Annotated in this window: 54 protein-coding genes, 1 tRNA gene and 1 pseudogene (1 of these 56 running past the window's edge); 19 read left to right on the top strand and 37 right to left on the bottom strand. The window is 47.5% G+C overall.

Translation table 11 applies throughout. The features are described 5' to 3' along the window. Positions 1-204 precede the first annotated feature (204 nt). The 4 genes from Q0274_RS05430 to Q0274_RS05445 all read right to left on the bottom strand — a co-directional run bounded on the left by Q0274_RS05430 (position 205) and on the right by Q0274_RS05445 (position 3,257). Positions 205-654, bottom strand: coding sequence for a type II secretion system protein (locus Q0274_RS05430; RefSeq protein WP_298028245.1), 450 nt, complete (start codon positions 652-654; stop codon positions 205-207). Positions 655-930: 276 nt separating this feature from the next. Then, complete coding sequence (locus Q0274_RS05435; protein WP_298028246.1) at positions 931-2,103, bottom strand: carbon-nitrogen hydrolase; 1,173 nt, start codon at positions 2,101-2,103, stop codon at positions 931-933. A gap of 20 nt (positions 2,104-2,123) precedes the next feature. Beyond that, on the bottom strand, positions 2,124-3,116 hold the full coding sequence (locus Q0274_RS05440; RefSeq protein ID WP_298028247.1) for an agmatine deiminase family protein: 993 nt from the start codon (positions 3,114-3,116) through the stop codon (positions 2,124-2,126). A gap of 64 nt (positions 3,117-3,180) precedes the next feature. Then, positions 3,181-3,257, bottom strand: a tRNA-Arg gene (locus tag Q0274_RS05445). A 383-nt stretch (positions 3,258-3,640) separates the two neighbouring features. Here Q0274_RS05445 and Q0274_RS05450 point away from each other — a divergent pair. Next, positions 3,641-4,264 (top strand): hypothetical protein, encoded by a 624-nt coding sequence (locus Q0274_RS05450; RefSeq protein ID WP_298028248.1) that lies wholly within the window; start codon positions 3,641-3,643, stop codon positions 4,262-4,264. Between the two features lie 65 nt (positions 4,265-4,329). After that, complete coding sequence (locus Q0274_RS05455) at positions 4,330-4,761, top strand: hypothetical protein (RefSeq protein ID WP_298028249.1); 432 nt, start codon at positions 4,330-4,332, stop codon at positions 4,759-4,761. Positions 4,762-5,328: 567 nt separating this feature from the next. On the opposite strand, the gene msrB is transcribed toward Q0274_RS05455, so the two are convergent. From msrB to Q0274_RS05600, 29 genes are all read right to left on the bottom strand, one after another. Beyond that, positions 5,329-6,396, bottom strand: a complete 1,068-nt coding sequence (gene msrB / locus Q0274_RS05460) for a peptide-methionine (R)-S-oxide reductase MsrB (protein ID WP_298028250.1) — start codon at positions 6,394-6,396, stop codon at positions 5,329-5,331. A 1,467-nt stretch (positions 6,397-7,863) separates the two neighbouring features. Beyond that, complete coding sequence (gene purH / locus Q0274_RS05465; protein ID WP_298028251.1) at positions 7,864-9,402, bottom strand: bifunctional phosphoribosylaminoimidazolecarboxamide formyltransferase/IMP cyclohydrolase; 1,539 nt, start codon at positions 9,400-9,402, stop codon at positions 7,864-7,866. Between the two features lie 16 nt (positions 9,403-9,418). Continuing rightward, the gene (locus tag Q0274_RS05470) at positions 9,419-10,009 is read right to left on the bottom strand and encodes a hypothetical protein (RefSeq protein WP_298028252.1); all 591 of its coding nucleotides are present in this window, start codon (positions 10,007-10,009) and stop codon (positions 9,419-9,421) included. Between the two features lie 395 nt (positions 10,010-10,404). Then, positions 10,405-11,010, bottom strand: a complete 606-nt coding sequence (locus Q0274_RS05475; protein ID WP_298028253.1) for a hypothetical protein — start codon at positions 11,008-11,010, stop codon at positions 10,405-10,407. A gap of 359 nt (positions 11,011-11,369) precedes the next feature. After that, complete coding sequence (locus tag Q0274_RS05480) at positions 11,370-12,401, bottom strand: hypothetical protein (RefSeq protein WP_297894394.1); 1,032 nt, start codon at positions 12,399-12,401, stop codon at positions 11,370-11,372. Between the two features lie 26 nt (positions 12,402-12,427). Beyond that, positions 12,428-13,051 (bottom strand): hypothetical protein, encoded by a 624-nt coding sequence (locus Q0274_RS05485; RefSeq protein ID WP_298028254.1) that lies wholly within the window; start codon positions 13,049-13,051, stop codon positions 12,428-12,430. A gap of 14 nt (positions 13,052-13,065) precedes the next feature. After that, on the bottom strand, positions 13,066-13,677 hold the full coding sequence (locus Q0274_RS05490; RefSeq protein WP_298028255.1) for a hypothetical protein: 612 nt from the start codon (positions 13,675-13,677) through the stop codon (positions 13,066-13,068). A gap of 108 nt (positions 13,678-13,785) precedes the next feature. Then, on the bottom strand, positions 13,786-14,790 hold the full coding sequence (locus tag Q0274_RS05495; RefSeq protein WP_298028256.1) for a DnaJ domain-containing protein: 1,005 nt from the start codon (positions 14,788-14,790) through the stop codon (positions 13,786-13,788). 3 nt (positions 14,791-14,793) lie between these two features. Further along, positions 14,794-16,989 carry a phosphoribosylformylglycinamidine synthase subunit PurL gene (purL, locus tag Q0274_RS05500; RefSeq protein ID WP_298028257.1) on the bottom strand — a complete coding sequence of 732 codons (2,196 nt, stop codon included), beginning with the start codon at positions 16,987-16,989 and terminating at the stop codon, positions 14,794-14,796. A 64-nt stretch (positions 16,990-17,053) separates the two neighbouring features. Continuing rightward, a complete protein-coding gene (locus tag Q0274_RS05505; protein WP_298028258.1) occupies positions 17,054-17,809 on the bottom strand; it encodes a glycosyltransferase family 2 protein in 756 nt (251 codons plus the stop codon). Next, entirely contained in the window at positions 17,806-18,597 is a 792-nt protein-coding gene (locus Q0274_RS05510) for a polysaccharide deacetylase family protein (protein WP_298028259.1), read from the bottom strand. Before Q0274_RS05510 ends, Q0274_RS05505 begins: the two co-directional genes overlap by 4 nt. After that, complete coding sequence (locus Q0274_RS05515) at positions 18,594-19,835, bottom strand: glycosyltransferase (RefSeq protein WP_298028260.1); 1,242 nt, start codon at positions 19,833-19,835, stop codon at positions 18,594-18,596. The genes Q0274_RS05510 and Q0274_RS05515 overlap by 4 nt, the downstream gene beginning before the upstream one ends. Beyond that, positions 19,823-21,055, bottom strand: a complete 1,233-nt coding sequence (locus tag Q0274_RS05520) for a glycosyltransferase (RefSeq protein ID WP_298028261.1) — start codon at positions 21,053-21,055, stop codon at positions 19,823-19,825. The genes Q0274_RS05515 and Q0274_RS05520 overlap by 13 nt, the downstream gene beginning before the upstream one ends. Then, the gene (locus Q0274_RS05525; RefSeq protein WP_298028262.1) at positions 21,052-21,864 is read right to left on the bottom strand and encodes a polysaccharide deacetylase family protein; all 813 of its coding nucleotides are present in this window, start codon (positions 21,862-21,864) and stop codon (positions 21,052-21,054) included. The genes Q0274_RS05520 and Q0274_RS05525 overlap by 4 nt, the downstream gene beginning before the upstream one ends. Next, positions 21,861-23,045, bottom strand: coding sequence for an O-antigen ligase family protein (locus tag Q0274_RS05530; RefSeq protein ID WP_298028263.1), 1,185 nt, complete (start codon positions 23,043-23,045; stop codon positions 21,861-21,863). The genes Q0274_RS05525 and Q0274_RS05530 overlap by 4 nt, the downstream gene beginning before the upstream one ends. Beyond that, positions 23,042-24,118 carry a glycosyltransferase family 4 protein gene (locus tag Q0274_RS05535; protein WP_298028264.1) on the bottom strand — a complete coding sequence of 359 codons (1,077 nt, stop codon included), beginning with the start codon at positions 24,116-24,118 and terminating at the stop codon, positions 23,042-23,044. Before Q0274_RS05535 ends, Q0274_RS05530 begins: the two co-directional genes overlap by 4 nt. Then, a complete protein-coding gene (locus Q0274_RS05540; RefSeq protein WP_298028265.1) occupies positions 24,115-25,551 on the bottom strand; it encodes an ELM1/GtrOC1 family putative glycosyltransferase in 1,437 nt (478 codons plus the stop codon). Before Q0274_RS05540 ends, Q0274_RS05535 begins: the two co-directional genes overlap by 4 nt. Further along, a complete protein-coding gene (locus Q0274_RS05545) occupies positions 25,521-26,402 on the bottom strand; it encodes a lysophospholipid acyltransferase family protein (protein WP_298028266.1) in 882 nt (293 codons plus the stop codon). Before Q0274_RS05545 ends, Q0274_RS05540 begins: the two co-directional genes overlap by 31 nt. 59 nt (positions 26,403-26,461) lie before the next feature. Next, positions 26,462-28,210, bottom strand: coding sequence for a tRNA uridine-5-carboxymethylaminomethyl(34) synthesis GTPase MnmE (gene mnmE / locus Q0274_RS05550; RefSeq protein ID WP_298028267.1), 1,749 nt, complete (start codon positions 28,208-28,210; stop codon positions 26,462-26,464). Positions 28,211-28,212: 2 nt separating this feature from the next. Then, a complete protein-coding gene (locus tag Q0274_RS05555) occupies positions 28,213-28,968 on the bottom strand; it encodes a Jag N-terminal domain-containing protein (protein ID WP_298028268.1) in 756 nt (251 codons plus the stop codon). After that, entirely contained in the window at positions 28,965-30,608 is a 1,644-nt protein-coding gene (yidC, locus tag Q0274_RS05560) for a membrane protein insertase YidC (RefSeq protein ID WP_298028269.1), read from the bottom strand. Before yidC ends, Q0274_RS05555 begins: the two co-directional genes overlap by 4 nt. Then, positions 30,598-30,945, bottom strand: a complete 348-nt coding sequence (gene yidD, locus Q0274_RS05565; RefSeq protein WP_298028270.1) for a membrane protein insertion efficiency factor YidD — start codon at positions 30,943-30,945, stop codon at positions 30,598-30,600. The genes yidC and yidD overlap by 11 nt, the downstream gene beginning before the upstream one ends. Further along, entirely contained in the window at positions 30,942-31,277 is a 336-nt protein-coding gene (rnpA, locus tag Q0274_RS05570) for a ribonuclease P protein component (RefSeq protein WP_367271915.1), read from the bottom strand. The genes yidD and rnpA overlap by 4 nt, the downstream gene beginning before the upstream one ends. Further along, positions 31,265-31,399 carry a 50S ribosomal protein L34 gene (gene rpmH, locus Q0274_RS05575; RefSeq protein ID WP_005873223.1) on the bottom strand — a complete coding sequence of 45 codons (135 nt, stop codon included), beginning with the start codon at positions 31,397-31,399 and terminating at the stop codon, positions 31,265-31,267. Before rpmH ends, rnpA begins: the two co-directional genes overlap by 13 nt. 75 nt (positions 31,400-31,474) lie before the next feature. Continuing rightward, positions 31,475-31,828 (bottom strand): hypothetical protein, encoded by a 354-nt coding sequence (locus Q0274_RS05580; RefSeq protein WP_298028271.1) that lies wholly within the window; start codon positions 31,826-31,828, stop codon positions 31,475-31,477. After that, on the bottom strand, positions 31,825-33,183 hold the full coding sequence (locus tag Q0274_RS05585) for an efflux transporter outer membrane subunit (RefSeq protein WP_005873225.1): 1,359 nt from the start codon (positions 33,181-33,183) through the stop codon (positions 31,825-31,827). Before Q0274_RS05585 ends, Q0274_RS05580 begins: the two co-directional genes overlap by 4 nt. Before the next feature lie 13 nt (positions 33,184-33,196). Beyond that, the gene (locus tag Q0274_RS05590) at positions 33,197-35,125 is read right to left on the bottom strand and encodes a MacB family efflux pump subunit (protein WP_298028272.1); all 1,929 of its coding nucleotides are present in this window, start codon (positions 35,123-35,125) and stop codon (positions 33,197-33,199) included. A 21-nt stretch (positions 35,126-35,146) separates the two neighbouring features. Continuing rightward, the gene (locus Q0274_RS05595) at positions 35,147-36,331 is read right to left on the bottom strand and encodes an efflux RND transporter periplasmic adaptor subunit (protein WP_298028273.1); all 1,185 of its coding nucleotides are present in this window, start codon (positions 36,329-36,331) and stop codon (positions 35,147-35,149) included. A 64-nt stretch (positions 36,332-36,395) separates the two neighbouring features. Further along, positions 36,396-37,265: an EamA family transporter gene (locus Q0274_RS05600; protein WP_298028274.1), complete on the bottom strand. Its 870-nt coding sequence runs from the start codon at positions 37,263-37,265 to the stop codon at positions 36,396-36,398. A 151-nt stretch (positions 37,266-37,416) separates the two neighbouring features. Here Q0274_RS05600 and glmU point away from each other — a divergent pair, with 151 nt between their 5' ends. Genes glmU through uppS form a run of 3 tightly spaced genes read left to right on the top strand, consistent with a single transcriptional unit; the run spans position 37,417 to position 40,573 of the window. Continuing rightward, a complete protein-coding gene (glmU, locus tag Q0274_RS05605) occupies positions 37,417-38,718 on the top strand; it encodes a bifunctional UDP-N-acetylglucosamine diphosphorylase/glucosamine-1-phosphate N-acetyltransferase GlmU (protein ID WP_298028275.1) in 1,302 nt (433 codons plus the stop codon). Continuing rightward, on the top strand, positions 38,711-39,892 hold the full coding sequence (gene coaBC, locus Q0274_RS05610) for a bifunctional phosphopantothenoylcysteine decarboxylase/phosphopantothenate--cysteine ligase CoaBC (protein WP_298028276.1): 1,182 nt from the start codon (positions 38,711-38,713) through the stop codon (positions 39,890-39,892). Before glmU ends, coaBC begins: the two co-directional genes overlap by 8 nt. A 3-nt stretch (positions 39,893-39,895) precedes the next feature. Continuing rightward, a complete protein-coding gene (uppS, locus tag Q0274_RS05615; protein WP_298028277.1) occupies positions 39,896-40,573 on the top strand; it encodes a polyprenyl diphosphate synthase in 678 nt (225 codons plus the stop codon). 81 nt (positions 40,574-40,654) lie between these two features. On the opposite strand, the gene Q0274_RS05620 is transcribed toward uppS, so the two are convergent. Both Q0274_RS05620 and Q0274_RS05625 read right to left on the bottom strand, forming a co-directional pair. After that, complete coding sequence (locus tag Q0274_RS05620) at positions 40,655-40,840, bottom strand: transposon-encoded TnpW family protein (protein ID WP_298028278.1); 186 nt, start codon at positions 40,838-40,840, stop codon at positions 40,655-40,657. Between the two features lie 142 nt (positions 40,841-40,982). Then, positions 40,983-41,624 carry a flavodoxin family protein gene (locus Q0274_RS05625; protein ID WP_298028279.1) on the bottom strand — a complete coding sequence of 214 codons (642 nt, stop codon included), beginning with the start codon at positions 41,622-41,624 and terminating at the stop codon, positions 40,983-40,985. Between the two features lie 157 nt (positions 41,625-41,781). Here Q0274_RS05625 and Q0274_RS05630 point away from each other — a divergent pair, with 157 nt between their 5' ends. The 13 genes from Q0274_RS05630 to Q0274_RS05690 all read left to right on the top strand — a co-directional run bounded on the left by Q0274_RS05630 (position 41,782) and on the right by Q0274_RS05690 (position 55,518). Then, positions 41,782-42,156 carry a hypothetical protein gene (locus Q0274_RS05630; RefSeq protein ID WP_298028280.1) on the top strand — a complete coding sequence of 125 codons (375 nt, stop codon included), beginning with the start codon at positions 41,782-41,784 and terminating at the stop codon, positions 42,154-42,156. Between the two features lie 65 nt (positions 42,157-42,221). After that, positions 42,222-42,977, top strand: a complete 756-nt coding sequence (locus Q0274_RS05635) for an A24 family peptidase (protein ID WP_298028281.1) — start codon at positions 42,222-42,224, stop codon at positions 42,975-42,977. Next, complete coding sequence (locus Q0274_RS05640; protein WP_298028282.1) at positions 42,970-44,001, top strand: LptF/LptG family permease; 1,032 nt, start codon at positions 42,970-42,972, stop codon at positions 43,999-44,001. Before Q0274_RS05635 ends, Q0274_RS05640 begins: the two co-directional genes overlap by 8 nt. A 610-nt stretch (positions 44,002-44,611) precedes the next feature. Continuing rightward, on the top strand, positions 44,612-45,376 hold the full coding sequence (gene truA / locus Q0274_RS05645; RefSeq protein ID WP_298028295.1) for a tRNA pseudouridine(38-40) synthase TruA: 765 nt from the start codon (positions 44,612-44,614) through the stop codon (positions 45,374-45,376). A 231-nt stretch (positions 45,377-45,607) separates the two neighbouring features. Continuing rightward, complete coding sequence (locus Q0274_RS05650; protein WP_298028283.1) at positions 45,608-46,549, top strand: TAXI family TRAP transporter solute-binding subunit; 942 nt, start codon at positions 45,608-45,610, stop codon at positions 46,547-46,549. Between the two features lie 8 nt (positions 46,550-46,557). Then, positions 46,558-48,639, top strand: coding sequence for a TRAP transporter permease (locus Q0274_RS05655; protein WP_298028284.1), 2,082 nt, complete (start codon positions 46,558-46,560; stop codon positions 48,637-48,639). A 673-nt stretch (positions 48,640-49,312) separates the two neighbouring features. Continuing rightward, on the top strand, positions 49,313-51,436 hold the full coding sequence (locus tag Q0274_RS05660) for a TonB-dependent receptor (RefSeq protein ID WP_298028285.1): 2,124 nt from the start codon (positions 49,313-49,315) through the stop codon (positions 51,434-51,436). Next, positions 51,430-52,332: an alpha/beta hydrolase-fold protein gene (locus Q0274_RS05665; RefSeq protein ID WP_298028286.1), complete on the top strand. Its 903-nt coding sequence runs from the start codon at positions 51,430-51,432 to the stop codon at positions 52,330-52,332. Before Q0274_RS05660 ends, Q0274_RS05665 begins: the two co-directional genes overlap by 7 nt. 169 nt (positions 52,333-52,501) lie before the next feature. After that, the gene (locus Q0274_RS05670) at positions 52,502-52,753 is read left to right on the top strand and encodes a hypothetical protein (protein ID WP_298028287.1); all 252 of its coding nucleotides are present in this window, start codon (positions 52,502-52,504) and stop codon (positions 52,751-52,753) included. A gap of 199 nt (positions 52,754-52,952) precedes the next feature. Next, complete coding sequence (locus tag Q0274_RS05675) at positions 52,953-53,411, top strand: CidA/LrgA family protein (protein ID WP_081451750.1); 459 nt, start codon at positions 52,953-52,955, stop codon at positions 53,409-53,411. Further along, positions 53,408-54,100 (top strand): LrgB family protein, encoded by a 693-nt coding sequence (locus tag Q0274_RS05680; RefSeq protein ID WP_295151400.1) that lies wholly within the window; start codon positions 53,408-53,410, stop codon positions 54,098-54,100. The genes Q0274_RS05675 and Q0274_RS05680 overlap by 4 nt, the downstream gene beginning before the upstream one ends. Positions 54,101-54,109: 9 nt before the next feature. Continuing rightward, entirely contained in the window at positions 54,110-54,676 is a 567-nt protein-coding gene (locus Q0274_RS05685; RefSeq protein WP_297943274.1) for an AAA family ATPase, read from the top strand. A 482-nt stretch (positions 54,677-55,158) separates the two neighbouring features. After that, a complete protein-coding gene (locus Q0274_RS05690; protein ID WP_298028288.1) occupies positions 55,159-55,518 on the top strand; it encodes a tetratricopeptide repeat protein in 360 nt (119 codons plus the stop codon). Between the two features lie 214 nt (positions 55,519-55,732). On the opposite strand, the pseudogene Q0274_RS05695 reads toward Q0274_RS05690, so the two are convergent. Both Q0274_RS05695 and Q0274_RS05700 read right to left on the bottom strand, forming a co-directional pair. Continuing rightward, positions 55,733-55,897: pseudogene (locus Q0274_RS05695) on the bottom strand (flagellar basal body rod C-terminal domain-containing protein); the annotation flags it as partial. 597 nt (positions 55,898-56,494) lie between these two features. Continuing rightward, positions 56,495-57,346: a DUF2314 domain-containing protein gene (locus Q0274_RS05700; protein ID WP_298028289.1), complete on the bottom strand. Its 852-nt coding sequence runs from the start codon at positions 57,344-57,346 to the stop codon at positions 56,495-56,497. Between the two features lie 196 nt (positions 57,347-57,542). Between Q0274_RS05700 and Q0274_RS05705 the strand changes: the two genes are divergently transcribed. After that, positions 57,543-57,671: the beginning of a hypothetical protein gene (locus tag Q0274_RS05705; RefSeq protein ID WP_298028290.1), read on the top strand. Its footprint extends 930 nt past the window's final position; the window shows 129 of its 1,059 coding nt (coding positions 1-129); its start codon is at positions 57,543-57,545; its stop codon lies off the right edge, out of view.

Consider the following 57,671-nt stretch of genomic DNA (forward strand, 5'->3'; position numbering starts at 1 on the left):
TTATAAGTCAAGTCTAATAACAATAAAACGTTAATATTTATTTTGCAAAATTATCTAAACAATCATATGTTAGATAGAATTATACACAACCCAAAATAGTTATTAAAATTTTTAAAAATTATAAAAAAATAGATTATTAAATTTACAAATAAAAAAGCCCTAGCCGAAGCTAGGGCAGAATAATAAGATTATCAAGATAATCTATTATTCGTATTGAACGCCTTGACCGCCGAATTTATAAGTATTTGCAGTTTTATTTCCATTAGTACTTCGGATAGTTGCTGCAACTTGCGATACGCCAGGCATAGCCCATACTCGTGCACATAGTGTACCAGCAGTATCAATTACACTCATAGTAGCTTCACCTAGATTATTATCATAACCCGTAACTTCTAAGCAAGTCTGATTTTTTACTCTAATAGGATTTGGTACATTGGTCATACTAACAGTAGCAGCTGCAGCAGTACCTGCGAATCTTCCTTGAGATGTATAGTAAGAACCTAGATCAGTTATAAGTGTCTGGACATTTGTAGCTGCCTTAGAAACCTCAGCATCATCACGAGTAGCTGCAAGTCTTGGAATAGCAACAGCTGCCAAAATACCTAAAATAACGATAACGAAGATCAACTCAATCATAGTAAAACCTTTTTTCATGGTTTACTCCTTAAATAAAATTCATCCCGCATACCTATATGCGAAACTTGGCGGAATTATAGAGAAAAATTTAAAAATTGTCAATAGTTTTTAGCAAATTTTTTACAATTTATTTACAAAGTCCGATTTTACGGGCATTGTAAAATCAAAATTTTAAATCCATTTGTCTATTAATGTATTGTAGTGGCGCCTCTGCACATTGATACCATAAAAATCATTTGCTTTGATTCTCGTGCATCACGCGATAAACCATATGTTTATTCGAGATACAGGATGCTACAGCCCGTATCTCTTCGTAAGAATTCCATACTCTCCCACGCGTCTATCGCGCAAAAACGGCCACCAGCGGCGCACGTTTTCGCATCTTTGCATATCGATGGTTACGACTTCGCATAGCTCGTCGGTGCTGTTTGCGCGAAACAACTGCTCGCCCTGCGCGCCAAAAACAAAGCTATTGCCCCAAAATCTAATCCCTTCTTCGCTGACAAGCTGATCTACGCGCTGTTTATTCGGCAGCACCTCTAAAGTTTCGCCGTTAAATTTGATCTCTATCGAAATTTTTAAATTCTCTCGCGCCGCCTCATCCTTCGCGGGCAAAATTTCGCCGCCGATCGCCATTTTACCGTTATCCGTTAGCGCCACGTTATTAAAAGATAGAATTCCGCTCTCGTTTAAAATTTTACTCTCGCCGCTCGCATCCGCGGAGCGCGAAATTTTATCGCGCACATTCAAATTTGCTTCGCTCCCGGATAAAATTTCATCCGGCGAGACTTCGCTAAGCGCGGCGCTCTCAAAGCCCACGCGATTTACGGCGATTACGGGCAGAGAGTTTGCCACCGCATGCCCGCGCTGTACCGCGACCCAGGCCTCTAGCTGGCGCGCCTTTTCGTCCTCGCCGTCGCCGTCGAACCACCCGATCGCAGTCGGATATATGAGTAGCTCGGCACCGTGTAGCGCCATCGCGCGCGCCGCCTCGGGATACCACTGATCCCAGCACACGAGCACGCCGAGCCGTCCCACGCTCGTATCTATGGGCTCAAAGCCCAGATCGCCCGGCGTGAAATAAAATTTTTCGTAAAACTGCGGATCGTCGGGGATATGCATCTTGCGGTACCGCCCCGCGATAGAGCCGTCGCGCTCGAAGACTACGGCGATGTTGTGATACAACCCTGCGGCGCGGCGCTCGAAAAGCGAGCTTACCAGCACGACGCCAAATCTCTTCGCTACCTCGCTCCACAGCCGCAAATCGCGCTCGAAATCCTGCGCATAGTCGAAATTTTCGGTATTTTCGCGCTGGCAAAAATAATGCGTCTGATGAAGCTCTTGCAAAACGATTAGCCGCGCACCCTTCGCCGCCGCGCGCGCGATGAGCTCGATACTACGCGCTATCGTGCGCGCTTTAGTGCCTTCAAATTTATGCGAAATCAGCCCAACTTTTAAAATTTTCATATTTTTCCTTCGATCTAAATTTAAAGCCTGAATTTATTCATGCACGAACAGTGCAGCGAGCCGTTTTGACGGATGAAAACGCGCGCGTTTACTCCCACTATTTCGCGATCCGCACACGCCGCACGCAGACGCGACAGCGCCAACTCGTCCGCCGCGCGGTTTGGATCGTGCGGATCTGCGGGGTCTGCGTAGGTAGGCACGATGAGCGCGCCGTTTAAAAAGACGAAATTTGCATACGTCGCGGGCAGCCTGCGCCCCTGATAAAAGATCGCGCGCGGAATCGACAGTTCGATCACGTCGTATCCGAGCGATGAAATTTCATCTTTCATCGCGCTAAGCTCCGCATAGTGCAGATCGCTCGGATCGTCGCACGAGCTTATCGCCACAACGCGCGGGTTTAGAAAACGCGCGAGAGTATCGACGTGGCTGTCGGTATCGTCGCCTTTTATGAAGCCGCGTCCCAGCCAGATTATCTTTTTTAGCCCGAAAATTTCACGCAGCCGCGCGTCCAGCTCCGCCTTGCTTAGAGAGTTGCGATTTTCGTTTAGCAAACACGCGCTAGTAGTTAGCATCGTGCCCGCGCCGTCAAAATCGACGCTGCCGCCTTCTAAGATCAGATCCACGTCTCTCAGCGGACGGGCGCTCGCGGCGTAAAGCTTAGAATTTAACGCGTCGTCCTTGGCGCTTGCAAACTTGCCGCCCCAGGCGTTGAAACGAAAATTTAGCCCCGTGATTTTACCGCCCTCCTCTACGTCGATCGCGCCGTAATCGCGGATCCACGTATCGTCGGTATCGATTTGCACGAAGCTCGCGTTTGCTAAGCCGCTGCAAATTTGCTCAAAATCCTCGCGGTTCGGCGCGATCGCGACGACAGGCTCAAACCTCGCTGCAGCGGCGATAAAGTCGCGATAAGCCGCCCGTATCTCGCCTAAATACGGCGCCCAGTCGGTGAGCGCGTGCGGCAAAGACACCAAAAGCGCCTCTTGCTCTTCCCATTCGGCGAATGCTCTCATTTTTGCTCCAAGATTAAAATTTCACGGATTATAGCGAAGCTCGGTTTAAAAAGATATTTGTAGATGGTGCGCCCGGAGGAATTCGAATCCCCGACCTTTTGAACCGCAATCAAATGCTCTATCCAGCTGAGCTACGAGCGCACGAATAAAAAGAAAACGGGATTATAGCGTTTTTAGCTTAAATTTAGCCAAAAAGGCGGTTTAAATTTCGACATGCGATAAATTTTAGCTTCGCATTTTTGTGTTTGCCCAATCGCGACGCCCAGTTTTTCGTTTAAATTCCAACGTGCAAGAATTTTAGCCTACTCAAATTTACCTTGTGTCGCGGTATCGTGCCGAAATTTAACTAAGGATTCTGCTCGCATCTTGGAATTTAAAATTTATCTTACTTAAAATTCCGCAAGTCAAATTTAAAATATCCTAAAAATTTTACAACTTTGCAGCCCAAATCCCACGCAAAATAAATAAAATTTGTCGCTTTTTAGGTATCATAAGCGAATAATAAAATGAACGAAGGAGAAAAAATGAAGCAAGTATTTTTGGCGTTTGTGCTGTGGCTCGGTTTTAGCGGGGCTGCTTTTGCGATGCAAGATACGGAGCCAAACGAGGCACAAGGGCAAAATTCGGCGGAAGTTAAAATTTTAAGCGATAAGTTTTTTAAGCTGTCCGCAAAAGAATACGCGAATGCAGTCGGTCGCTGCCTACCTTCCCATATCTATGACTATTGCGATAAAATTTATTCATTGGAAATTTCACGACTTATAAAGGAGTGCGGTTTCGGCGATGGAAAATATAGCGCTTGTCAAAATTTATTAAATATTGCGGATAGGAGTTGCTTTGAAAAGGATCAAATTGAAAATTCCTTGGCGTGCGGTTTATCCAGTGAAATTCTATTTAGAACAAATAGACCGTCAATTGGATTAAAACGATTAATAAGAGCTTGCGAAGTGGGCAAAATAGAAGATTTTTGCTTACTTTGTGCAGGAGCTCATTTTTACTATGATTTAGACATAGAAGAGGTAATAAAATATATGACGATGACGCGAGATTTGGCGTATGATAAAGAACATTTCAATAAAATCATCAAAAAATTGCAAGATTGCAAGGCCGACAAAGAGTGCAATCCCGCGAAATTAGAATTTCAATAGGCAAACGGCGAGAGCAAATACGGCGGGCTAAATTTCTAAATTTAAAAAGCAAAGGAAAGATTGCTATGGCGGATAAGCTGATCGACATCGGGCTCATTTTGTTTTTCGGTGGCTTTGGCTTTGTATGTTATATAAACGGCGTATGCGGGATCGGCAAAGACCATATGCAGCGCAATAAAATAGACTTTGTGCGCTGGATGTTTAATCCAAAGCACATCTTGCGATCCAATACGCCGTTTGATTCGAACGAGCCGCTAGAATTAAAATTTAAAGAGCCCAAAAGCAAGCACATAATCTACAATTTCTTCGAGCTCATCATCCACTATGCGATAATCGCGCCGTTTTTAGTGATCTGCGGGGATTTTTCTATTTTGCGCGGGGCTCGTCATCAAAATTTTATCCTAAATTTAAAATTTGCGACGCGGATGCAGAGCGGGCATTGCATAGACGCCGTTTTCGTTACAGAATTTCAAATTTTACGCCGCATCTCTTGCTAAGCATGCACCGCTTCCGCGTCTTAAAAAATAAAATTTCAAAATTTTATCTCCAAATTCACGACTTGCGAATTTTATGCCGTAATTTCCGTTTCTATCGGGGCGGGAGGGGGCCCTAATTGCGAGGTCGCTCCCCTTCCCGCCTCAAACCTCACCTAACCTCCGACGACGCTAGCGGAGCGGACTGCGTCCGCACATTTTTATTTAGCGGCTCGCGCCGCATGAAATTCCGTATCGATAAATTTTTAAAATTCCACTACCGCTAAATTTTATCGTATTTGGAATTTTAAAATTCCATCCGTAGCCGTCAAATCGATCGATGAAATGGCCGTAAGCTAGCTATTGATATGATTGTAAAATAAACCGACTAGCCGCCGAATTTATCGATAGGGAGCCGTATAAAACCGACCGATCGTCAAAAGCAGTGGCCGCAGACTAGAGGAGAGCGCGCCCGAGTTACAAAACGACTGACCGCCGAACCGATATACCGCCGACCGATCGGCAGCCGAGCCGTATAAAACTAACCGACTGACCGCCGAACCGATCGCCGAGCCAAAGCCCTAGCCCACATTATTCTACGTAAATTTTATAATCCCCGTAGCCGCGCGCATCCATCTCCTCAAGCGGTATAAATTCCAAGCTAGCGCCGTTGATGCAGTATCTCATACCGCCTTTATCCCTCGGTCCGTCCTCAAAGACGTGTCCTAAATGGCTGCCTCCTACGCGACTGGAGATCTCGATGCGTTGCATACCGTGGCTATCGTCTCGCGCATAGGCGATCGCATCGGTCGTTATCGGCTTTGAAAAGCTCGGCCAACCGGTGCCGGAGTTATATTTATCAGTAGAGGAAAAGAGCGGCTTTTTCGACACGATGTCGACGTAGATGCCCTTTTTATAATTCTTGTCGTATTCGCTAGAAAACGGCTGCTCGGTATCTTTTTCCTGCGTGACGCTGTATTGCAGGTCGCTCAGAGTTCTTTTAAGCTCCTCTTTGCTCTGCGCTTTGAAGGCTTTGTCATCGTAAAGCGGCTTTTTGGCTAGGCGCAGATCGATATGGCAGTAGCCGCCCGGGTTCTTATCTAGATAGTCTTGGTGGTAATCCTCCGCCTTGACGTAGTTTTTAAGCGGCATAACCTCGACCGCTATCTTTTCATCATATTTGCTCTGCTTAAAGGCTACGAATTTACGCGCCGTCTCGCCGCTCGCTTCATCGGTATAGTAGATGCCCGTGCGGTATTGGCGACCGCGGTCGTTACCTTGCTTGTCGATCGAGAACGGATCGATGATGCGGAAATAATGCGCCAAAATTTCAGGCTCGCTGATGACGTTGGCGTCGTATTTTAAGTGTAGCGTCTCGGCATGATCGCTGCTATGTAAGCCCTCGTAGCTTGCTTTATCGCTCTTGCCGTTGGCGTAGCCTACCTGCGTCGCGACTATGCCGTCGAGCTGTTTGTAATACGCCTCCATGCCCCAGAAGCAGCCGCCTGCTAGATAAATTTCTTTTACGTTTGCGTTCACGCCGCCTCCTTTAACTTTAAAATTTGCGTCCGCCGAGCTACCGCCGCCTGCGGCATTGAGCGCGACTAAATAACCCGCCGCCAAAACAAAGAGGCAGATTAAAACTTTAGAAATTTTCATTTTGATCCTTTCGTTTTGAATTTTGCGCAATTTTACAATCTCTAAATGAAGCGAGAGTGAAAGAGAGAAATTTTATCGCTTACGGCGGATCGCTACTCAAATTTTATCGCCGCAGGATCGGGGCTTTTGGCTCGCCGTCGCCGCAGAATTAGAATTTTATCGTTGCGGCGGCGCAAGATCAAAATTTTATCTTATCCTCGAGGCGCGCTGCAGCATCGGAATTTTACCTCCTCGTAAGCGGTTAAAATTCTATCGCTAGAACGAAGGCAAAAATTTTACCGCCGCCGCCAAGATTAAAATTTTACCGCTTCAGCAGGGGGCTGATTTCGCTAGCGCGGCAAGCGGTTGGATTTGATCGCCGCGACAAGAATTAAAATTTTGCTACCGCTGCAGGGTTAGAATTTCATCGCCCTCACGCTACGATGAAATTTGTCCCTTTTACGAGCGAGACCCTTGCGCCGTCCATTCGCCTGCGCTACGGCTCACGTGAAATTTATCCATTCATCGCAGCTTACGTGGGGATTTTAGAGATTTCGATACGCCCTATTGCGGCGCGAAATTTTATTGTCGCGCCTCGCGGCTAGATTTTGCTACCGTCGTGGAGATCAAAATTTTACCGCCGCGTAACCGTGGCTTGAGCCTAATTTAGCGCCTTTGCGAGTTTTACGACGCGGCCGAATTCTACCGCAGGCGCCGTTTTGCGAGGGCACGGACTGCTCGCGGGACGGAAGCTTTGCGCTGCGCCCGCTACTCTACTACGCGATTAAATTTTATCTACGCACCGCTTAGGTTGCGGCACGGCACTTATCCACCGCGCGGCTAAATTTTCTACGCGCCGCTTAGGTTGCGGTACGGCGTCCATCCGCTTGTCGCGCGATTAAAATTTATCTATACGGCGCACCGATCGCGACGAGGCGCCGCCTTAAAAATTTATACTCCGCTCCGTATCTGCTGCGAAACGGCGCCGAAATTTCAACGCAAAATAAGCGCCATGAAATTTTCGCGCCGCAAGATAAAATTTGTGCGCCGCTATACGACGGCGAGGCGCGAACCCATCCGCTGCGTGCGCGATTAAATTTAAAATTTTCGCGCCGCGGCCGCTAGATAAAATTTCGCGACCATTCAGGAGCGGCGAATGATTAAATTTAGATTACGCCGCACCGACACAAAGCGGTATGTCGCGCAGCTAAACCCGCGCCGTGCAGTAGTATAACGAAGCGCGAACAGTCAGATTCGCACTGCCTCCACCACGTAGCGGAGCGCAGCCATTTACATCGCACACGGCTTCGTAGCGAAGGCAACCGGGTCCGCACCGCATTGGCGCGCAACAAAGCACCATTGATCAGTACCGTGCCCTCTACAAAACGAGCAATGAGATCCGCTCCGGCGCGGTTTTCAAGATTCGCAACGGCATAAAAAGTTACGAAGCCAGCACAATAAATCCGCCTCACTGCAGGCGAGCAAAATTTAGTGCAAAAAGTGGCGCACCCCCGTAAAATACATCGCCATACCAAACTCGTCGGCGCTTGCGATCACCTCATCGTCGCGGATGCTGCCGCCTGGCTGCACTACCGCCGCGACGCCCGCGGCATGGGCGATCTCGATGCTGTCTTTAAACGGGAAAAACGCCTCGCTGGCAAGCGCGCAGCCGCGCAGATCGACGCCCACGTCGCGAGCCTTCGCCACTGCCGCGCGTGCGGCGTCCACGCGGCTCGTCATACCCATGCCGATCGCGACCATCGCGCGATTTTTGACGTAAACCACGCAGTTGCTCTTCGTAAGTGCGGCGATCTGCCACGCAATTTTTAGGTCATCAAGCTCGCTCTCGCTAGCCGCGCGCTTGGTGACGCAGCGGGCGTTTGCGACCTCGTCCGCGCCAACGTAGTCGCGCTGCTGATATACGAAGCCGCCGTCAATGAATTTAAAATCATACTTGTCGTTTTCGCGAATTAAAAACTCTCCGCCCTGCTCGAAAATTTTGATGCGCTTTTTCTTTTCAAATACCGCAAGCGCCGCGGGCGTAACGCGAGCAGCTAGGATAACTTCGACAAAAATTTCATTGATTTTATGCGCTAGCTCCTCGTCCAAAACGCCGTTTATCGCCACGACGCCGCCGTATGCGCTTACGGGGTCGCATTTTAGCGCCTCTACGTAGCTTTCAAGCAGGCTTCCCTTCACGGCAAAGCCACATGGATTGGCGTGCTTGCAGATCGCTACCGCAGGCGCCTCCCCAAAGCTGCTAGCGAGCATCAGCGCGCCGTGCATATCGGTCATATTATTAAAGCTCGCCTCGCCCTTTAGGCTTTTAAAATGGTTGCTAAAAAAGTCTTCGAACTCGTACAGTGCGCCCTTTTGGTGCGGATTTTCGCCGTAGCGAGTATCAAAAACCTTGCTGCCCGTGATAAATTTTTTCGCGCCGAAGCCGCCGTTAAAGCGCTCGTTCATATAGTTTGCGATCATCGCGTCGTAAGCTGCGGTGTGTTCGTAAGCTTTTATCATTAAATTTTGCCTAAATTTCAGCTTCTCGCTCTCGTCCGCGCTGCTTAAATTTTGCAAAACCGCGTCGTAATCAAGCGGGCTAGTAACGACATAGACGCTAGCAAAATTCTTAGCCGCGCTTCGAACCATCGCGGGGCCGCCGATGTCGATGTTTTCGATGATCTGGGAAAAATCGTCGGTGCGGGCTACGGTCGCTTTAAAAGGATATAAATTTACGCACACGAGATCGATGCCGCCGATGTCGTGTTGCTCGGCTTGGCTTACGTGATTTGCGTCGTTTCTCTTATATAAAATTCCGCCGTGGATCTTTGGATGCAGGGTCTTAACCCGCCCCTCAAACATCTCGGGCGAGCCCGAGTACTCGCTAACCTCGAGCACCGCGACGCCATTTTCGCGCAAAAGCTTAAACGTGCCGCCCGTACTTAAAATTTCAAATCCGAGCTGCTCAAGCCCTTTGGCAAACTCTACGACGCCCTCTTTATCGCTGACGCTGATTAACGCTCTCATCTTTTCTCCTTTTAATTTATTCGCATAGTTTTTTAAAAATCAGCTCGCGCATGTCGTTTGCGTTAAGCTGAAAATACAAAATCGCCTCGCGGCGAGCCTTTTGATACTCGCGCCTCATCTTTTCATCCGCCGCGCCGAGCTTTGCGTCTTTAAATTTCGCCATGCGCGCCGAACTCAGCTCTTTTAGCCTCTCGCCGCCCGCAGAGATACCGCCGCTATAATTAAACCACTCTTTGCTTTGAAAAATATTAAATAAAATTTGAAAATCTACGAAATTTCCCTTATTGTACTCGGCGCAGACCCCGTTTTTGTGGCTTACAGCGTAGATCGCGCCGTATCTGCGCTCGAAAAAATATAGTTTTATGAGCTTTGCATTTTTGTCTAAATTTGCGCCGCTACCGCCTAAAATCGCAAGCTTCGCATCGCCTCGCGTTTCGTAAGGGCCTAAAATCGCGCCGTTTTCGTAGAGATTTTCGCCGTAAAAAGCGTATTTCGTATCCCCAAGCTCGCTTGAAAGAACGTAGGTTTTATCGGTTTCGGGCGAGTTTTTGCTCGCGCAGCCGAGCAGCGACAGAGCCAAAAACAGAGACGAGATAAAAAATTTCATCGCAAAAACCCTTTAAATTCTAAAATTTTGCCAAATTTATGAAGCGGAAATCGGCAAAGCGAAATTTATTAAATTTACCACATTTACCGCGCGCAAATTTTAATTTTGCTTCTCAAATGCCGCCGCTTTGCTTGCACGGACACAAATTTTAAAATTCTGCGCCGCTTGCAGAGGCTAAATTTAAAAGCCACGACGCAAAACGTAAATTTAAACCGCAGCGCAAATTTAGCCGCAAGGAGCTGTGCGAATCGGCTAAATTTAAAATTTCGCACAGGAACAGCCAACGTTTTACCATTTTCAAGAAGTGCGAATCGGCTAAATTTAAAATTTCGCAGCGCAGCTTTTATCGCTAAGCCGGGTTGCACTTGCTTTTGCCGCTTTTTAAAATTTTAAATTTATTTGCACATCCTATTTTCCAGCTCATCCATAAGCGCAGCCACGTCATCGCCCACGAGCTCCATTAGCGCCGTTTGTCGCTGCTTCTCGCTCATATTTTTTGCAAGCGCGGGGCTTAGATATTCATATTTTTCATCGCTGCTTAGTGTGCGCGAGTTCGAAATATAGACCTTGGCGCTATAGGAGCTGACGAACGCCGCGCCGTCGTAAACGCTTCGATAAATCGTAATATCCACCAAATAGCCCGATCTGTAAGCCTCGCAAATGCCGCCCTCGTGGTAAAGCTTCACCACCTTCACGCCGCTTCTTGGATCGAAAAGATATTTGTTGTAGCTCTTTAAATTTTTACTTTTAACCGCGCTATCGTCGGTATAGACGTAGGAGCCGCCCTGCCCGTCGGTCGCGACGCCGAACTCCGCCTCGCCTATCTTTTCATATTTTCCCAGCAGCTTGCCATTTTCATACACCTGATCCGCGCGCACCTCATAGACCTTCGTTTGGTTGCCGTCGAAAATTTTCAAAGCGTCGCCGCTCCCGGCCTTTGAAGGCGTAGCGAAGCAGCCCACAAGCAAAAACCCAGAAAAGATTAAAATCAAATTTTTCATTTTTCCCCTTTTAAAATTTTAAGGCGCGCGGCACTTCACGCACGCCGCAAAATCGGTAAAATTTAAAGCGCATCAAGCGAGCCGTAATCTAAACGCACAAGCGCGATAAATTTAAATTATGCGCGGTAAATTCCGCATCGTACGCCGCAAATTTAAAGGCGCCGAGCTAAATTTAAAGCCGCGGACATGCCGCCGAATCGATTAAATTTAAAACTGCGCCGTTTGATAAACAAGCGCGTCGCGTTCGCAGAAAACCGCTCGCGCCGCCTGTTTAAATTTATGCGCTCGTTTAAATTTTACGCGCCGCTTTAAATTTTACAAGCCGCAAATTTAAAGCGGCACGAGACCCAAAAACCGCACTAAATATAATAGATGCTGTTTTTGATATTTTTGCCGTCGAGTTCGTTTTTGCGCCACGAGCTCTCGTCGTTTAGCACGATCCAGCGCTTCTCCTCCTCGCGGTAAAACCAATCCTTGTCGATCTGATAGTAGATCTGACATCCCAAAATTTCGATGATATTGGCGATGTTGTTGTCGTGGTAGTTGTTCTCGTCGAAGTCGGTGAAGGTGCGCTGCCCCATCTCGGCGTAGAGCTCGTTTAAAATTTGAAGCATCTCGCTTAGGCGCGTATCCATCTTCTCGACCTGAAGCCCAAGCTCGTTAGCCTCTCTGAATAAGATCGGATAGTCGTGCGACGGATAGCCGCTGTTTAGCTTGTCGCTGATAAAGGCGATCTTTTGCTCATCTTCGAAGTGGTAGCGCAGAATTTCGCGGCAAATTTTAAGCGACAGGCTGCTTGCGCGATCGACGGCGCCGAAAACGAGCGGATGGATATATTTGTAAAGCTCCTTGTACGGGTTCTCGTCGTTCGGGCGCTCGTTATTTTTCCAAAGCTTCACCACGCGGCTTAGCTCGTCCATCGAGACGTTGGCTTGATCGTTTGTGTTTGTAACTGGCGAAAGCTCGTGGCGCAGCGAGGTATCGACCGACGTTAGGTATCCTAACGGCCCCATTAAAATTTTATTTGCCCCAAGCGCCATCATCGTAGCCGCCGAAGCGCAGTTTGCAGGCACTAGCGCGATCAGCTCGTCGCAGTGATTACGCAGGATCGAGACGATCTTAAGCGATGCTATGCCGCTGCCGCCGTCAGATTTGATGTAAAGGTAAAGCTTTTCGAAATGCTTGCCCTTTAGGTGGTCGTTGATACTGATTGCGTCGTTGCCGCAGACGCTGCCCGCGCCCGAATTGAAGTAGGTAAGCAGTGGCGCGCCCAGATATTTCTCGATATTGGTGATCACCTCTTGCGTTTGCTTCATCAAGATCGGCGGTTGCTTCGCCGCCTTTTTGGCGCCCTGCTTCTGCGGCTCTTCGTCTTTGGATAAAAATCCCATGGTTTTCCTTTCGTGTTGGTTTGGTTTTAAAATTTTAACTTACAAATATCGCGCAATCTATCTTGGTGCCACTCGATGCTCTCTTTAACCGTATTGCCTAGAGCCGTATGCGGGCTTTGCAAAAACGCCCTACTATTTTTTAGACTTGAGCTCACGTATTCATAGCGTGAGATCACGTTTGCGCTGGAGCTTTGCGACACCGAAGCCGAAAACGAGTATGAATAAAGCGGCGCGGAGGAAGCGTAGCCGCTAAAGTGCTCTGTCAGGTTTACGAATTTGCCCTCCGCAAATGCCTTGCAAATGCCGCCGCTTGCGGAATACTCGGCGATTCGTAGCTCTTTATTGGGCGTAAAAACGTAGATCGTAAATTTATTTAGAGCTCTTTGCAAAATTTGATCCTTAGCTGTGCCGACTCCTCTTTCGTCCGTAAATAGATAGAGATTGGAGCCCTCCTCTTCATATCTTCCTAAGATTGCGTCATCTTTTAAAAGCACGCCGCCTGAAATTTTATACTCGGTGACGGTCTGCCCGTCGTAGCTCATCATCACGGAATTTTCCGGATGCAGCTCGGCTTGTGAATACTTTACCTTCATACAACCCGCAAGCAGCGCGACCGCCGCAAGCAGCGCTAAAATTTTAATTTTATCCATAGCTCCCCCGAAGTTTATCTGCAAAAATCGTCTAAGATCATGGTTTTAAGACCGTCGATCGTCTTTTTGAAAAATCCAGCCACAGCCAACTCCTCCGCGATATATTTCGTATCTTTGCGATCGATCGCTTTTTCAAAATTCATATTTTTATATGCACTCAACGTTTTTGAACTCATATTTTGCACCGAGCTCTCGCTTTTTGAAATTTTGCCGTCCGCATAAAGCCAATCGCCGTCTTTGAACATATTTGAAGTATAGTCGAAATTTACATATCTGCCTGCGTTATAGACGCTGCAAATCCCATCTTTGTGCCAAATGCTAAATACCATAGCCCTTTCATCATTAAAAAGATAAAATTTCATCCGCTTAGCATTCAGCGCGGACTTGTAATTATTGCCGTAAGACTTGCCCGCCTCGTCGAGCACAAGCATCCTAAACTCGCCTCTATCCATAGAATAGGAGCCTAAATTTCTGCCGTTTTCGTACAGATCCTCGCCCGCAAATTTATAGATCACGGTTTTGTTGCCGTCGTAAAATTTAAACTCCTTATCGCTCTTAGCCGGACGCAATATCGCGCATCCTCCAAGCAGTGCCGCCAAAACGGCAAAAATTATAAAATTTTTCATTTATTGCTCCTTAAATTCTAATCTTTCGCCGCACCTTGCCGCCGTCTCGCCATCCTATTTTAAAATTTCAAGACGCTCTGCGCCCTCAAATTTTAAAATTTGCTCGCCCTACTTCTCGCCGAAGCGCTCTTTTAAAATTTTATACGCCTCGTTGATCTCCTGAAGCTTCTTCGTGCCCTCCTGGATGATCTCCTCGTCCGCGCCCTTGCCCATCAGGATGTCGGGATGGTATTTTTTCACGAGTTCGCGATATTTTTTCTTGATCTCGTTAAACGTAGCATCCTTGGAGAGCCCCAAAATTTCATACGGATCTCTTTTGCTTTTGGCGGAGCCTTGCGAGCCGCCCGAATAGCCGCCGCCCGAACCGGAATACCCGCCGTATGAACCGCTAGAATATCCACCGCCGTAACCGCTCGAACTTTGCGAGCCTCCGTAGCCCGAACCCGCCGTGCCGCCATATCCGTAGCCGGTGCCGCCGCCGTAACTATTGCTTCCGTAGCCGCCCGTGCTTCTGCCGCCGTATTTGTCCCAATACCCACCGCTTCTTGTGCTATAGCCGTCGTATTCGTCGTAAGCGGAGCTGCTTTGCGCGCCGCCATTTTCGTAATATGTGCCGTAAAAGCTGCGCTCAAAGGTCGCGAAAATCTGGCTTTGGATATGCTCCGCAATGCCCAACCCGTCGCAGATCTGCGAGATCGTGCGCCGCTCTGCCGCGCTAAAACCGCGATCGACGTAGGCTAGATTTAAAAAGAAATAGATTAGCCCCGTTTTGCGGCTCGGGCTCGGGCGATAGGTTTGGTTATATTTTTCGGCGAGCTCGCGCACGTTTGCGAGGTTTTCTTTCTCGAGCTTATAAACGAGCTTCAGCGCCTCGCGTTCGCGTTCGCCGGCGCCCATTTGGCGCACCAAATCGTCTAAAATTTCGCTTATCATCGCGGCTTCGGCCTCGCTTACGTGCCCGTCGCTTTTGGCGACCTTGGCCAGAAGCGCTACCAAAATTTTAGCCTCTGCTAGCTGCATTTTCACCTTGCCGCGATAGCCCGAGTTGCCGAGAGCCCCGCCGATCTGCGCGAAAATATACAGCGCGATTAAAAGAAATATGAGGCTAAGCACGCGTTAATCTTCGCTCTTTATGATCTTGGCAAACTCGCCAAAGTAAATTTCTTTTAGCGCCTTTAGATTTTTACGGACGGAATTTATGCGAAACGTTTCGCCGCCGCTGACGCCTAGTCGCATCAAGCTTAGCCCGTATTTTGCGGCCAGCTCTTTAAATTTCGCCTCGTCGCGGACGCCGAAAATCGCGCGCGAAAAGCTCTCGTCGAAAATATCTCTGCTATCGTCGCAGCTCATCTCAAACTCGCCGCCGATGCCGCCCACGCACGCCATTTTAGCTAGCGTAATCGCCACGCCGCCGATTCCTACGGAGTTTGCAAATTCCAAAATCCCGCTCTTGCCGGCTTCTATCGCGAAGTCCCACAGAGCGCGCTCTGCTTTTAAGCTTAACTCAGGCAGGCTACCTGCGACGCGATTTTCTACCGCTTTCATATAAAGCGAGCCCGCAAAAACGCCCTTCGTATCACCCGTCAGATAGACGCTCACGCCGCTAGCGCAAAAATCGCTAGGGATGATCTCGCCCTCGTTCGTGCCCACGCATACGATCGCGGGAGTGGGCTGGATGCTAACGCCGCCCGTTTCGTTATATAGGCTTACGTTGCCGCTTACGACGGGGGTATTTAGCGCGGCGCAAGCTTGCTTGATCCCCTCGCAGCCCTGCGCGAACTGCCACATAACCTCTGGATTTTGCGGATTGCCGTAGTTTAGGCAGTCGGTGATGGCTAGAGGCGTCGCGCCGCTCATCGCGACCTTTCGCCCCGCCGATGCTACCGCGAGCGCCGCGCCTATGCGAGGATGGACGTAATTCATCCGCGTGTTGCAGTCCGCAGCCATCGCGAGCTTTACGCCGTTTTGCTTAACGCGCATCACCGCAGCGCCCAGCATGCCGGGACGCTTGGCGGAGTTTAGCCCTACGTTGGCGTCGTATTGATCGTAGATGTAGGATTTATTTAGCACTTCGGGGTCCTCAAAAATTTTATCAAACGCCGCGTCCAACTCGCGCTCGCTTGCGCCGCAGCCGCATAAATTTTGCTGAGCGATCTGCGCCATATATGCAGGCTCTTTTATCGGGCGATCCAGCACGGGTGCGGCTTCGCTAAGCGGCTCGATCGGGATAACGCCCGCTAGCTCGCCGTGCCAAAAAAGCTCCATCTTGCCGCTATCCGTTACCTCGCCGATTACGGCGGCGTCAAGATCCCATTTGGCAAAAATTTCTTTGATTTTCTCCTCGCAGCCCTTTTTGACGCAGATCAGCATGCGCTCCTGGCTCTCGCTTAACATCAGCTCATACGGGCTCATCCCCTCCTCGCGCATCGGTACGCGGTCTAAGTTTAATCTCATGCCGCTGCCGCTGCGCCCAGCCATCTCAAAGCTGCTTGAAGTAAGCCCCGCGGCACCCATATCCTGGATACCCACGACGTAGTCGGTTTTAAAAAGCTCCAAGCACGCCTCCATCAGCAGCTTTTCGGCGAACGGATCGCCCACCTGCACGGTCGGGCGCAGGGATTTGTTTGCGTCATTAAAGCTATCGCTCGCCATCACGGCTCCTCCGAGCCCGTCGCGACCCGTCTTAGAGCCCACGTAGATCACGCTGTTACCCACGCCTTCGGCCCTGCCGTAGAAAATTTCATCCTTTTTAACAATACCCAAAGCAAAAGCATTAACTAAAATGTTGCCGTCAAAGCTAGCGTCGAACGTCGTCTCGCCGCCTATCGTAGGGATCCCCATGCAGTTGCCGTAGTGAGCGATACCTGCGACTGCTCCTTTTAGCAGATAGCGCTGTTTTCGCGCATTCTCGCTTCTTCCTAGCACCTCGCCGAAGCGAAGCGAGTTCATATTGGCTTCGACGCGCGCGCCCATCGTAAAGATATCACGCAGTATCCCGCCCACGCCGGTCGCAGCCCCCTGAAAAGGCTCTATGAAGCTAGGGTGGTTGTGGCTTTCCATCTTAAAAACCGCAGCCATGCCGCCGCCGATGTCGATGACGCCTGCGTTTTCGCCTGGACCCTGGATGACCCAAGGCGCCTTGGTCGGAAAGTCGCTTAAGTATTTTTTGCTCGATTTGTAGCTGCAGTGCTCGCTCCACATCGCGCTAAAAATCCCAAGCTCGAGCAGATTCGGCTCGCGACCTAAAATTTTTAAAATTTTTTCATATTCTTCGTCTGAAATTTTATGTGCCGCTACTACTTTTTTGTCCATTTTTTCGCCCTTTTCGCCGTTAAATTTAGGCCCGTATGATAGCTAAAATTTTCTATCATTTCGATTAATCTTCGCCCTTTTTAAGATACTTCTCGTAAAGTTTCGCCTCTTTTAAAAACGCGTAAAATGCGTTAATGTTTGCCGTGATAAATCCCTTGCGCCCGTCAAAAAGCGATCTGCGCAAAATGTATGATTTAAAAAACGCAAACGGATAGATCAGCAAAAGCTTCGCAAGGCTCGGCTTCTTGCCCTTCTCAAAATCCCCCTGTGCGCGCAGCGTGGAGTAGTTGTTGTTTTTCATAACGAGCTCGGCGATCGGCTTTTCGCTAAAGTGATTAATGCAGAATTTGCTCTTTTTCACCGCGCCCTTTACGATCGAAATTTGCGCGTGCACCCCCATATTTTTATACTCGCCGCACTCCTTGCGAAAGAAGCGGATGTGAGTGTTTTTGCGCACGAGATCGGAGCATCTGCGCCCGAGCGAGTATTCATGAAATTTAATATCCAGCGCCGAGTAATCGCTCTGGCTCATAAACTCCTCTATCTCGCCTTTTAGTTCAAAGCTCACCTCCTCGTCGCCGTCGAGATTGAGCACCCATTCGTTGCTACATAGCGAAAATGCGTAGTTTTTCTGCACCCCCTCGCCCTGCCAATCGTGATGGTAAATTTTATCGGTAAATTTACGCGCGATTTGCAGCGTGGCATCGGTGCTGCCGCTATCGACGATTATGATCTCGGCAAAATCCGCCACGCTACGCAGCATACGCTCGATGTGGCGCTCCTCATTCATCACTATCGCATAAACGGACGCTTTAATCATAGTTTGTTCCTTATCCTCGTAAATTTCAGCCAAAAATCAAAAAACCCTTCCGTGCCCAAAATGCCGATACGCTTTACGGCGTATTTGTCGTCGCCCGCCTCGTAAAGTCCGCGCTTGACGACCACCGCGCCTTTAAAATTTGATCTAGCGATATTTAAAATTTCGTCGTTAAATTTACCGTACGGGTAGGCAAACACCTCGCACGGCCGCCCGCAAATACGTGCTACGCGAGCCTTGGATTCGATGATCTCATCTGCGGCGAGCTGCGGATCGCTCGCATAGGTAAGGTCTAAATTTACGTGGTGCATCGTATGCGCACCGAACTCAACTAGCCCGCTTGCCTGCATTTTTAAAATTTGCTCCTCGCTCAGCATCCGCGCAAGATGAGCGGTGTTGGCGCGCTCCCAGTCGTTTTGCACGGCGTCCGGCACCAAAAATATGCTCGCTTTGAAATCGTATTTTTTCAAAATTTCAAAAGCGCTAGTAAAATTATTTTCAAACCCGTCGTCGAATGTGATGCAAACCGCCTTTTTAGGCAGCCGCTCTAGCGCGATAAGCTCGCTAAGCTTAAAGCTCTTAAAGCCGTTTTTCGCAAGCCACGCGATCTGTCTTTCAAAATCGGCAGGCTTCAGCCGCCATTTGTCGAATTTATCGCCCTTATGCTCCTCTACGCTATGATACATCAGCACCCGCGCCTTATGCCAGCCCTGCGGGATCCGCCACCAGTTATACCGCAGCGAAACGCCCACCGCGGCGGCAAAGATCAGAAAAGCCGCAAAATAAATCATCTGAATTTCTCTCCATTTTTATAGACGAACTCGCGCCATTCATAATCCTCGCTGTAAAAATCACTCCGCTCGTTTTTATCTTTTCCGTTTAGAGCACCGAAGAACTTTTTGTCGCCGTCCGCACTGCTGCATTTCTCATCGCAAATTTTATCGCTCGCATCTTTTCGCGAACTGCCGCATTCCTCGCCGCTTGCTTTACCGCAGCTGCCGCCATCCATGTTTTTTAGATCCGTGCCGAAGCTCTCTTCAAAGATCGTCTCAAGCATAAATTTTGCCACTCGGGCGGCATTTGCGATCTTTAGCGTCTTGGCTCTGCCGCGCCGCGCGATACGCGCGTATTCGCCGCTAGAAAGAAGGTGTTTGATCTTTGAAAAGCAATCCGCAGGATCATCAAAATAAACTATCTCCGAGCCATCCTCGTAAAGCCGTTCAAACCCCGCGATCTTGGGACTAAAAGTGCAGACGCCGCATCCTAAAAACTGCGCCATGCGGTCGCTCGCGCCGAGCAATTTACGAGCGTGCGCGCACTCAAGCTCGTCGTCGCGATTAAAATTTATCGCAATCTTCGCAGCCGCGATCTCGCGATGAAATTTATCGCCGAATACGGCAGGCGCGCCGAGGCTCGCAAAAATTTTAAGCCCAAGCCCTTCTTTTTCGCAAAAATCGCGCAGCAAAAGCGCAAATTTATACCTCACGTCCTCTTGATAATCGCGCGCTATGTAGATCACATCAGTCGTTTTAGCGGCGTCTAGGCGTCTATCAAACGCCGCGTCGGAGATGTTTGGAAAAAAAGCGAATTTCGCACCGTATCTTGCAGAAAGATCACGCAGCTTCAGCGCATTCGCCCAAAAAAACACGTCGATGAAGCTTAATTTTTCGAAAAATTCCCGTTTTTCTTGCAGATGATCGACGTACCAAATCGCGATTTTGATCTTAGGAAGCGCCGATTTTATCGTCCGCAGCGCGCTAAGACCGATCTTTTCGCCTTTACCGATTAGAAGCAGATCGGCGCCGATGTTTTCGCAGATACGCACGAGTTTGGCGTTCATTTTAGCTAACCCGCTATTTTTCAGCCCGCAAAAGCGCAGGCTCCGTTCCCAATCGCGGTAGCTGAAATCATAGACGAAGTGCCCGCCGCGAACGAGGCCGTGGCTAATCTTGCGCTCCATGCCGTAGAAAAAACTGCCGTCGTCGTATTCGTTAAAAATGCCGCAATGCACGATCTTTAGGCTTTGCATAACAGCTCCTCGTAGTAATTTTTAAGCGAGCTAATATAATTTTGCAGCGTCAAAGTTTGCTTGAACTTGGCGTGTTTTTGCGCAAAAACCCTGGCGTATTTGCCGTAAGTGCGGTAAATTTCATCGATTTTGACGCCTAGATCCGCCGCCTCGCACAAAAACTCCTCGCTTAAAATTTCCGAAATTCCACCCACGCGGGTAGAGATCAGCACGGGCGAATAAAAAATACCTTCGATCAAAATCACCGGAAAGCCCTCCTTGCGCGAGCTGATGACGTGCAGGTGTGACGCGGCAAGAGCTGCCGCAACGTCGTCGCAAAAGCCGCATAGCCGCACGCGGTCCTGCAATTTTAGCGAATCGATTAAATTTTGCAAATTTTGCCTCTCGCCGCCCTGCCCGTAAATTTTAAGCTCGAAATCAAATTTCAGCTCGCTTACGGCGCGGATCAAAAGATCAAAACCCTTGATCTTATCGAGCCTACCGACCGCGACGATGCTAAATTTAAAATTTTCCGCCGCCGCGTTTGCGCCCTGTTGCGATACGAATACGCTGCCAGTTTTATTTTGCGATGCGTCCGCATCGAAAGCCCTATCTTGCGACACGTGCGCCTCGCTAGGCGTATCTTGCGACGCAAATGCAACGCCGGTCATATTTTGCGATGCACCCACAACGCCGGTCGAGTCGCCGCGCGCACCCTTTGTTTCCTTGGACGCCATGTTTGCGGCGCCCTCCGTGTCCTTGCAGAGCGCGCAAATTTCACGATTTGCAAACTCCCGCCGCGGCTCTATGCCGAAATATATCACCTTCGTAGCGTGATTTATCGTGGTCGCGACCTTGCGCGAGGCTGCGATGACGTTTTGCACGCGATCGAAAACGGGCGCTTTGCGGTCGTTGTGCTTGGTCGCGACAAGCTTAAGATTTAAAAATTTTTCAATTACAAAGCCAATCTGCGCGGCTTTGGCGCCGTGCGAATGTAAAATTTCAAATCCGCCCGAGCGTAAAAACCGATAAATTTCAGCGAACAAAAACGGATTGTAGCGTTTGTCGCGGCTTTTGTACTGATAAATTTGCACGCGCGCATCCAGGCGCTGTAAAAACTCGCATCGCGCGGGCACGATTAGCGCCGCCTGCTCGCTTTTGCAAAGCTCATTTAGCGAGTCGATCACGATCTTTTCGACGCCGCCGTAAAATCTGGAGCAGCAAAGATAGGCGATTTTCATCTATTTCTGCCCTTCTTCATCTTCAAAATAAAGCTAAAAAGCCCCTGCCTGCCGCTAACCATGATGCGCGGAATTTCAAAATTTGAGTAGTGTGGGCGCAACACGTCGTTTTGCGTCGTAACGGCACAGCTAAAGCCCGTCTCGCGCGCGCAGCGGACGCTAATCTCGTCGTAAAAGCCGAACGGATAGGCAAAGGCGCTGCAAGGGATGTCAAATTTCGCCTCTATTTCGCGCTTTGATTCGCTCATCTGGCGCAGCTGCTCTGCCGCGTCCAAGCTAGGCAAGTTTGCGTGATCGAGCGTATGCGAGCCGATCTCGATGAGCCCGCTTTGCAAAAGCTCGCGGACCTCCTCATCGCTTAGCATCTCCTCGCGATTTAGCTCGTCGCTTGATTTTTTCAGATCCTTATCGGTCGCCCAATCCCCGTCAAAGCGCCGGTTCACGATGAAAATCGTCGCCTTAAAGCCGTATTTTTGAAGTATCGGCAGAGCGCCCGTGAGATTATCACGGTATCCGTCGTCGAAAGTAATACAAACCGCCTTTGCGGGCTTTTTATCCAAGCTTGTAAGCTCGCTTAGCGTGTAGCTCGTAAAGCCGTTTCGCTTCAGCCACGCAAGCTGTTTTTCAAACGCGGCAGGGGTCACGCGCAGGCGGTTAAATTTAGAGGCGCGCTTCGGCAGATGCTCGCGGATCATATGATACATCAGCACGCGCGGATACTCGTAAGGCAGATCCTTCGCCCACCACGCAAAGCGCAGGCTAAACCACGCAAAAAGCGCCGCAAAAGCCAAAACCGCCGCGTAGATCATCGCTCGATCCTCATGCGATAAGCCAAAAAGCTTAGTATCGTAGCCAGACTTAGCGCTTCTTTCGATAGATACGCGCCGTGATCGAACTGACAATCTATCAAAAGATATATCATAAGCGTAAGAACCCCAAACTGCCTGCTTTGAACGCACTCTTTAAAAACGCTAAATAGGATCGCGCCGTAAAATATGAGGCCCAGCGCGCCGCTATAAAGTAAAATTTCTAAAAATAGATTGTGCGGCGCGTTATATTCAGGATGCTCAAGGACCGGGGAGCCCGGCAAATTTATATATGAGCCCAGCCCGTAGCCCAAGATAGGCTTTTCTTGCGCCATCTCTAAAATATAGCTCCAAATCACGGTTCTACCCGAGGAGTCGCCGCTAAATAGCGCTGCTAGTCTTTGCTCAAACGACGGCGAAAGCACAAGCAAAACGGCAAAAATCGCGATGAAACCTATCGTGAAAAGCAGGTATTTTTTGTTTAGGCTCTTTAAATTTAGCGCGCCGTAAAACGCGAGCGCGCAGAACGCGCCGACCCACGCCGCTCTGGAAAATGAAAAGATCATAAAAAATGCAAACAAAAATAGAGCCGCAAATTTAAGCGATAAAGGCCGCCGTATCGCCACCGCGCTAAGGCAGAGCCCAAAGCCCATAAAAAGCCCTAAAATATTGCGGTTCGAAAGCGCTCCGCTAAGACCTCCGCGAACAGAGTCACTTGAAAAGACGATTGCGTCGCTGCTACTTGCAAACTGATAGATCACGCTCACCGATAAAATTCCAAGCCCCACGAACAAAAAGGCAAAAACGGCGTTTTGATCAAAAAATTTAAGCTTATAAAAATAGCAAAGCGCCAAAAATATCGTGCCGTATCGAAGGATGAAAAATAGCGTGCTCTGCCATGCTTTTTTTGAGATAACAGCCTCGTTTAGGATGTTTGAGATCGCTAGCGTCGCGACGACGAAGATGAAGCAGATCGCGATAAATCGCGTTTTTTTAAAAATTTCGCTTAGAATTGCGTAATTTTTAAAATACAATAGATGCGCCAAAAAGAATAAATTTAGCGCCGCAAAGGAGATCTGATAGACCGCGTTTTTGAAAAACAGCGACGCGCACCAAAGAAGCAGCAGCGTTAAAAATGTGATCCTCCAGCCGCTAGGCGCGTTTTCGTAAAAAAATTTTTTCATATTAACCTCTCATAAACCTTTATCGTTTTTTCTACCATCTGCTCTAGGCTGAAGTTTTGCGAAACGTAGCCGTAGCCGTCAAATTTCAGCTCGCGTGCGGGGGCAAACAGGCCTGCCAGCGCCTGCGCGTCGCCTACGTCAAAAAAATAACCGTTTTCGCCCTCTTTGATAATATCGAGCGCGCCGCCGTGACGGGTCGCGATCACCGGGCAATTTAACGCGATCGCCTCAGCCATTGAGCGCCCGAAACTCTCGGGCTTACTCGAAGCGCTTACTGTGACCGATGAGAGCGAGTAAATCTCGGCTACCTTGCTCTGCGAACCCGTAAAAATTACGCGCTCGCCCAGGCCAAGCTCCTCTACGAGCGATTTTAGCTCGGAAAAATACTCGTCGCGATCCGCTCTTACGCCGCCTACGATCAAAATTTTAAGCTTTTGTTCGCTCGCCAAAGCCGCGGCGCGAATCAGGGTTTTGTAATCTTTAATCTGCGTGATGCGCCCAATACTTGAGACGACGAAATCATCCTGCGCGAGGTTAAAATTCTGTCTAAATTCCGCGATGAAGCGCTCGTCTAAATTTTTGGGATTAAATTTTTCTAGATCGATGCCGCGCGGAATGATCGTGATCTTGGCCGCATCCGCGCCGTAGCTTCGCACCACGTGATCGCGCGCATAGCCGCTAGGGCAGATAATCGCGTCCGCATCCGTCATGATTTTGCTGTAGAAATTTACGGAATTTATCCCATGCACGGTGCTTACGATCTTTGCTTTGGGGCGAGCAAATTTAACCAGCCACGCCGGCACGCGGGAGCGGACATGCACGATATCAGGAGCGATCCTGCTTAAAATTTTACGCAGCTTTAAAACGCGCGCCGCAACGCTTAGGATATTTTTAGAGCAAACGTCGAGCTGTACGTGCACGCCGCCATCTTTTTCTATCTTTGGCGCCAATTTGCCGCCGTTACTGATAACGAAATTTTCGATGCCGCGCCGCGCAAACTCCCTATTTAGCTCGACTACGCCGCGCTCGACGCCGCCTTCGTTAAGCTCGGGCAGGATTTGCACGACCCTCATATTTTTATCTCCCTCACAAACGCCTTAAGATCGTACTTCGCAGTCTTTTTCAGCTTCGCGCCCTCGCTATATCGCCTAGCATGCCCAGTAGAAACGAGAGCGCTTATAAAATCGTCAAATTTATTATGAGCGACTTTGCGCTTTAGGCTCAAAATAGCCACGCTTGCACTCCCGTTAGATGCAGCCTCGCTTATCATCGAGACGCTGTCCTCGCTGATAAAGACCCACTCGCACTGCGCCAAAAAATCGCCGATCGGATTTACGGGCTCACGGCCGTAAATCACGCTGTAATCCCAGCCAAGCTTTTCTAGCGCGCCCTCGGTAGCCCGCGGCGTGCGCGGAGAGGTCGTTAGCGCAAACTCGCAGTCCGCAAACTGCGCTCTTATGCCCTCGATCTGCTTTAAAATTTCATCCCCCATCTCAAAGCAGGAATTCGGCCCGCCGATGATAAATCCTACCGCCTTGCGCTGCGGCCGGTACAGCCCCTGCGGGCGCGAAAAGCTAAGCGAGACTGGCGAAATTTTAAGATTTGCGCGCGGCTTTGGGCGATCGTGCGCGCCTGCGATGATGACGCTAAAATCCTTGCGGTAGCCCTTCGGATACATTAGCGCTATACTCGGCTTAGCGTATCTGCGCGCGTAAAATTTTAGCGCGTAATAGGTCGTAGAGCCCGCGCCTACGAACAGATCGAAATCTGCGAAATTTAAATTGCGATCTGCCGAGGCGTCTAAATTTCTGCCATTCGGCGCGGCATCTAAATTTGCACTATCTGACGCGACGGAGCTGTTTAGAGCGGAACTATTTAAATTCGATCCATTTTTGCAGTCCGCCGCCGTGCCGCCCCCACTGAGGTCACACTTAAAAATTTTGAAATAAAGCCCGAAAAAATCAAGCGCGTAGGAGCAAAGCTTAAGAAGCTTGTTAGCGTAAGCGATCTTGCAAATGCAAAACTCAAGACCTCTTAGCTCGCAAAATGCGATGCTTTGGTTCTCGTGCCCCTTGCGACCGTCGCTTAAGATGAGTGCTTTTCGATACGGATTTTTAGCGGTGGGCGGATTTGCAGCGGAGCTTTCGCTATTAAAATTTAGCGATCCTGTGCTTGCGTGCCACGCGCAATCTGAGGCGTCGGATCTTAAATTTTTACCTCTAAAATTTTCGCGCCGCAAAGCGCAAGAGGGGCTGCCGCAAACCGATATGAAATTTTTGAGGTCTAAATTTTTGCCTGCTCGCGCGACGACAGCGATCGCTACAAAATTTTCGCGATTTAAAATTTTACCTTCTCGCGCGACGGCGCCTAAATTCACGACGCTTTGCTCTTTTGCAAAGAGGCGCGAGCTCTGCGGCGCGGATAAATTCCTCGTGACGCTGTTTCTGCTCTCGCCTCTTAGAATTTGCCGCGCCATCAGTCCATCTTCCATCGTTTGTGTATCCAAAACCACTGCTGCGGCGCGGTTCGCACAACCTCTTCGAAAATGTCGTTGCACTTTTGCGTGATAAACAGCTCGGCTTTGTCCTTATTTAGCCCCTCAGGTAGCGGCGGGAAATCCTTGATCACGATCTCATAGCGATTATCCGCGCCGCGCCGCGCAAAGATAGGGATCAGCACGGGGCGAAATTTCAAATAAAGCGACGCGATGGTCTTCGTGGTGTAGCACTGCCGTCCAAAAAAGGTCGTAATCAGGCTGTTTTTAGGGCCCGGCTTTTGATCGGGCAGAATGCCTACGTTGCGCCCCTGCTTTAGCGCCTGCACGAGCCTGCGCATCGCATCGTCCTTGTAAATGAGGTCGTTGCCGTAGCGCTCACGAAACGGCGCCACTAGCCGCTCTTCGATCAACTCATTATCGCTGCGACGCCCGACTACCGAGACGGGAAAGCCGTTGGCGCCGAAAAAATTGGCTAAAATTTCCCAATTTCCAAAATGCGCTGTAAAAAATAAAATCCCGTGCGGATTATCACCTTTTAGCTTTCGGACGCGCTCTAGCGCCTGCTCGCCGTTTGAAATCAGATCATCAAATTTTAGTCTGCCATTGTAAAATAAAAGCGTATCGGTAAGCGTCCTAGCGATACTGCGAAAATTCTCGATCGCAAGAGCGTGAAGCTCACTTTCGCTTTTTTGCGGATAGGCGGCGCGAAGGTTATCCTGCGCGACTTTAACGCGCCTGCTAAGCTTCCACGATGCAAAAAGTGCGAGCTTGTCGAAAAATGCGAATATGAAGCTTTTCGGCGCGAATTTTGCAAATTTTATCAGACCCAGCGCCAAAAAATATTGGATTTTTTCCTTCATAAAGACCTCGTTTTAAATGCGAGATTATATTGAATTTTGGCTAATTAGTAGCTAAAACGCTATTTGCCGAGGCAAAAATTGCTAAACATTTCGTCTAAAATTTCATCTCGCTCAAATGGACGCGAAATACGTGCAATCGCCTCAATCGCGCGATTTATCTCAAATGCAAAAAGCTCAAGCTCGCCGCAAGCTAGGCGCTCGCTCGCATTTTTAAGAGCCGCAAGCGCGCTCTCGCAAGATAGAATTTGCCGCTCATTGCTTAGCATAAGACCATCGAAATTTTGAGAATTTAAGTAGCTCTCAAGCGCGGTTAAAATTTTATCCACGCCCTCGTTTGCAGAAATTTCAAGTGGCGCAAAAATGGAATTTGCTTGGGTATTTTGCCCAGCAGAATTTATTGCAGAGCTACTAGGTGCGATGGAATTTGCAGAATTTTGTTTGAAATCATCTTTCGTAAAATTCTCAGCAGCACAGCTTGCAGTAACGCGCTCAGCATTTGGTGCCACTAATCCCGCTTTTGCGGCGAAATTCTGTTCCTTTGGATTTATGGAATTCGCAAGAGTTATTTGGCTTGTAGGCGCGGAATTTGTGGAAGTAGAATTTTGCGCGCTTAAGTCACGCTTTAAATTTTTAGCTTTTAAATTCTGCGCGCAGGAATTTAAAGAAGCGTCGCAGGTCCGACTTTGCTTTAAATTTTCGGCTGCGAAATTTTCTGGTATGGAATTTTCGGATGCTAAATTTTTTGCAGAAAAAGCCTCTAAATCATCGCCAAGATCCTCCACGCTAGGATGAAATTTACGCGGCAGGTCACATTTATTTAAAACGTAGATGATTTTTTTGTCTTTTTGTTCGCGCAATATTTTTAGGATCTGCGCGTCTTCGGCGTCCCATTCGCGACTTGCGTCAAACACTGCCAAAATCACGTCTGCCTCGCTTGCAGCGCGAAGCGAATATGAAATGCCGATACTTTCGAGCTTTGAGCCGCTGTGTCTGACCCCTGCAGTATCGACTATACGGATTAGATGAGTGCCTATCTGCAGGCTTTCTTCAATGAGATCGCGCGTAGTGCCCGCTTCGTCGCTCACGATAGCGCGACTAAAGCTCAGCATAGAGTTTAAAATGCTTGATTTACCGACATTGGGCTTACCCACAATCGCTACTTTAAAGCCCTCGATTAGCCCTCTTCGGCTGCGGCTGATGCGAGTGATTTTTTCTAGCGAAGCGATATTTTGGCTAAGCATTTCTTGCGAGTTTTGCAACACATCAGAAGGCAGATCGTCCTCCGCGTAGTCGATGCAAACCTCGACGAAGGCTAGTGTCTTAACCAGAGCCTCGCGCAGATTTGCGACGAAATCTGCCAGCTCGCCTCGCAAGCTGCGCGCTAAAGCTTTAGCCGCACTTTGCGAGCGAGAATTTATAAGATCGCTTATGGCTTCGGCTTTACTAAGATCCATTTTGCCGTTTAAAAATGCTCGCTTACTAAACTCGCCCGGATTTGCTATGCGCGCACCAAGAGCCAGCACGGCATCTAACGCCAAGGACGAAGCTGTAAAGCCGCCGTGGGTCTGCACTTCTACGACATCCTCACCGGTAAAGCTATGCGGAGCTTTAAAATATATCAAAATCGCCTCGCCGAACGCTTCGCCGCTCGTATCAAAAAGATTTACAAGCGTAGCATAGCGAGGGCGCAAAGAGCTACGATGTGAAAGGCTTAGAGCGATAGATAGTGCTTCCTCGCCTGAAATTCTAACTATGCAAATTCCGCCGATGCCGTGAGCCGTAGCGATAGCGGCGATAGTCTCGCTCACGATTAGCTTTTTTCGTCTACGATGACGATTTTGCCGCTACGCGTGGATTTGATGCCCACGAAACGATCCGGATATGCTTGTTTTAGCTTGTCGGCTACAATTTTGATAAATGCGCCATCAAAAGCCTTCGTGACGATACGCTCATTTCCAGAGCGCTCCACGAGCGCATTTACGTAAGACTCGATAAATCGTTCTTGATTTTGTAAAAATTCCGCGATTTCAAAAACCACGGCAAGATCATATCTGATGCTGATCCAGTTGTAAATCATATACGAAAGCGCCTTGTAGCGGTGTCCTTCTTTGCCGATAAGCAGCGCGCTATCCTCGCCTTGTAGCTTGATATAGACGGTATTTTCGTCGATTTTGCTAACATCGCTAACTTCGATATTAAACTCGCTTGATCTAAAAAGCGCAGATAGTTTCTCTTTGATATCGGATAGAATTTCATCCGTCACAACGCCCTTTTGCTTTTCTTTGCGATATTTAGAATGCGTAGCGCGCGGACTTTGCGGCTCTGATTTATCGCCCTGCTTTTTCTCTGCTTTGCCGGCTTTATTTTGCGGGGCGTTAAATTCCGGATTTTCGCTAAATTTCTCCCCTTCCAAAACCGCTTCTATTACGGCATTTTTCTTAAAAAAGCCCAAAAATCCGCCGCTTGGATGCTGCAGCACGCGCACGTTAAGCTGCGTTACCGAGCATCCTAGCTCAGCTGCTGCTTTATTATATGCGTCTTTTAAATTTTCTGCTTCAATTATCATGATTTTTTCTCCGCTATTTGAGCTTGTTTATGCCTAGCAAAGGCTTTATTAATGACGTATTGCTGGATAATGGAGCAGAAATTATTGACCGTCCAATACAGCGTCAGACCCGCCGGGAACATCACGAAAAATACCGTAAAAATGAGCGGCAAGAATTTCATCATCTTCTCTTGCATCGGATCGGTAAATGTAGTCGGCGTGATCTTTTGCTGCAAAAACATCAAAATTCCCATCGTAATCGGCAGGATGTAATATGGATCTTTAAGCGACAGATCGTGGATCCACAGCGCCCACTCTGCGCCCTTTAGCTCGATCGCATTAAGCAGCACGCGGTAGATCGCGAAAAATACCGGTATTTGAAGCAGGATCGGTAAGCAGCCGCTCATCGGATTGGCGCCGTTTTTCTTATACAGATCCATCATATGCATCTGCAGCTTTTGCTTATCATCCTTGTATTTTTCTTGAAGCTCTTTCATCTTGGGCGCCAGATCTTTTAGCTTATTCATCGATAGCATTCCCTTGTAGCTTAGCGGGAATAAGATTAGGCGAATAATGAGCGTAAGCACGACGATCGACCAGCCCCAGTTACCGATATAGCCGTGCAACCAGTTTAGAAATTTAAACATCGGGCGGGCGATGAAGGTAAACCAGCCGTATTCGATAATGTGCGTAAGAGCAGGATTTATCGAGCTTAGCGTCGCGTGATCTTTCGCGCCGATATAGCCCGTAAGACTAAGATCGCCGTCCGAGCCTATGAAAACCTGCGAAATTTTATCTGCGTCAGTCACGGTCGCATTCAAACTCTCTCCGTAAAATAGCGTCGTATAATAACGATCCGAGCTCGCAGCGATATTTGCACCGCTTATTCGCTCGTTTTTATCCACGTCGCCATCTTTAAAAATTTCTACGCTTTCGTTTATAGCTTGCGAGCCCGTAAAAAATGAAGCGATTTTATCTGAAATTCCAGCTTCGCCCGGTTTTCCAACGATGACGCCGTGAACCGTATAGCTATCTACTTCTACGTTCGGACGCGAGCCGGGGCTGATAAAATAATGCGCATTGCCTCTTAACTTCAGATCCAATTTATAACTACCATTTGGATAAAAAGTAAGAATTTTATTTATGCTAACGGCGCCTAAACTTTGACTTAACGTAACGATAGCCTCTCCATTTCGTACGTCCAGCTCGCTAGATGAAGCGCTGTAAGGAGTATCGAAAGCCATTGCATTCAACGCCGCGTCCTCGAAGCGCATCTCAAGCGGTTTAGAATGTGATTTAGGATCAATTAAATTTATCGCATCGCCGTTTTCGTCACGGAATTTCGCATCGTTTAGTATATACGAGCTTATGCGACCGAGCCCGTCGATCGTGAAATTTGCTTCTTTGCCAACCACGCGCACTAACGGTGCAGAGATGGAATTTACGGCATTTAAATTTGCTCCCTGCGCGCTCACGCCAGCGGCGGTAGTTTGCGGAGCGGACTTGGCGGCATTTTTTTGCGCGATTTGCGCCGCGGTTGCGTTTGCCTCCATAGCGGCGCGAATTTTTGATAAATAAAAATGATCGTAAGCTACGAAAAATATGAGCGCAGTTGCTATTGCAATAGCAAGGCGCTTTGATTGAGGAAGTTTATCTAGCACTATTTTCTCCTAGTCGTATGACGTAATATCTATTTTTTTTATATGGTATGAACCAAAGCTTAAATTTATCCACAGAGACATTGCTGCTGCGGATTTTAGAAAATACGCAAAATTTGAAATTTCGCGCGATTATCGGATAATCTATGCCACCGCTAAAGAGCGGATTGCATCTTAAAATTCTAGCCGTTACAGCGCAGAGTGCGCCAAAGACGCCGTTAAACTTAAACTCATAAAGCGCGTATTCCGAACAGCTCGGATAGTAGCGGCAACAGCGTGGCAGCAAAGGCGAAATAAATTTTCGATAAAACCCGATCGCGGCTATAAAAAATCTCTTCATTTTACTACGCCGATCTTTTTAAACGCCCATTTTAAATTTCGCTCAATGTCTTCAAAGCTCATATCTACGATCCGCTTTTTTGCAATTAATATAAAAATTCCGCTAACAATGGCGTCTTTTTGATTATAAAACGCTGCGCGCAAACGTCTTTTAGCGTAATTTCGCGTAACTGAATTGCCTATTTTTTTACTGGCGACTGCGCTAAATTTACGCTGCTCGCTAGCCAAAAAATACACAACAGCGCATTCGCAATGCCACTTTGCCGCACTTTTATAAACCTCCGAAAAAACCCTGCTATCGCTTATCGCAGCAAATTCGCCTACGCAGCCAATCTTCTTCTGCCTTTAGCGCGTCTTGCGCTTAAAACTCTGCGGCCGTTTTTTGTTTTCATACGGACGCGAAAGCCGTGAGTACGCTTTTTAGGGGTATTGTGGGGTTGGTACGTTCTTTTCATAACTGTTCCTTTAAGAAAATGTAAAGCGGAGATTTTATAGAAACTTTACTTAAAAACCGATAAACAAAAGCAGTCCTAGCGCCGATAAGCGTCGCCTTGCAGCTTTTTACGGCGCAGTTTTAAGTCTTGCTCATTTTTATTATTTCGCGCCTTGATATCTTGCATCGGCTGCTTTTTCATCGAAAAATCATCGTGGTCGCCTACGCCTTTTGATTCACGTTGCAAATTATTTTGCAGGCTTTGCCGATCTAATTCATTTTTTTGACGATTTAGCAGAATTTCACTATGGTTTTTCTCAAATTCTGATTGTTTATCGTTCGTAGCATAGACGCTGGCACCAAAGCTTACTGAGTCATCTTGCGCTCTTAGTGCCGTGGAATCAGCAAATATCGCACCGCAAAGCAGCCAAAATATCAAAGCCTTTTTCATTTGCGTTTAAATTTGCCTGCCATCGCGCGATAGATCGCCGCCTCGTTTTGAAGCGTCAAATATCTTTGATTTAGCTCGTTTATCTTAGCGTTTACGGCGTCGGTACGGGCTTCTAGCATATCCTTTAGCTCACTTGAGCCTGCTTCGTATTTCGCGGCGTAAAGATCGGCAATACGCGCCTTTTCATCGTAAGCAGCGCTTAAATTTTTAAGGCTAGCCAGATTGATCTGATAAATTCTATATAAATTTAGCACCTCATTCGTAGCGTTAGAGAGCGTCTGTTCATAATTTACGACGTTTTTGCGAAAAGCGATCTCTGAAATTTTAAGGCGGTTTTCAACCCTCGCATAATCCAAAAACGGCAGACTTATGCTTACGTTGCCACTTAAAAAATTTAGCTTGAAACTATCGTTAGCGCTCACGCCTTGCCCGTTAGTAAGCCCTGCGCCTAAATTTACGCTAGGAAAGAAATTTAACTTAGCGGTCTGTTCGTCGTAAAAGCTGGAATTTAGCCTAGCGATCGCAGCTCTAATGTCGGGGCGGTTAGCAAGCGCTGTGTAAGGTACATTTAGATCAACGCCTTGGAATTCTATGGAATTTATCGAATCGGTGTTATCATCAAATTGCAAGCTGGAGGAGATGAGATTTCTCATATATTTATGATTATCCTCGATGTTTTTTTGAATGCTTAAGACCTTGTTTTCAAGCCCTAGGATAGAATTTTGAATCTGCCTGTAATCTAGCTGCTCGGACTTGCCGTAATCATATTTTGCCTTAATTATTTTTTCGATCTCGCGGTAATCGCTTAAATTCTGTTTTGTCCATTTTAGCGAATCGTTTAGATAAAGCATCTCGAAGTACCCGCTGACTACGGAATTTATAAGAGTCAGGCGAGTATTTTCAAGGTCAAACTCGCTAGCTTTGGCGTTCCAGCCCTCGGCATTTACCGCCGAGCGGATCTTGCCGAAAAGATCAAGCTCATAGCTTACGTTAAAACCAGAGCTATAGGTTTTGTTCCAATTCGAGCCGGTGCTTATGTCGCGATTAGCGCCCGCACTCCACGAGCTACTTAGCGTAGGAAAAAGATCAGCCCTGCTTAGCCCTAAATTTGCATAAGCACTCTCAACGTTTAAAGCCGCTGTTTTTAGATCGTAGTTATTCGCAAGGGCTTGATCTACAAGCTTATTTAGGTACGATTCGCCATATTTTTTATACCACAGCGTATCGATTTCATAGCTTGCATTTTCGTCCTTGAAATGCTCTACAGGTTTAAATTCGACCTCACTTTGATTTGAGGCACAACCGCCGATAAAAACAGCTAAAACGCCGCTTAAAATTACTTTGGAATTTATCATTTTCTCTCCTTGGTTATTCTTGTGCTAAAGCATCTATCGGATTTAATCTGCTGGCGTTTCTTGCCGGCAGATAGCCGAAAACTATACCGATCGCGGATGACGCCGCAAAGGCGATCACGAAAGGCGCGGTAGTAAATTTCATCGCAAAATCTGGGCTTATGGTATTAAACGTAAATCCAAGCGCTAAAGCGATTAAAATTCCTAAAGCTCCGCCGAGCGAGCAAAGCAAGATCGCCTCTATCAAAAACTGCTGCAAGATATTGGATTGCTTCGCGCCGATCGCCATTCTGATGCCGATTTCGCGCGTGCGCTCGGTAACGCTTACGAGCATGATATTCATCACGCCGATGCCGCCCACGACGAGTGAGATCACTGCGATAGATGAGATCAGAATTGTCATCGTGCCGGTAGTGCTTTGTATTGTTTGTTTGATAGTATCTGCGTTCATCGTATGAAAATCCCGCGAGCCATGTCTTTGGACAAGTAGCTGAGTTAGGCTCTCTTCGGCCACTTGAGTATTGACATCGTCTTTGATTTTGATGGTGATAGAGCTGATTTTTCGATTGCCTGTGATTTTATTCATCACGGTTGAGTACGGCGCGTAAATTCTTAAATTTTCGTTGCTTCCAAAGGCGTTCTTATCTTTGCCCGAAACTCCTATGATCTTAAGTGGCTTACCCGAAAATAAAATCGTCTTGCCGATAGGATCGGAATTTTTAAAAAATGTTTTTTTAGTGTTTGGATCGATAATCGCGACAGAGGCAGAATTTTTAATATCATCGTCGCTAAAATTTCTACCATCTTCTATATCTATGCCATTAACCGCCAAAGAATTCACGCCGCCGCCGCGCAGTTGGGCTTTAGAGCTTAAATTTGCATAGGTTATCATGCCGCTTGCAGAAGCATTTGGTGTAGCGTAATCAACGTAGGGCTGGCGCGCCAAAACCTTAGAATCGCTTATCGTAAGGGTGCTCACAAAGCCCGCACGCACGTCGCCGAAATTTTTACCGGGAAAGATATCGATCGTATTAGTGCCAATTTTGCGGATCTCGGATAAAATTTTCTCCTCCGAACCCTTACCGAGAGCTACTACGCAGATAACAGATGCAATGCCGATGATGATGCCTAACATCGTCAAAATCGATCTTAGTTTATGCGAAAATATCGCGCTAATCGACATTTTAAAGCTTTCTATGAGCTGATCTTTGCAAAATATAAAGGAATTTTTAGTTTTGATCTGCTCTTTTTTGCGCTCAAAAACCCGTTCCGTCTTTCTTTTATCGCTTAAAATTCTGCCGTCTTTGATCTCGATGATACGATCCGCAAATTCCGCAATATGCGCGTCATGCGTAACTATGATGATGGTATGACCCTCTTTGTGCAGCGCCGTTAAAATTTGCATCACCGTCTCGCCGCTTTTGCTATCAAGCGCGCCGGTAGGTTCGTCTGCCAAAATCACTTCACCGCCGTTTATCAGAGCGCGGGCGATACTTACGCGCTGCTGCTGCCCGCCGCTAAGTTTGCTCGGTAAATTTTTGGTGCGATCGCCAAGCTCCAGCTTATTTAAAAGCTCCACCGCTCGTTTCGTCCGTTCGCTCGCCCCTACACCCGCATACACCGCAGGCAGCGAGACGTTTGCGGTCGCGTCCATCGTGGCGATGAGATTATATTTTTGAAAGACAAAGCCAAATTTTTTACTTCTAAGTGCCGCAAGCTCGTCGCCACTTAAATTCGCGGTTTCGCGACCTTCGATCTTATAGCTTCCGCTGCTTGGCGTATCGATGCAGCCGATTATATTCATCAGCGTGGATTTTCCGCTTCCGGATTGCCCGATTATCGATATAAACTCGCCCGCTTCGATATTGAAGCTTACGTCCTTTAATACGTGGATTTCGTTATCGCCGAGAATGAATTTTTTGTTTATATCTTTAAGCTCTAGCATCTTTACACCATAAAATTTTAACTAAAACACCATCGGAGGCCCGTCCATATTTAACGGCGCGGCTTTTCCGTCGGCGATAAGCACCTCGTCTTTTTCATCCAAACCGCTTAAAATTTCGGTATTCAAATCATCGCTGACGCCGGTTTTTACGTATCGCTGCTCGGGTTCTTTGCCGTTAAGCACCGTGACGTAATCGCCTTTCGCGTCGCGCTTGATAACCGAGGTAGGTAGGTAGCTCGTATTGTTCGCTTCGCTTACGATTATGTTGTTTTCGGTCGTCATTCCGATCTTTAAAAAATCATTTTCATTGTCTACGAGCATCTTTGCGTAAAAATAGATCGCGCTGTCGCTGCTACTCGAAGAATAAGACGATCCGCTAGAGGTTTTATCGTACGTCCCGTCGCTAAGCGTGGTAAGACCGGGATCGATCTTGTAAATTTTAGCCTTTTTGATATTATCCAGATCCGATAGTATGGAGTATTCTACGTCCATTCCAACCTTTACTTTGGATATATCGCCCTCTGCGATCTGCATCTTGATCTCCATCTTGCTTAGATCGGCGATCTTTACGATCGTAGGCGTAGTTTGGTTGGAATTTACCGTTTTGCCCTCCTCTACCGGCATGGAAACAATCGTGCCGCTTATCGGAGCCGTGATCTTGGTATAGCCAAAATTTGTCTCCGCCGTGCTTAGCTGAAGTTTGGTCTGCTCGATCTGCGCCTCGATCTGCTTCTGCTCAGCCTCCTTTAAAGCGGCGCTATTTTTAGCGTTTTCCACAGCCTCTTTGGAAGCGGCGTTTCTTTTATACAGCTCAAGCTCGCGGTTATACTGCGTTTTAGCGTTTGTCGCGGCGATCTTTGCCGAAGCCAAATTTGCCTCGTGGATCAGAAGCTGCGCCTTTTGCTGCGCAATCTCGTTTTCTTGCGTGACGGAATCGATCTGCGCTATCATATCGCCCTTTTGAACCTTATCGCCCACTTTGACGTAGAGCTTTTTGATCTGACCGCTTACCTGCGCGCCCACATCGACCAAATCCCTAGCGTAAACCTCTCCCGCAGCCGTCACCGTGCCTCTAATATCGCCCTTTTCAAGTCTAGTCGTAAGAGCTTTCGGCGCCTCTTCTTGCTTAAAAAATTTACCGTATAAAAAATATATCGCAAGAAAGACAAGTACGATAGAGCCGATAAATTTCAAGGTTTTTTTCATTTTTCCAACTTCAAATAAAATAAGGGCTAATTCTAATGTAAAAATATAAAATTTTAGTTAAATACTAAATTCTTTGCTCGCGCACGGCGTAAAATTTCATGATCTTTTTATGTAAAATTAGCGAAACATAAATCAGCGCCGAGCCCGCAAGTAGGCGCGCCAGATCGGCATCTTGTTGCCAAAATACTAAATTTACGACGATCGCTGCAGGGATGAGCGCGTTATTCATAATCGCAAGCACGCCGCTATCGACTTCGCACGCGCCTTTGTTCCACAAAAAATACCCCAGAGCGCTTGCGACAGTTCCTAGATACACGATCACCGCGCCTTGCGAGAAGCTAGGATTAAATTTAGAAAAATCCCCGAGCACGATCGCGGCAATCGCCGTAACGGCGGTGGCCCCCACAAAAAAGTAGCCGAAAAGCTCCTTCTGCTCGCTAAAGCCGTGGCGCTCCAGCATAAATTTATACGCGCTCTGTCCGAGCCCGAAGCATAAATTTGCGCCCTGCACGAGCAAGAAGCCCGTCAAAAACTCGGAATTTATCGCGCCAAATTTGATCACCAAGGCACCTAGCACCGCGACAGCGACGCTAAAAAGATATAGCGCGCGAAATCTAAGCTTAAGCGCGTCGTAAAGCAACGTCACGTAAAACGGAGTAAATATCGTAAAAAGCGCAACTTCATAAACCTTCAAATACGCAAAGCTGCGGTAGTAGAAGATATACATCACGCCGATCTGCACGGCGCCCACGGCGCAAATTTTAAGCGCTAGGGCGGGATTTAGCCCGCGAAATTTCATAAACGGCAAAAAACAAATTAGCGCCAACGATACGCGCGAAAACGCCAAATACGCGCTGTCTATGCCGCGCAAAAACTCGCCTATCAGCGAGAAACTAAACGCCCAAATACAAGTAACTAAAATCAGTTTTTTCAAAACGTCCGCCTAAGCTTTAAAATTTAGGCGGAATTTTATAAAATTTTAGTTGAATTTGGGATTTAAATTTCGCCCGCACGGCATAAATTTAGGTTTTTATTTATTTTAAATGTGTTAAAATTATCCAATTTTTTGAAATTTAAGGGTAAAAATGAACGACGTTTCGGTTATAGTTCTTGCCGCAGGACTCGGCACTCGGATGAAGTCGCAAAAAGCTAAAGTTCTTTTCGAGCTTTGCGGCGAGCCGATGATAATCCACATCCTAAAGAAAGCTTACGAAATTTCAAACGACGTGAGCGTGATTTTACACTACCAATTCGACGAGGTTAAAAGCGCGGTTCTAGCGCACTTTCCAAACGCTAAAATCTACAAACAAGATCACGAGCATTTCCCCGGCACTGCGGGCGGACTAAAAGAGGTTGAAATCAGCGGAGCCAAAACGCTCATAATCTGCGGCGATATGCCTTTGGTAAAAAGCGCCGAGCTTCGCAAACTCTGCGAGGGGGACGCGGAAGTAAATCTAAGCGTTTTTAGCGCGCGCGATCCGTTCGGATACGGCCGCGTAATTACCCGCGGCGGTGAAATTTTAAAGATCGTCGAGCAAAAGGACGCAAGCGAGGAGGAAAAGGCGGTAAAAGACGCAAACGCCGGCTGCTACTGCTTCAAAAGCGAGGCATTGAAACAGATCCTGCCGCAGATCAAACCCGATAATGCGCAAAAAGAGTACTACCTCACAGACGCGATCAAAATCGCCAAAGATATGGGCTTAAAATGCGCCGCCGTGTGGGTGGACGAGCAAAGCTTCATGGGCATAAACGATAAGTTCGCCCTCAGCATCGCCGAAAATTTAATGCAAAACGAGATCAAAGAAAATTTGATGAAACAAGGCGTTTTGATGCGCCTACCGCAAAGCATCTACATCGACAGCAGGGCGAAATTTATCGGCGAGTGCGAGCTGCAAGAAAATGTAAGCATCATCGGTCCTTGCGTGATCGAAAGCTCGCTCATTAAAAGCGGCTGCGTCATCGAAGATAGCGTCATAAAAAACTCCGACATCGGTCCGATGGCGCATCTACGCCCAAAATGCGAAGTTACAGGCACCCATATCGGGAATTTCGTCGAGCTTAAAAACGCGAAAGTAAACAGGATCAAGGCGGGGCATTTAAGCTACCTCGGAGATTGCGAGATCGATGAGGGCAGCAATATCGGCTGCGGCACGATTACGTGCAACTACGACGGCAAGAAAAAATACAAAACGATAATCGGCAAAAATGTCTTTATCGGCTCGGACACGCAGCTAGTAGCGCCCGTGCAGGTGGCCGACGACGTTATAATCGCCGCGGGCACGACGGTTACTAGCGACGTTCCAAGCGGCGCGCTGGCGATCAGCCGAAATAAACAAATCAACAAAGATGGGTTTTTCCATAAATTTTTTAGGAGCGAAGATGAATAAGAAAAAGGTTTTACTCGCGGTTTGCGGGAGTATCAGTTTTTACAAAGCGTTTGAAATTTTATCCGCTCTGAAAAAGTCGAATTTCGACGTCTATGTCGCGCTTAGCGACGGCGTGCAGGAGTTTGTCAGCTACAAAGCTTTCGAGGCGCTGTGCGATCACCCCGTGCTTTGCAAAGCCAACGAAAACTGGCAGGCTGGCATCAACCACATCGCTTATTCCAAGGTGGATTTAGTTTTGATAGCACCTGCGACAGCAAATACGATAAACAAGCTCGCTTGGGGCGTCTGCGACAACGTATTTTTAGAGGTGTTAAACGCGGCCTTCGCCCATGCCAAGGTGGTTATCGCACCAGCCGCAAATCCAGCGCTACTTGAAAACAACATCACAAAAAACTGCATCGATATGCTAAAAGCGAGCGTCAATGCGTATTTTGTGGATCCGATAGAAAAAACTCTAGCTTGCGGCGATACCGGTAAGGGCGGGTTAGCGAGCACCGAGGCGATCATGCAGACGCTAAAGCGCGCGCTTTATAACGATAAATTTTGGGAAGACAAAACCGTCATCATCACCGGAGGCGCGACGATCGAAAAGATCGACAGCGTACGCGGCATTACGAATTTCTCCAGCGGCAAAACCTCCAAAGCGATTGCCGACGCTCTGTTTTATCTGGGCGCAGACGTGACGCTGATCTCTAGCAACGAATATGAAAATTTACCATACAAGCTCGTTAAATTTGAAAGCACCATCGGGCTAAAATCGGCGCTTGACAGCACGAAATTCCCCGACGGCTCATATTTGATAATGGCTGCTGCGGTAAGCGATTATTCGCCGAAGGTTCGCTACAAAGACAAGGTGAAAAAAGCGGAGATCGGCGAAATTTGGAATTTACGCCTGGGCGAAAACGAGGATATCTTAAGCTCCGTGCGCGGAAATATCAAAAAGGTGGGCTTCAAGCTCGAGACCGACCGCGAAAACGCCGTCGGCGAGGCCAAACGCATGCTAAATGAAAAGCATCTCGACGCCGTCTGCCTAAACGTGCTCGACGACATCATCAAGCTCGGCGGCGACGTCCTTAAGGTCACCTTCATCACAAAAAACGATCAGGTCGTAATCGACACCGCGCCGAAGGACGAAGTCGCCCTAAAAATCGCGGCTGAGCTAAAAAAAATCTGATCCGTGAATAGCCTAAATCATCTAGCCATTGTGATGGACGGCAACGGGCGCTGGGCGAAAAAGCGCGGTCTGCTGCGCACCGGTGGGCACGAAGCGGGCGCGGAAGTCGTGGAGCAGATCTGCGAGTTTTGCATCGACGAAAGCATCGCAAACCTCACGCTCTACGCCTTTAGCACCGAAAATTGGAAGCGTCCGAAAAGCGAAGTGGAATTTTTGATGAAGTTGCTGCAAAAATTCCTAATTTCACGCCGCGAAAAATTTACCCAAAACGGGATAAAATTCTATCCGATCGGCGACATATCGGCTTTTAGCGGCGATCTGCGAAGCGAGATCGAATATCTTTCAAATTTAACTCAAAACGGGCGAGCGCTAAATTTTAACCTAGCGATCAACTACGGCTCTCGCGACGAGATCGTGCGAGCGTGCGAGCGGCTGCTTGCAAGCGGCGAGCGGCTAAGCGAAGCGGGCATCGGCGCGCATCTGGATACCGCGCACAGCGGCGACGTGGATCTGCTGGTGCGTACGGGCGGGGAGCAGCGGCTATCTAATTTCTTGCTCTGGCAGGCAAGCTACGCCGAGCTTGCATTTACGCCGACGCTGTGGCCGGATTTCACGCGCGAGGAGCTTGCTCACATAGTGGATGATTTCCGCCGCAAACAGCGCCGCTTCGGCGGTCTTTGAGCTACGGCCAGTCACTCTAACGGTCGCTTTAAATTTTAAAATTTTAATTTGCAGAACCTGTTGCTACTTGTCAAGGACTTTTTAATCAAAATCATCTTTTTTTTCGTCCGATTTTCTCCTAAGCTCCCTCAACATTATTCTTGTCAACTTATCTTGCATTGTTTCTGTCGCATTTTCATTGGAATGGACAACAACCTCATAGGTGGTCTTTCCAATCTTTCTCTCTGTGCTAATGCCGTTTTTATCCTTATTTTTCAGTTCTTCCATAAATTCTCCTTTCCGTTTTTTGGATTTTTGACAACAAAAAAGGAAATATCGGCAATTTGCTTTTACTTCCTCTTGGTAATATCCTATTTGATTTTTTTACTTCGACAAACTGGAATTTGCAGAGACATAAAACCTTAAAAGGTTACACTAAATCCTGCCCCATTTTATACGCTTTTTCCAAATAGGATTGGAATGTTTTGTCATGATGTTCTTTCTTTGCATCCCCATCAAACATTGTCCAATCGTATATGCTGTAATCCTTAACTTGAACAGTATTCCCACATACGAGTACATTGGTTGGACCTACGGATCTTTCAAATAAGTATTTGTACTTTGGAATAAAATCACCATAAAACCCACCTTCTTCATATGCACTATCCTCACTGTTGCTTGTTAAAATAAAAAGTACCGGTATCAAGTGTTCATTGTAGGATGGTTTTTCAAGATTATATGTGAGTGATTGGAAAGTTAATCGTTCAAATAAGGCTCTGAAACTTGCGGTCACATCTCCCATATAATTCGGTGATCCAATAATCAGTCCATCTGCATTTCTAATCTTTTCAAGTACGTCATATAATCCATCCTTGTAGACACATTTACCAAAATTGCCCTGTCTTTTACATCCAAAGCATGAAATACATCCGGTATATTTCTCTAATCGGAACAAATCTACATATTCAATTTCTGCGCCGGCAAACTCACTACCCTTTGCAGCTTCTTTAATCAGTTGATCTGTATTCCATCCTTTTCTTGGTCCAGCATTAATCGCTACTATTTTTTTCATTTTATCCTCCAAATTCTAATTTGTCAATTTCATCCATCCTATTATATCCCTTTTCTCATATTTTCCCATTACATCAAGCTGAATATTCATTCTTGTAACCATATTTTTATTTAACTCACTACAAAGCGGTTGCGGCAAAAAGCTTACAAAAAAGCCGATGAAAACCCTAAGATGCCCAAGATGCGGCAGCGTGTATAAAAAATCAAAGAAATTTATACTGGCGGTCTACATTTGCCTGCTTGTGTTTTTTGTGCTAGCATTTGCTTTCATCCCTGATAAAATGGGGATTTTAGCATCCGCAGGCAGCGGGATAGGCGCATATATCATGTTTTTATGGATCGTAGATACTTTGAACTTCGATCTTTTGGACGCCGTGATACTAGTAGCGGGATTTTTAATTTTTAGCGTAATTTACAAAGAATACGACGAGCCGCTAATCGCCGGGCTCATAGCCATTTTATTTTGCGTAGGCGCGGCGGCGATTTTCGTAAATTTTTTTCCTTACGAGAGGCAAAAAATCAATGAAAACTAAGAAATTTCTCGCTACCATAGAGCGTTTGATTAAATTTTAAAAAGTTAAAGCTCCAAAGGAAAAAGATGGATTTAAATATCGTTTACGGCATGATTTTTGCGGTATTCGGCACCTGCGTAGGCTCGTTTTGCAACGTCCTGATATACCGTCTGCCGCGCGGACAGAGCGTAAATTTCCCCGCTTCGCACTGCCCTAAATGCTCTCATGCTTTAAAATTTTACCACAACATTCCGCTGCTTTCGTGGCTATTTTTGGGCGGCAAATGCGCCTTTTGTAAAACCAAAATTTCGATCCGATACCCGATCGTCGAGCTTTTAGGCGGCGCGCTTGCGCTTGCGGCGTATTTTGGCGAGCCCGATCTTGCAAAAGCCGCAGTGCTTGGGCTTTGCTTTATCTTGCTTATGGCGCTTTCGGCGATTGATTTTGAATATAAAGCCGTACCGGAAAGCCTTCTTTACGTAGTTACGGCGCTTTCGCTTGCTTACACGCTGATGTACGATTTTAATCTTAGCGGCGTAGGAGCGGCGGCGGGATACGCGGCGATATTTTTCGTGCTGCGCCTCATCGTCACCTTCGTGCTAAAGCGCGAAGCGATGGGAAGCGCGGATATTTTTATCGCGAGCGTTATGGGGGCGATTTTGGGTTGGAAGCTGGGCGGCATCTCGATCTACATCGGCGCGATTTTGACGCTGCCTGCGTATCTCATCGCGAACAAAAGAGGCTACGAGCTGCCGTTCGTGCCGTTTTTATCGATGGGGCTGCTTCTTACCTTTATCTTCAAAGATCAAATTTTAAGGCTCTTGGACATCATTTATGGATAGGGTACAGCGCTATTTATTTAGCAATTTCGTCGGTTCCTTCGCGTCGCTTTTCAGCACGCTTTTTATCATAATGTCGATCGTCTTTTTCCTTCAGATCGCGCGCATTACGTCGTTTATCGAGATAAATTTTTCAGAGCTAGTAAAGCTCTATCTTTTCATGCTGCCGCGCATCCTCATATTTACGGTGCCGATTGCGTTTTTCGTGGCGCTTAGCATCTCGCTTTTTAGGCTCTCTAAAGAGAATGAAACCATCGTCATATTTACGATCGGCTACGCCACGCGCAAGATCGCGCTGTTTTTCGGCATAAGCGCCGCGCTGTGCTCCCTGGCGCTGCTTTTCGTCTCGCTTTTTATGATGCCGATAGCCGAAAATTTAAAGGACAATTTCATCGATTACAAAAAAATTAGCGCGACGCTAAATATCAAATCCAACGAATTCGGGCAGAAATTTTCCGACTGGCTCGTTTTTATCGACTCGCAGGAAAACAACGGCACAAGCACGCTGTATAAGGATCTCGTGCTGTATAATCCAGGCAACTCGCAGGATCACGAGCGGATGATCGTAGCGCGCAGCGGCGAGTTTAAAAACGAAAACGCGAGCTTTTCTGCGATGCTGCACGACGGCAAAATTTACACGATGGGCGGCGATCAATGGCACGTAAGCGAGTTTGAAAGCCTAACTCTGCGCACGCAAAGCGACCGCAATATCCGCGGCGGAGGCGGCGTGATCGGATACTGGAGCGATATGAGCGGCAGCGAGAAGCGCAGGAAAGAATTTAGCATCTACACCCTCGTCTCGCTCTTCCCGCTGGCGAGCTTTCTGTTTGCGCTAAGCCTCGGCATCGTGACCTATCGCTACGAAAAGGGCTTTGTTTACGCGGGGATCTTCGGCGTGCTTTTTAGCTACTTCGCGATGATCATGCTGCTCTCTAAATACCCAAGCATCGCGCTTCCCGTGACATTCGGCGTTACGCTTATCGGCTCGCTACTTTACTACAGGATCAAAATTGCCCCGAGGTACTGAAAAAAGCTCCGAGCTTTGCGGCGGCAAAATTTTAAACAAAAGCTCGTCCGTTCGAAATTTGGCGGATAAAATTTCGGCGAGCAAGGCTAGCGCGTCTGAAATTTTGCGTGGCGTAAATTTAGAACACGAAGCGCAAAGCGGCGAGCAAGCTTTGATTTTAAACGATAAAATTTCAAATTTTAAAAATTCCGCTCTCGCAAGCTCGGCAAGCGATACGGCCACCTATACTGCGCCCGATTGTGGTTTGAATCACGAAAGCGTCGAGCGGAATTCGGACGCCATTCGCACCAAAAAGACCGCGCGCGGGGCGGATTTAAATTCCGTTTGCAAAAATTCCGTCAATGTCACCGCTTCGGATATTTGCGCGGCAAACGTTGCGAAAGCTAATGTAGCGAGCAGTGATGCTTTAAAAATCTATATCTCGCCCGTCGCCAAATTTTACACTACCCTTCCCGCGTCCGCCTGCACCGCAGACTCCCGCAAGGCAAACGCCGCCTATAAAGCGGACGCCCCCGCAAACACGCCAGCAAGCGCATCCGAACTTAAAAATATTATCAAAAGCGCGTCCACAAACGACTTCGCAGCGAGCGAGCTTACGCACATCGGCAAAATAAGCGCCACGCCAAATACCCCCACAGATGCGTGCGCATATGCCACGAGCGCGAACTCCGAGCGCGTAAAGCTCAAGCTCGTCTATTCCTACGACGGTTCGAAATTTAGCGGCTCGCAGTCTCAGCCTCACGGGCGCGGCGTCGAGGACGTGCTGCGCGCGGCTTTGGGGCGAGTGGGGATCTTTGCGCCGCTAATCAGCAGCTCGCGCACCGATAAAGGGGTACATGCGCTGCGCCAGGTAAGCTGCGTCGAATGCACCGTGCACTGGGAGCTGCCGCGCCTAAAAGAGCTCATCAATCGCCACTGCGCGCCCTATATTTTTGTGCAACACATCAGCCCGGTGCCGCGCGATTTTCATCCGCGTTACGACGCCGTGGCGCGCTCCTATCGCTACGTTTTAAACCACGGATGTCCCAGCCCCTTTCTTAGCGATTTTTGCGTGTTTTATCCGCGCGTAGATCTTGCCGCGCTCAATGCTGCGCTTGCAAATTTTATCGGCGAGCACGATTTTAGCGAGTTTATGAAAAGCGGCAGCGACATAAAAAGCCCCGTACGCGAGCTCTACGTCGCGCGCGCCTACTCTTTTAGAAATTTGACCTTGATAAATTTTAAAGCCAACGGATTTTTACGAGCGCAGGTGCGGCTGATGGTCGCAAACGCCCTAAAGTCCGTGCAGAGTGGGCGCAAGATCAGCTTCTCGCGAGCGCTTAGCAGAATCCCCTTTCCGCCAAACGGGCTGTATCTTAGCGGCGTGAGTTATTAAGGCTTGAAATTTATAGCGTTAAATTTTATCTCCAGACGTTTGGATTTCAGGCTTAGTTTTATCGCGGTAAAATTCCGCATATCAGATCAGATCGCCACCCTACTTTGATATTAAGTCACCTGCGCCGCGATGTGTAAAATCGTAAATTTGCGCGAAATTCGATCTGTTTTTATTAGAATTTTATAGAAATTTAGCAATACTTTCAAACTTTTAACTCAAAAAGGAGCAAAGATGAAAAAATTTTCTGTTGCTTTGGCCGGTTTGGCCTTATTAGCTAGCGTTTCAGGCGCTAAGGAGTTCATCAATATCGGCACCGGCGGTATGACCGGCACCTATTATCCGGTAGGCGGCGCGATTTGCCGCTTGGTAAATATGGATAAAAATATGAAATGCTCCGTGCAATCGACGGGCGGCTCGACGTATAACGTCAATAACGTGCTTAAAAAAGAGCTAAATTTCGGCTTCGTTCAAAGCGACGTCGTCTATGATAAGTACAACGGTACGGGCAAATTCCAAGGCGCGGCGGATAAAAATTTACGCTCCGTAATTTCGATCTATCCGGAGCTTTTGGCTTTCGTCGTCTCTAAAGAGAGCGGTATCAAAGCCTACGGAGACGCTGCGGGCAAAAAGATCAATATCGGAAACCCGGGCAGCGGCAACGAGCTAACCAGCACGATAGTTTTTGAAAACTACGACTTCGATCTTAAAAAGCTCGCCCAGCACGGCGTCTTAACCGCGCAAGAATGCCCTATGGCGCTAAAAGATAAGAAGATCGACGGATACTTCTACGTCGTAGGACATCCAACCGCAAATATCACCGATGCGGCGACTTCGCTTCCTATCGACTTAATCGGCATCGACGATGAGCATATTAAAAAGATTATGGAGAAATATCCGTATTTTGCCAAAGGCGTGATCCCTGCGAAAATGTATGACGGCGTAGATCACGATACGCAGACTATCGGCGTAAAGGCTGTGCTCGTAACCGACGCTAGCCAAAGCGACGAAGCAGTTAGAGCGGTAGTTAAGGCAATACTTGATAATTTTGACGAGTATAAAAAGCTACACCCTGCGCTAAATTTGGTAAGCAAAGAATCTCTTTTAGAGGGGCTTAGCGCGCCGCTTCATCCTGCGGCAGAGGCGGTGTATAAAGAAGCCGGGCTGCTGAAATAGGCTAGTTGATGGAGAAATCTACACAAAACGACGAGCAGGTTTTAGAGGTAAAAAGTAGAGAATTTACCTCTAAAAAGCTCTTCTGGCTCGTGACGCTGGTCTGCTTCGCGTGGTCGGTCTTTCAACTTTACATCGCGTATTTTACGCTAAATACGAATATTGCGCGCTCGATCCACTTGGCGTTCGCCATTTTTATAATTTTTTCGCTTTTTCCGTTTCGCCCGCGCTCTAAGGCGCATTTTTATATCCCGTTTTACGATTATATTTTATTAATCGTCGGAGTCGCCGCGATCTTGTATCCTGCGATAGAATTTAACGGGCTAGCGCAGCGCCCGGGAAATTATCTAACCAGAGATATCGTAGCAGCCTTTATCGGAATTTTCATACTCTTTGAAGCAGGTCGTCGTATGATGGGACCAGCGCTTGGCATTATCGCTTTTACCTTCCTTCTGTATTGCTACTTCGGCCCCTATATGCCAGATATCATCGCGCACCGCGGCGCAAGCTTTGAACTGCTTGCAGGGCATATGTTTTTAACTACAGAGGGCGTATTTGGCGTGCCGATAGGGGTCAGCACCAGCTTCATCTATCTGTTCGTGCTATTTGGCGCGCTTTTGGAGCGAGCCGGAGCGGGGCAGTATTTTATAAACGTAGCGTTTGCGATTTTGGGTCGCTTCCGCGGAGGACCCGCCAAGGCTAGCGTAATCGCCAGCGGATTAACCGGAATGGTAAGCGGCAGCTCGACCGCAAACGTCGTGACGGTAGGCACCTTTACGATCCCGCTTATGAAAAAAGCGGGGCTTACCGCCACTAAAGCGGGCGCTATCGAGGTCGCTGCGGGCGTAAACGGACAGCTCATGCCGCCTATCATGGGTGCTGCGGCGTTTATCATCGCAGAATTTTTAGGTATGAGCTACACCAACGTAATGATTGCAGCGGTGATCCCTGCCTTCGTCTGCTACGCGGGGCTATTTTTCATCGTGCATCTGGAAAGCTGCAAGTTGGGGCTTCACGGCAGCCGCGATTATGCCAAGGTTTCAAAGCTAAAAATTATATTTAGCGGCATTCATTACATAATACCGATTTTGGTGCTTCTTTTTACTCTATTGATTCTAAAAGAAAGCGCGATCTCTGCGGCGTTTAACTCAATCTGCGTGCTATTTTTGATAATGATCGTACAAGAGCCTGCTAAAAAAACGATATTTGGCGAAAAAGTTGGCAAGTCCGATTTTATCGTCGGCTTTGTCGATATCTTTTGGGCTATGGTAGGTGCTGCCAAAAATATGGTCACGGTAGCCGTTGCCACCGCGCTAGCGGGCATCATCATCGGCTCGATCTCGCTTACCGGGCTGGGACAGGTTCTTTCAGAGCTAGTAGAAGCAGTCGCAGGAAACAGCATAGTACTGATACTTCTGATGACTGCGATAATGAGCCTTATTTTGGGCATGGGACTTCCTACGACGGCGAATTATATCGTCGTTTCAAGCCTTATTGCACCGGTGATTTTGATACTAGCGGGCAAAAACGGCTTTTTGATCCCTGCGATCGCGGTGCATCTTTTCGTATTTTATTTCGGAATTTTAGCCGATGATACCCCTCCGGTGGGCATTGCCGCATACGCTGCGGCGGGTATCGCAAAGGCAAATCCGGTAACTGTGGGACTTCAGGGCTTCGTGTATGATCTGCGCACCGCGGTGCTTCCGTTTGCGTTCTTTTTCAACAACAAGCTGCTTTTGATCCAAAGCATCGGCGATCCGATGGATTCAAAAAGTATCGTTTGGATCAGCGATCCACTGCAAATCGTGCTGATTTTTGCCACGGCGATCGTGGGTATGTTTGCCTTCAGCTCCTCGCTACAAGGCTGGTTTGTTACAAAATGTAATCCGCTAGAACGCCTGCTATTGCTGCTAGTAACGCCGCTAATGCTGGTGCCTAATATCTGCGCGAAATTCATAGAGTTTATCCCAAGTGAATACGCAAGCTGCGGCATCGGCGCTGCGATATACGTGCTGATCTTTGCAAAGCAGTGGCTTTTAAGGCCCAAAGACTCTAGCGATACTCACGCCGAAAATAGCGTGCCTGCGGCGTAAATCCAAATTTGATCTCGCTAAATTTTAAGATAAATTTGCGGGGTCTTATTAAATTTATCTTCTTACTTTGCATTCTTGCGCCAGGATTTTAAATTTGGATTGACTCTCTGCTCTAAATTTAAAACCTCGACAAATTGTGTCGTGCTGATAAATCTAGTTTAAATTTAAATCCGCCTATATAAACTACTCAAAATTTTAAATTGCGCCGAAGCGATTATGCCCCTTAGTAAGATAAATTTATTCATACGAAGCTACTGTGTTAAAAAACGTCGCATATTAATCCCATGCTAGTCTATAATTATCGCAAGCCGCAGGATGCATGAAATCAATAGAGCAAAGCCGTTTTCGCGTTACCGCTTGTAATGCCTTCGATAGTTTAAAATATACACGTCCACAAAAGCGAAAATGATTCTTAGGGCAGATAAAATCAAAACTGTGCAAAATTTCTTCAAACGATTTGATAATTAATGCCGGGCGTTATAAAATTTTACTTATTTACAGCATTTTCTTGATTATATGTTGTGCTTTATTTAAAATAATTTTTATAAAAATATCGATGGAATGGGGAATTATTAGCGAAATTTAATTCTATAAAAATACTTTAATAATTAATATTAAATTTATCCGCTTTGAGTTATAATCCACGATTAAATTTCAAAATAGAGGAACAAAAATGCAAAAAGATATGTATTTTAAAAAGGCGAAATTTATCGCATTATCGATATGCGCGAGCGTTTCGATTTTATGCGGCGTCGAAGGCTCACACCTAAGCAGTGACGCAAATAGCACGAATCTTGGCGAAATCGTAGTAAGCGCGAGCGGCTTTCGCCAAGATATTAGGCAGGCGCCGGCCTCCATTTCCACCTTGGATAATAAAGAGATATCAAGCGGCAGCTTTACTTCGCTGCACGATATCGCGAATAAAATGCCTGGCGTCAGCGTTATCGCAGGCGACGACGGCCCGGCAAGCGGGATATCCATCAGAGGAATGGAAAGTTCTCAAACCCTTGTGCTTATCGACGGCAAACGCGTAAGTTCTGCGGCGGCGAACCCAAAAGGCGGAGCGGGAGATATGAACTCGAATTTTATCCCACCCGCAGGAGCGATAGAGCGTATCGAAGTGATTAGGGGGCCGATGAGCTCGCTTTACGGAAGCGATGCGGTAGGCGGCGTGATAAATATCATTACGAAAAAGAATTTTTCTAAATTTAGCGGAAGCGCCGCTATATCTACAACTATCCAAGATCACGAGGGTATCGGAAACGGTAATATGGGCGAAGCTTACGTCAATATTCCCTTCGGGCAGTATGCGGCGCTTCAGCTGTGGGGATATAAAAAGCTGCGCGACGAGGACGGCTATAAGGGAGGCTATCAAAAGAGTGATAAATCGGATTCTAACGCCAAGCTTTGGCTAACGCCGGATGAAAATAATAAATTTTACGTTCAAACCGGAAGGCAAAATCACGATTATTCAAGAACTCTTGGTAAAACCGCCGTTTATCCCAACGCGCGCGGATTAAATCACTATAAATATAAAAGAGAAAATCACGGCGTCGGATATTTGGGCGAGTTTGAAAGCTTAAGTGCCGATATAAGTTATTTTTGGGATAAGACTCGCCGTACGAGCATTTTTGATAGCCTTTCGCCCGCAATCGTAAAAAATAGAAATTTTAATTCCAAATTTACGACTTATCTCGGTATAAATACGCTTACCTTCGGCTACGATTTTAGCAAACAGGATGTGCAAACGACTTTCATCGTTTCAAACGCGAGCAGGCAAAATTTACGCTCTCCGCAGCGATTTTCTATGAACGAGCATGCGGGATTTTTAGAGGATGAGATCGAAATTTTGGAAAATACGCTATTTTTAACGCTCGGTGGCAGGCTCACGCACAACGAATACTTCGGCAACCACTTTTCTCCTAGAGCCTACGCGACGTTTAATATAGGCGATACTTGGACGATCAAAGGCGGCGTCGCAACCGGTTATAAAACTCCCAACGTCAATCAAATTTCGCCGGAAGTAGGCACGATTCAGGGCGGCTGGAGGATTATAGATTTCGGTAACAAGGATTTAAAGCCCGAGAAAAGCACGACCTACGAGATCGGGCTTTATTACGACAATGCAGACGATCTGCGCGGCAATATCACGCTATTTAAAAACGACTTCAAAGATAAAATTTTAGATACCGATGGCAGCAATATCAATAGGATTCCCGCTTACGGAGGCTGCGCCGGCGCGCCGAGCGTTAATTGCCCAGGTTGGGGAACGTATTTTAATATAGAAGGAGCCGAGGTTTACGGCGTTGAGCTGAGTGGCGATTACGATATTACTAAGAGGCTAAATTTCAAGGCAAACTATACCTATAGCCACTCCGAGATCGAAACTGGGGATCCTACGATCTATACGCCAAACGGCGCCGTTAAATTTAGCCAAACCAATCTTAGTAGGCTGGATGGCAAATCCCTGACCGCTACTCCGAAGCATGCCGCACATGCGACGCTTAGCTATAGGCCTATCGCTCCGCTTTCTACCTTTATCGGTCTTAATTACGAAAGCGAGCTTACAAGCGTGCAGTTCGGTCCGGGCAATAGGGTTAGTAAAAACGACAAAAAGCTTTTTACTACGGATTTGGGCGCACAATACGATTTAAACGATAATCTGAGCCTAAATTTAACCGCCTACAATATCTTTGATAACGTCCGATACGATGAGGGTCTCGCAGACGACGGCAATTACTATTGGTATCCCGAGGAGGGCAGGAGGTTTTGGTTTAAGGTAAACGCTAAATGGTAAGCCTAAAGAGCTTTCTTGCGGTATTTAACGCGCTCTTTTTAGCATGCTTATTCGCTTGCGATCTGGGGGCAAAACCGCCACAAAAGATTGAGCAGGTAAGTGGAGCTGCGCGCGAAATGTTTAACGTGAGCGATTTTATTCTAAAAAGTAAGAGCGGCGAAAAATATAAAATTTTTATAGCTCGTCAAAAAAATGTCGCTCGCTACGATAGGGTAGTTTTTATGGTTGATGCGAACGCGCAAGTTGCTATGTTTTTAAACTCTTATGCGCAAATTTACGCAGGCTTAAATAGCGCGAAAGAAAACGCCGAAACCGGGCCTAAATTAAATAAAACCGTCCTTATAGTAGGCATCGGATACGATAGCCCGCTAGCGTATGATACTAAGCGTCGCACGAGAGATTTAACGCCTGCGGCGAGCGGGGAAGAATATGCAAACGGTGGCGGCGCAGCAGAATTTTACGATTTCGTAAAAGATGAACTATTTCCGCTCGTGGATAAAAAATACTCTACGGCAAAAAGCGATAAAATTTACTTCGGACATTCTTTTGGCGGGCTATTCGGGATTTATGCTTTGCTGCGCGACGATGGGATTTTCGACGAGTTTTTTATCGCCTCGCCTTCGTTGTGGTGGGGCGAATCACAGCTGATCAGAGATGCCCTAGACGAGGGAAAGCTTAGATCAAATTTAAAAGCTAAATTCATAATGCTCGTTGCCGGCTCGCGTGAAATGCGTAAAGGAAAAACCGATAAAGCGGGAATTTTAAAAGCGGCCGATCTAGCTGAAATTTTAAAAACAAGGGGGCTTTCTTGCGAGTTTAAGCTCTACAAAGGCGCTTCGCACGGCGAAGTAATCCCATTGGCTTTGCGAGATTTAGCGCTATTTACGCAAAGATAATCTTCTATTTAGCCGGTAAAACCTTGATCTAAACCCGGCTCGTTTATATTTGCAAGCGCAAGACCGTATGGCGCAGGCTCGTTGATTGCGCCGAAACGCGTCGCCTGATTTAAGAAATTAAATTTTAAAGCTCTTTTGGCTAGTATCGCGCAAATTTAAAGGAGCGAAAATGCAAAGTTTCAAATGGCAAATTTCAAAGCGGCTCAAGCAGGCGATGCGCGAGCGAGATATCGATAATCTCGCGCTCGTGCGCCGCACGGACGAGCTGTATTCGCGCTCGCACCCGAGCCACGACGAGGACATACGCGCCGAAGTTTACACCGTCTTGGACGAATACGCGCCCAACGTCGATATTGAAATTTTTGATCTAGTCTGCAAGGTTCTAGGCATCAAAATTGAGCTAGGCGAGACGCTTGATTGAGTAGTCGTAGCCGAATTTTATCCGTGCCGCAAGGCTAAATTTAGCGCTACGATAAATCGCAAAATTCTACCCAGAGCTTAGCTACAGAGCTTGCTTAAGTAAATTTTGCCGCAAAATTTCGCCCAAAATCCGCAAGATTAATATCTATTTTAACTGCAAAGTGCTAAATTTAACGCTAAATTTTAATCCGAGGTAAGCTTTGAACTACTTAATCCAATTCAGCGTGATTTTAGGAATATCTTTTGTTGCGGAGATTTTGGCGGCGCTCGTGCCTGTGCCGATCCCCGCTAGCATCTACGGACTAGTTATTATGCTTTTAGCCCTGATCTTCAAACTCATCAAAGTATCGCAGATCAGAGAAACCGTATCGTTTTTTATGCAGATTATGCCGGTGATCTTCATCCCGGCGGGTGCCGCGATCATCATCGCAGGCGATGCGCTGCGCCAGCATCTTTTCGCAATCATCGCGATTACAGCAGTCTCTACGGTAGTAGTCATCGGTGCAAGCGGCGCGGTAACGCAGATCTTTTATAAAATCGCCCTCGCCCGCGTTAAGCGCAGGCTTTACGCAGCCGCGCACGAACAAGACGGCGTGAATACAAAGGGCGTGGATGCGAAGCTAGAGCGCGAAATTTTATCCGGAGACGACAAAAAATGAGAGAAATTTTAATGAACTCCGCTTTTTTCGGCGTATTTTTGTGCCTAGGCTCGTTTGAGCTGGGACTTTATCTAAAAAAGCGCTTTAAGCTAACGATTTTCAACCCGCTTCTAATCGGTATCGTGCTTACCGTCTGCGTGCTTTTAATCTTTAAAATTCCATACGAGAAATTTAATGCGAGCGCCTCGCACATTAGCTTTTTCTTAACGCCGATTACCGTCTGTCTAGCCGTACCGCTATACGAGCAGCTGGCGCTTTTGCGAAGTAATTTTTTAGCTATTTTTGCAGGACTGATTTCGGGTATGATCGCAGGGCTAGGCAGCATCTACGCGATGTCGGTGATATTTGGGCTAAATCATACAATGTATGTCACGCTACTACCGAAATCCGTCACAGCGCCGATCGGTATGGGTATCAGCGAAAGCTTAGGCGGCATCGTGACACTAACGGTAGCCTGCATCATCGCTACGGGCATCATCGGTAGCGTATTTGGCGAGGCACTACTTAAAATTTTTGGCATCAAAAAGGCGATGGCAAAAGGTATCGCCCTAGGCTGCGCGAGCCACGCGATGGGAACGGCGCGCGCTCTTGAGATCGGTGACGTAGAGGGCGCAATGGCGTCTTTAGCAATGGCGGTTACAGGACTTCTTACCGTCATCGGTGCCGGTATTTTTGCACATTTCATCTAAGGAGAAAATATGATAATCTCGATCGCTAGACAAACGGGCGCAGGCGGGCGCGAAACCGCGCGCAAACTAGCCGAGCGCTTAGGCTACACCTATCTAGCCAAGGCGGATCTGCTCCGCAAAGCAGACGAGCTTGGCTGCTTCGAGCAGATGTATGAGTTCTACAACGAAATGCCCGTAAATACGCTACTTCAGGCAATATCGCACAACGAGCTAGCCAATGAGCAAAAGCGCGATCGCATCGTAGCAATCTACGAAAAGATCGTCTCGGGCGGCAACGTTATAGTGCTTGGGCGCTGCGCCGGGTTTTTCTTGCGCGGACATCCAGATCTGCTGACGGTATTTTTACGCGCGAGCGATGAGTTTAAGCTTGCCAGATTAGAAAAAGAGGGCCATACCGACGCGCGCGAGTATATGGAAAACAGCGACGCAGGCAGGATGAGCTTTCATCAATACTACACCAACCAAGTCTGGGGCGCATCCGCCAACTACAATATCTGCATCGACACGTCGTATTGCGGCATCGATAATGCGGTAAATATCATAGAATATCTGGTTAAAAACCACGATAAAAAGTAAAATTTGAAACTTTGCGACGGACGCGGTAACGAGGCGACATTGCTGCGACGATGAGGTTATCGGTGGCGACGAAATTATATTGGCACGGATCGCTGCGGGCGGCACGGCATAGTGGCGGCAACGAGATTATGTCGCTGCGGCACCGCTACGGCGAAATTTTATGCTAAGGTTTAGGAAACATGACGGCAGTAGCGATACGATCTTGTGCGTGGCAAATTTTCCGTGGTTATCGGCGGCGAATTTCTGGGTGCAAGCGAGCAAATTTACGGGTTTTAGGGCGGCTATTCGGGTTTTTGCGGCGGCGTTGGCGCTCAATTTACCCTAAATAGGCTAAATTTGACAGCTTTCTTTTGCGGCGCGATTTTGAGCAAACTCGGCAAAAATCAGGCTTGCTCGAATTTCAAACCTTTAACGTCAATTTACCTTTTTTTTAATGCTAAATTTTATAAAATACCGATAAAAATTTTGGTAGGAGTAAATTTATGAAAAGATTAATCGCGGCGCTCGCCTGCGCTATGGTTTTGTTTGCGGCGGGCGAGGATATAGGGGCACTACAAAAAGCGTGCGACGACGGAAATGCAATTAGTTGCGGTTCCCTCGGGCTTTTATATGATGAAGGTCGAGGCGTAATACAGGACTATAAAAAAGCGAGCGAACTATTTTCTAAAGCTTGCGATATGGGATATGCAGACGCTTGCTTTAATCTCGGGGTTTTATATTATGATGGTAAGGGCGTAAGGCAAGATAAAGGAGTGGCAAAAGAGTATTTCGGCAAGGCTTGCGATTTAGGCAATCAGGGCGGTTGTAATAATTATAAAATCCTAAACGAGCAAGGACACTAAAAGGCGGTAATTTAGTCGCCTTAAACAAAAATCGCGGCGTCCGTAAATTTAGCCCGAATTTTGCTCAAATTTAGCTTTCGCGAGCCGCAGTATAAAATCACCGCTCAAATTTAACTCCCTAACGGCAAAAGCGGGCAAAATTTAAAAAAGCCGCCAAACCCGAAATCCGCAAAGTAGTTTCAGGTGCGGCGGCGTAAATTTAGCCTAGTTTAGGCTATCTTTTTAGGCTATTTGCGATCGAGAGCATATCGTCGCTCGTCGTGATCGCCTTTGAGTTGGCCTCATACGCGCGCTGAGCTGTGATGAGGTCGGTCATCTCCTAGGCTAGCCGTACGTTGCTCATCTCGACAAATCTCTGCCTGATCGTGCCGAGGCCGTTGAGCTCTGCCGTGCCGACTGCGACCTAGCGCAGATCCCATTCGGCGAGCTGGTGCAGGGCGAGGGGGGTCATATACGTGCAGATCTGCGAAAAATGCGAGGTTTTGGGCGGCTGCTTTCAGTGCACGTGAGGGCGGAGCTTTTAAAATTCGCGCCCCGAGCCTGCGCAAAGATCGGCGTCATGCTCTTTAAATTTAATCAAGACGGAGCTTATGGGCTATTTGGCCTCGGTAAAAAGAATAGGTACGAGTTAAATTTACAAGCACAAAATTTAACTTCGCCGGCGTTTCGCGCAATAACTGAATTTAGCTAATGAAATTTTATCAAAGCAGCTCGCACTGTAACCAAATATATAAATCTAGCGAGCCTAAATTTTAAAAGCTTCAAATTTTAAACAAGCCTACCGCGCTATATCGGTCGTATTCGGCAGCAAACAGATTTGTAAGCGGTGAAATTTAAATAGATGCTCGCACGGTATCCGGCATACCTAGTGATAGTAAAATTTACACCTAGAATATAGCCCAATTCGGCAGCACAGGCTAAATTTTAATTTACAAGCCGTGAAATTTAGCCCGCCCGCATAGCTGCAAAACGCTATCTACTCGCTAAGCGCCTTCGCAACGTGATCCCAGCCGAGCGCTCTAGCATAATCAAGCGCGGTTTTGCCGTGGATATTTTTAGCGTTTTTATCGGCGCCCTTAGCAAGTAAAAGCTCGATCCTCGTCAGATTGCCCGCGATCGCCTCGTGGTGCAGCATCGTATAGCCCTCATCGTCTGTGCGCGCGATCTCGTCCGGATACCCGCGCAAAAACTCCTCGAAATTTTTCTTCGTATTGACGCTCATCGGGTGTTCGGTTAAATTTTGCGGATGCTCCTGCTGCTCGTATGTCACTAGTACGACGTCAGGATCGCCGAAATTTAGCCCCCACGCCTCGTCGTGTTCGGCGCGCTCGCTCTCGCTCATAGCTTTGCGCATCGCCTGCACGCTAAAGCCGCCGTAGGTCTTGCCCTCTATCGCAAACATCCAGTCGCTGATCTGCTCTAGCGGTACCGAGACTTGCTCGCCGTTTTTGACGTTGCTTAGCACGTTGGGGTTATTTACGAGCACGCCGCAAACGCGCTCGCCGTCAAAATACACGTCGTTTAGCCACATATGCTCGACCTCAGTGCTGCCGTTTAGCTCTTGCGAAAAGGCGACCTTGACGCAGGCGAAGCTAAGCGTCGGGGCGATGCGGAGGCGCTCCCAGTACAGCTCGCGCCAGAAGTAGCGAAAGCTCTTTCGCGCCTGCTCGAATGCTTTTAACATCGCCTCATCTTCGCCGTCCGCGTAAAACACGGGCTCGCTCTCTTTCGCGTCTTTTGCTGCGGCGTTTTCATCCTGCGCGCCTTTGCTATCGTTATCTTTCGAACTCGCGTCATCGCCGCCGAATAGTTTTTTAAACAGTCCCATTTGCTCTCCTTAAATTTAGTTAAGATTCGTATTGTATTTTAAATTTACTTTCATTTGCCTGATTAAAATGGCGGTAAAATTTCACTGCGCGGGCTGTATATCGGAGCGCAGAATAGCGGGGCAGTTTTACAGCTTGCGCTCCGCGCCTGCAAAAATTAAGCTATAATTGCGTTTAAATTTAATTAAAGGAGAGATTATGGGGCTATTCGGTTTGAGCAAAAAAGCTGAAAAGGCGCAAATTCCAAGCACTTTTGCGGGCAGAGTGGATAAATTTTGGGCGGAATTTAGCGGCATGATAGATGAGATCAAGGCCGATCTGGCGGCG

This window comes from uncultured Campylobacter sp. (assembly GCF_937973075.1).
Taxonomy (GTDB): domain Bacteria; phylum Campylobacterota; class Campylobacteria; order Campylobacterales; family Campylobacteraceae; genus Campylobacter_B.

Bases quoted from the DNA above. Each gene is read 5' to 3' on its own strand.
- Q0274_RS05670 (WP_298028287.1), top strand. From the start codon at position 52,502: ATGCAAAGTTTCAAATGGCAAATTTCAAAGCGGCTCAAGCAGGCGATG.
- Q0274_RS05580 (WP_298028271.1), bottom strand. From the start codon at position 31,828: ATGAAAAAGGCTTTGATATTTTGGCTGCTTTGCGGTGCGATATTTGCT.
- Q0274_RS05505 (WP_298028258.1), bottom strand. From the start codon at position 17,809: ATGATTAAAGCGTCCGTTTATGCGATAGTGATGAATGAGGAGCGCCAC.
- msrB (WP_298028250.1), bottom strand. From the start codon at position 6,396: ATGAAAATTTCTAAAGTTTTAATCTGCCTCTTTGTTTTGGCGGCGGGT.
- Q0274_RS05665 (WP_298028286.1), top strand. From the start codon at position 51,430: ATGGTAAGCCTAAAGAGCTTTCTTGCGGTATTTAACGCGCTCTTTTTA.
- Q0274_RS05680 (WP_295151400.1), top strand. From the start codon at position 53,408: ATGAGAGAAATTTTAATGAACTCCGCTTTTTTCGGCGTATTTTTGTGC.
- Q0274_RS05690 (WP_298028288.1), top strand. From the start codon at position 55,159: ATGAAAAGATTAATCGCGGCGCTCGCCTGCGCTATGGTTTTGTTTGCG.
- Q0274_RS05590 (WP_298028272.1), bottom strand. From the start codon at position 35,125: ATGCTAGAGCTTAAAGATATAAACAAAAAATTCATTCTCGGCGATAAC.
- Q0274_RS05485 (WP_298028254.1), bottom strand. From the start codon at position 13,051: ATGGATAAAATTAAAATTTTAGCGCTGCTTGCGGCGGTCGCGCTGCTT.
- Q0274_RS05635 (WP_298028281.1), top strand. From the start codon at position 42,222: ATGGATTTAAATATCGTTTACGGCATGATTTTTGCGGTATTCGGCACC.
- Q0274_RS05630 (WP_298028280.1), top strand. From the start codon at position 41,782: ATGAAAACCCTAAGATGCCCAAGATGCGGCAGCGTGTATAAAAAATCA.
- rpmH (WP_005873223.1), bottom strand. From the start codon at position 31,399: ATGAAAAGAACGTACCAACCCCACAATACCCCTAAAAAGCGTACTCAC.
- glmU (WP_298028275.1), top strand. From the start codon at position 37,417: ATGAACGACGTTTCGGTTATAGTTCTTGCCGCAGGACTCGGCACTCGG.
- Q0274_RS05525 (WP_298028262.1), bottom strand. From the start codon at position 21,864: ATGATCTACGCGGCGGTTTTGGCTTTTGCGGCGCTTTTTGCGTGGTTT.
- Q0274_RS05480 (WP_297894394.1), bottom strand. From the start codon at position 12,401: ATGGGATTTTTATCCAAAGACGAAGAGCCGCAGAAGCAGGGCGCCAAA.
- Q0274_RS05545 (WP_298028266.1), bottom strand. From the start codon at position 26,402: ATGAAGGAAAAAATCCAATATTTTTTGGCGCTGGGTCTGATAAAATTT.
- Q0274_RS05585 (WP_005873225.1), bottom strand. From the start codon at position 33,183: ATGATAAATTCCAAAGTAATTTTAAGCGGCGTTTTAGCTGTTTTTATC.
- Q0274_RS05655 (WP_298028284.1), top strand. From the start codon at position 46,558: ATGGAGAAATCTACACAAAACGACGAGCAGGTTTTAGAGGTAAAAAGT.
- Q0274_RS05555 (WP_298028268.1), bottom strand. From the start codon at position 28,968: ATGATAATTGAAGCAGAAAATTTAAAAGACGCATATAATAAAGCAGCA.
- yidD (WP_298028270.1), bottom strand. From the start codon at position 30,945: ATGAAGAGATTTTTTATAGCCGCGATCGGGTTTTATCGAAAATTTATT.
- Q0274_RS05470 (WP_298028252.1), bottom strand. From the start codon at position 10,009: ATGAAATTTTTTATCTCGTCTCTGTTTTTGGCTCTGTCGCTGCTCGGC.
- Q0274_RS05490 (WP_298028255.1), bottom strand. From the start codon at position 13,677: ATGAAAAATTTTATAATTTTTGCCGTTTTGGCGGCACTGCTTGGAGGA.
- purL (WP_298028257.1), bottom strand. From the start codon at position 16,989: ATGGACAAAAAAGTAGTAGCGGCACATAAAATTTCAGACGAAGAATAT.
- Q0274_RS05700 (WP_298028289.1), bottom strand. From the start codon at position 57,346: ATGGGACTGTTTAAAAAACTATTCGGCGGCGATGACGCGAGTTCGAAA.
- purH (WP_298028251.1), bottom strand. From the start codon at position 9,402: ATGAGAGCGTTAATCAGCGTCAGCGATAAAGAGGGCGTCGTAGAGTTT.
- Q0274_RS05430 (WP_298028245.1), bottom strand. From the start codon at position 654: ATGAAAAAAGGTTTTACTATGATTGAGTTGATCTTCGTTATCGTTATT.
- Q0274_RS05685 (WP_297943274.1), top strand. From the start codon at position 54,110: ATGATAATCTCGATCGCTAGACAAACGGGCGCAGGCGGGCGCGAAACC.
- Q0274_RS05625 (WP_298028279.1), bottom strand. From the start codon at position 41,624: ATGAAAAAAATAGTAGCGATTAATGCTGGACCAAGAAAAGGATGGAAT.
- Q0274_RS05650 (WP_298028283.1), top strand. From the start codon at position 45,608: ATGAAAAAATTTTCTGTTGCTTTGGCCGGTTTGGCCTTATTAGCTAGC.
- Q0274_RS05595 (WP_298028273.1), bottom strand. From the start codon at position 36,331: ATGAAAAAAACCTTGAAATTTATCGGCTCTATCGTACTTGTCTTTCTT.
- Q0274_RS05455 (WP_298028249.1), top strand. From the start codon at position 4,330: ATGGCGGATAAGCTGATCGACATCGGGCTCATTTTGTTTTTCGGTGGC.
- Q0274_RS05475 (WP_298028253.1), bottom strand. From the start codon at position 11,010: ATGAAAAATTTGATTTTAATCTTTTCTGGGTTTTTGCTTGTGGGCTGC.
- Q0274_RS05450 (WP_298028248.1), top strand. From the start codon at position 3,641: ATGAAGCAAGTATTTTTGGCGTTTGTGCTGTGGCTCGGTTTTAGCGGG.
- Q0274_RS05640 (WP_298028282.1), top strand. From the start codon at position 42,970: ATGGATAGGGTACAGCGCTATTTATTTAGCAATTTCGTCGGTTCCTTC.
- Q0274_RS05535 (WP_298028264.1), bottom strand. From the start codon at position 24,118: ATGAGGGTCGTGCAAATCCTGCCCGAGCTTAACGAAGGCGGCGTCGAG.
- Q0274_RS05620 (WP_298028278.1), bottom strand. From the start codon at position 40,840: ATGGAAGAACTGAAAAATAAGGATAAAAACGGCATTAGCACAGAGAGA.
- Q0274_RS05440 (WP_298028247.1), bottom strand. From the start codon at position 3,116: ATGAGAGCATTCGCCGAATGGGAAGAGCAAGAGGCGCTTTTGGTGTCT.
- Q0274_RS05520 (WP_298028261.1), bottom strand. From the start codon at position 21,055: ATGAAAATCGCCTATCTTTGCTGCTCCAGATTTTACGGCGGCGTCGAA.
- Q0274_RS05660 (WP_298028285.1), top strand. From the start codon at position 49,313: ATGCAAAAAGATATGTATTTTAAAAAGGCGAAATTTATCGCATTATCG.
- coaBC (WP_298028276.1), top strand. From the start codon at position 38,711: ATGAATAAGAAAAAGGTTTTACTCGCGGTTTGCGGGAGTATCAGTTTT.
- Q0274_RS05510 (WP_298028259.1), bottom strand. From the start codon at position 18,597: ATGATTTATTTTGCGGCTTTTCTGATCTTTGCCGCCGCGGTGGGCGTT.
- Q0274_RS05530 (WP_298028263.1), bottom strand. From the start codon at position 23,045: ATGAAAAAATTTTTTTACGAAAACGCGCCTAGCGGCTGGAGGATCACA.
- Q0274_RS05435 (WP_298028246.1), bottom strand. From the start codon at position 2,103: ATGAAAATTTTAAAAGTTGGGCTGATTTCGCATAAATTTGAAGGCACT.
- Q0274_RS05515 (WP_298028260.1), bottom strand. From the start codon at position 19,835: ATGCAAAGCCTAAAGATCGTGCATTGCGGCATTTTTAACGAATACGAC.